This is a genomic window from Mycoplasmopsis agassizii (assembly GCF_002272945.1).
GTDB classification, from domain to species: domain Bacteria; phylum Bacillota_I; class Bacilli_A; order Mycoplasmatales; family Metamycoplasmataceae; genus Mycoplasmopsis_B; species Mycoplasmopsis_B agassizii.
In genome coordinates this window covers 358,496-416,166 of the sequence record NZ_NQMN01000002.1, presented here as the reverse complement: position 1 = coordinate 416,166, position 57,671 = coordinate 358,496, and the positions used below count along the sequence as shown (strand labels likewise).

The 57,671-nt window shown below is 28.5% G+C and carries 45 protein-coding genes (1 of these 45 cut by a window edge); 9 read left to right on the top strand and 36 right to left on the bottom strand.

The window, feature by feature from the left end; genetic code table 4:
• Together CJF60_RS04285 and CJF60_RS04280 are read right to left on the bottom strand one after the other, a co-directional pair.
• On the bottom strand, nucleotides 1-149 hold the 5' end (the start) of the coding sequence (locus CJF60_RS04285) for a hypothetical protein (protein WP_084232175.1). 1,246 nt of this gene lie to the left of the window's left edge; 149 of the gene's 1,395 nt are visible here — the first part of the coding sequence; it begins with the start codon at nucleotides 147-149; the stop codon falls past the left edge of the window.
• Nucleotides 150-524: 375 nt separating this feature from the next.
• The gene (locus CJF60_RS04280) at nucleotides 525-1,604 is read right to left on the bottom strand and encodes a hypothetical protein (RefSeq protein WP_084232176.1); all 1,080 of its coding nucleotides are present in this window, start codon (nucleotides 1,602-1,604) and stop codon (nucleotides 525-527) included.
• 4 nt (nucleotides 1,605-1,608) lie between these two features.
• Here CJF60_RS04280 and CJF60_RS05245 point away from each other — a divergent pair, with 4 nt between their 5' ends.
• Nucleotides 1,609-1,782: a hypothetical protein gene (locus CJF60_RS05245; RefSeq protein WP_159444201.1), complete on the top strand. Its 174-nt coding sequence runs from the start codon at nucleotides 1,609-1,611 to the stop codon at nucleotides 1,780-1,782.
• A gap of 185 nt (nucleotides 1,783-1,967) precedes the next feature.
• Here CJF60_RS05245 and CJF60_RS04275 read toward each other — a convergent pair whose 3' ends face one another.
• From CJF60_RS04275 to CJF60_RS04265, 3 genes are all read right to left on the bottom strand, one after another.
• Nucleotides 1,968-2,408 (bottom strand): IS30 family transposase, encoded by a 441-nt coding sequence (locus CJF60_RS04275; RefSeq protein WP_268875544.1) that lies wholly within the window; start codon nucleotides 2,406-2,408, stop codon nucleotides 1,968-1,970.
• A 12-nt stretch (nucleotides 2,409-2,420) separates the two neighbouring features.
• Complete coding sequence (locus CJF60_RS04270; protein ID WP_084232178.1) at nucleotides 2,421-2,945, bottom strand: helix-turn-helix domain-containing protein; 525 nt, start codon at nucleotides 2,943-2,945, stop codon at nucleotides 2,421-2,423.
• Between the two features lie 263 nt (nucleotides 2,946-3,208).
• Nucleotides 3,209-4,483: a Y-family DNA polymerase gene (locus CJF60_RS04265; protein WP_084232179.1), complete on the bottom strand. Its 1,275-nt coding sequence runs from the start codon at nucleotides 4,481-4,483 to the stop codon at nucleotides 3,209-3,211.
• Nucleotides 4,484-4,650: 167 nt separating this feature from the next.
• On the opposite strand from CJF60_RS04265, the gene CJF60_RS04260 reads away from it, so the two are divergent.
• Nucleotides 4,651-5,082, top strand: a complete 432-nt coding sequence (locus CJF60_RS04260; RefSeq protein ID WP_084232180.1) for a ferritin-like domain-containing protein — start codon at nucleotides 4,651-4,653, stop codon at nucleotides 5,080-5,082.
• Between the two features lie 399 nt (nucleotides 5,083-5,481).
• On the opposite strand, the gene CJF60_RS04255 is transcribed toward CJF60_RS04260, so the two are convergent.
• The 5 genes from CJF60_RS04255 to CJF60_RS04235 are packed head-to-tail and all read right to left on the bottom strand — an operon-like array spanning nucleotide 5,482 to nucleotide 10,380.
• Entirely contained in the window at nucleotides 5,482-5,709 is a 228-nt protein-coding gene (locus tag CJF60_RS04255) for a hypothetical protein (RefSeq protein WP_084232181.1), read from the bottom strand.
• A gap of 1 nt (nucleotide 5,710) precedes the next feature.
• A complete protein-coding gene (locus CJF60_RS04250) occupies nucleotides 5,711-6,538 on the bottom strand; it encodes a class II fructose-bisphosphate aldolase (RefSeq protein ID WP_084232182.1) in 828 nt (275 codons plus the stop codon).
• A gap of 1 nt (nucleotide 6,539) precedes the next feature.
• Nucleotides 6,540-8,846: a glucose PTS transporter subunit IIA gene (locus CJF60_RS04245; protein ID WP_084232183.1), complete on the bottom strand. Its 2,307-nt coding sequence runs from the start codon at nucleotides 8,844-8,846 to the stop codon at nucleotides 6,540-6,542.
• Between the two features lie 3 nt (nucleotides 8,847-8,849).
• On the bottom strand, nucleotides 8,850-9,584 hold the full coding sequence (locus tag CJF60_RS04240; protein ID WP_268875543.1) for a glucosamine-6-phosphate deaminase: 735 nt from the start codon (nucleotides 9,582-9,584) through the stop codon (nucleotides 8,850-8,852).
• 58 nt (nucleotides 9,585-9,642) lie between these two features.
• Nucleotides 9,643-10,380: a DeoR/GlpR family DNA-binding transcription regulator gene (locus CJF60_RS04235; RefSeq protein WP_084232185.1), complete on the bottom strand. Its 738-nt coding sequence runs from the start codon at nucleotides 10,378-10,380 to the stop codon at nucleotides 9,643-9,645.
• A gap of 368 nt (nucleotides 10,381-10,748) precedes the next feature.
• On the opposite strand from CJF60_RS04235, the gene CJF60_RS04230 reads away from it, so the two are divergent.
• A complete protein-coding gene (locus CJF60_RS04230; RefSeq protein ID WP_084232186.1) occupies nucleotides 10,749-12,203 on the top strand; it encodes a DUF2179 domain-containing protein in 1,455 nt (484 codons plus the stop codon).
• Nucleotides 12,204-12,291: 88 nt separating this feature from the next.
• On the opposite strand, the gene CJF60_RS04225 is transcribed toward CJF60_RS04230, so the two are convergent.
• From CJF60_RS04225 to CJF60_RS04175, 12 genes are all read right to left on the bottom strand, one after another.
• On the bottom strand, nucleotides 12,292-14,244 hold the full coding sequence (locus tag CJF60_RS04225; RefSeq protein ID WP_084232187.1) for a ribonuclease J: 1,953 nt from the start codon (nucleotides 14,242-14,244) through the stop codon (nucleotides 12,292-12,294).
• Nucleotides 14,245-14,520: 276 nt separating this feature from the next.
• A complete protein-coding gene (locus tag CJF60_RS04220) occupies nucleotides 14,521-15,780 on the bottom strand; it encodes a hypothetical protein (RefSeq protein WP_084232188.1) in 1,260 nt (419 codons plus the stop codon).
• Nucleotides 15,767-17,875: a S8 family serine peptidase gene (locus tag CJF60_RS04215; RefSeq protein ID WP_084232189.1), complete on the bottom strand. Its 2,109-nt coding sequence runs from the start codon at nucleotides 17,873-17,875 to the stop codon at nucleotides 15,767-15,769. Before CJF60_RS04215 ends, CJF60_RS04220 begins: the two co-directional genes overlap by 14 nt.
• A 923-nt stretch (nucleotides 17,876-18,798) precedes the next feature.
• Nucleotides 18,799-20,142: a hypothetical protein gene (locus tag CJF60_RS04210; RefSeq protein WP_084232190.1), complete on the bottom strand. Its 1,344-nt coding sequence runs from the start codon at nucleotides 20,140-20,142 to the stop codon at nucleotides 18,799-18,801.
• On the bottom strand, nucleotides 20,132-20,257 hold the full coding sequence (locus CJF60_RS05405) for a hypothetical protein (protein WP_268875541.1): 126 nt from the start codon (nucleotides 20,255-20,257) through the stop codon (nucleotides 20,132-20,134). The genes CJF60_RS04210 and CJF60_RS05405 overlap by 11 nt, the downstream gene beginning before the upstream one ends.
• A gap of 345 nt (nucleotides 20,258-20,602) precedes the next feature.
• Nucleotides 20,603-21,538, bottom strand: coding sequence for an NAD(P)/FAD-dependent oxidoreductase (locus CJF60_RS04205; RefSeq protein ID WP_084232191.1), 936 nt, complete (start codon nucleotides 21,536-21,538; stop codon nucleotides 20,603-20,605).
• Nucleotides 21,539-21,640: 102 nt separating this feature from the next.
• A complete protein-coding gene (lgt, locus tag CJF60_RS04200) occupies nucleotides 21,641-22,702 on the bottom strand; it encodes a prolipoprotein diacylglyceryl transferase (RefSeq protein ID WP_084232192.1) in 1,062 nt (353 codons plus the stop codon).
• On the bottom strand, nucleotides 22,689-23,612 hold the full coding sequence (gene hprK, locus CJF60_RS04195; RefSeq protein ID WP_084232193.1) for an HPr(Ser) kinase/phosphatase: 924 nt from the start codon (nucleotides 23,610-23,612) through the stop codon (nucleotides 22,689-22,691). Before hprK ends, lgt begins: the two co-directional genes overlap by 14 nt.
• A gap of 1 nt (nucleotide 23,613) precedes the next feature.
• On the bottom strand, nucleotides 23,614-26,439 hold the full coding sequence (uvrA, locus tag CJF60_RS04190; RefSeq protein ID WP_084232194.1) for an excinuclease ABC subunit UvrA: 2,826 nt from the start codon (nucleotides 26,437-26,439) through the stop codon (nucleotides 23,614-23,616).
• Between the two features lie 163 nt (nucleotides 26,440-26,602).
• A complete protein-coding gene (locus CJF60_RS04185) occupies nucleotides 26,603-26,995 on the bottom strand; it encodes a hypothetical protein (RefSeq protein WP_084232195.1) in 393 nt (130 codons plus the stop codon).
• Nucleotides 26,982-28,577: a sialidase family protein gene (locus CJF60_RS04180; RefSeq protein ID WP_084232196.1), complete on the bottom strand. Its 1,596-nt coding sequence runs from the start codon at nucleotides 28,575-28,577 to the stop codon at nucleotides 26,982-26,984. The genes CJF60_RS04185 and CJF60_RS04180 overlap by 14 nt, the downstream gene beginning before the upstream one ends.
• A 512-nt stretch (nucleotides 28,578-29,089) precedes the next feature.
• On the bottom strand, nucleotides 29,090-31,348 hold the full coding sequence (locus tag CJF60_RS04175) for a sialidase family protein (protein WP_084232197.1): 2,259 nt from the start codon (nucleotides 31,346-31,348) through the stop codon (nucleotides 29,090-29,092).
• Nucleotides 31,349-31,770: 422 nt separating this feature from the next.
• Between CJF60_RS04175 and CJF60_RS04170 the strand changes: the two genes are divergently transcribed.
• From CJF60_RS04170 to CJF60_RS04145, 6 genes are all read left to right on the top strand, one after another.
• Entirely contained in the window at nucleotides 31,771-34,713 is a 2,943-nt protein-coding gene (locus CJF60_RS04170) for an AAA family ATPase (protein ID WP_084232198.1), read from the top strand.
• Nucleotides 34,714-35,099: 386 nt separating this feature from the next.
• The gene (locus CJF60_RS04165) at nucleotides 35,100-37,109 is read left to right on the top strand and encodes a S8 family serine peptidase (RefSeq protein WP_084232199.1); all 2,010 of its coding nucleotides are present in this window, start codon (nucleotides 35,100-35,102) and stop codon (nucleotides 37,107-37,109) included.
• Nucleotides 37,081-38,121 carry a hypothetical protein gene (locus tag CJF60_RS04160; RefSeq protein WP_084232200.1) on the top strand — a complete coding sequence of 347 codons (1,041 nt, stop codon included), beginning with the start codon at nucleotides 37,081-37,083 and terminating at the stop codon, nucleotides 38,119-38,121. Before CJF60_RS04165 ends, CJF60_RS04160 begins: the two co-directional genes overlap by 29 nt.
• 17 nt (nucleotides 38,122-38,138) lie before the next feature.
• Complete coding sequence (locus CJF60_RS04155) at nucleotides 38,139-39,170, top strand: hypothetical protein (protein ID WP_084232201.1); 1,032 nt, start codon at nucleotides 38,139-38,141, stop codon at nucleotides 39,168-39,170.
• A gap of 189 nt (nucleotides 39,171-39,359) precedes the next feature.
• Nucleotides 39,360-40,076 carry a cysteine hydrolase gene (locus CJF60_RS04150; protein WP_200807533.1) on the top strand — a complete coding sequence of 239 codons (717 nt, stop codon included), beginning with the start codon at nucleotides 39,360-39,362 and terminating at the stop codon, nucleotides 40,074-40,076.
• 119 nt (nucleotides 40,077-40,195) lie between these two features.
• Nucleotides 40,196-41,527: a hypothetical protein gene (locus tag CJF60_RS04145; RefSeq protein WP_084232203.1), complete on the top strand. Its 1,332-nt coding sequence runs from the start codon at nucleotides 40,196-40,198 to the stop codon at nucleotides 41,525-41,527.
• Between the two features lie 66 nt (nucleotides 41,528-41,593).
• On the opposite strand, the gene CJF60_RS04140 is transcribed toward CJF60_RS04145, so the two are convergent.
• The 14 genes from CJF60_RS04140 to CJF60_RS04075 all read right to left on the bottom strand — a co-directional run.
• Nucleotides 41,594-42,316, bottom strand: a complete 723-nt coding sequence (locus CJF60_RS04140) for a hypothetical protein (RefSeq protein WP_084232204.1) — start codon at nucleotides 42,314-42,316, stop codon at nucleotides 41,594-41,596.
• Between the two features lie 29 nt (nucleotides 42,317-42,345).
• Nucleotides 42,346-44,253, bottom strand: coding sequence for a class I tRNA ligase family protein (locus CJF60_RS04135; protein WP_084232219.1), 1,908 nt, complete (start codon nucleotides 44,251-44,253; stop codon nucleotides 42,346-42,348).
• Between the two features lie 16 nt (nucleotides 44,254-44,269).
• Nucleotides 44,270-45,775 carry an MATE family efflux transporter gene (locus tag CJF60_RS04130; protein WP_084232205.1) on the bottom strand — a complete coding sequence of 502 codons (1,506 nt, stop codon included), beginning with the start codon at nucleotides 45,773-45,775 and terminating at the stop codon, nucleotides 44,270-44,272.
• Between the two features lie 42 nt (nucleotides 45,776-45,817).
• Nucleotides 45,818-47,365 (bottom strand): MATE family efflux transporter, encoded by a 1,548-nt coding sequence (locus CJF60_RS04125; RefSeq protein ID WP_084232206.1) that lies wholly within the window; start codon nucleotides 47,363-47,365, stop codon nucleotides 45,818-45,820.
• Nucleotides 47,366-47,448: 83 nt separating this feature from the next.
• A complete protein-coding gene (locus CJF60_RS04120) occupies nucleotides 47,449-48,312 on the bottom strand; it encodes a Cof-type HAD-IIB family hydrolase (RefSeq protein ID WP_084232207.1) in 864 nt (287 codons plus the stop codon).
• Nucleotides 48,312-49,157, bottom strand: coding sequence for a Cof-type HAD-IIB family hydrolase (locus CJF60_RS04115; protein ID WP_084232208.1), 846 nt, complete (start codon nucleotides 49,155-49,157; stop codon nucleotides 48,312-48,314). The genes CJF60_RS04120 and CJF60_RS04115 overlap by 1 nt, the downstream gene beginning before the upstream one ends.
• A gap of 128 nt (nucleotides 49,158-49,285) precedes the next feature.
• Nucleotides 49,286-50,023, bottom strand: a complete 738-nt coding sequence (locus CJF60_RS04110) for a hypothetical protein (protein WP_084232209.1) — start codon at nucleotides 50,021-50,023, stop codon at nucleotides 49,286-49,288.
• A gap of 2 nt (nucleotides 50,024-50,025) precedes the next feature.
• On the bottom strand, nucleotides 50,026-51,177 hold the full coding sequence (locus tag CJF60_RS04105) for an MPN160 family protein (protein ID WP_084232210.1): 1,152 nt from the start codon (nucleotides 51,175-51,177) through the stop codon (nucleotides 50,026-50,028).
• 10 nt (nucleotides 51,178-51,187) lie between these two features.
• Entirely contained in the window at nucleotides 51,188-52,174 is a 987-nt protein-coding gene (locus tag CJF60_RS04100) for an energy-coupling factor transporter transmembrane component T family protein (RefSeq protein ID WP_084232211.1), read from the bottom strand.
• Entirely contained in the window at nucleotides 52,174-53,346 is a 1,173-nt protein-coding gene (locus tag CJF60_RS04095) for an ATP-binding cassette domain-containing protein (RefSeq protein ID WP_084232212.1), read from the bottom strand. The genes CJF60_RS04100 and CJF60_RS04095 overlap by 1 nt, the downstream gene beginning before the upstream one ends.
• Nucleotides 53,328-54,194, bottom strand: a complete 867-nt coding sequence (locus CJF60_RS04090; protein ID WP_159444202.1) for an ATP-binding cassette domain-containing protein — start codon at nucleotides 54,192-54,194, stop codon at nucleotides 53,328-53,330. Before CJF60_RS04090 ends, CJF60_RS04095 begins: the two co-directional genes overlap by 19 nt.
• 269 nt (nucleotides 54,195-54,463) lie before the next feature.
• Nucleotides 54,464-55,114, bottom strand: coding sequence for a hypothetical protein (locus tag CJF60_RS04085; RefSeq protein WP_084232214.1), 651 nt, complete (start codon nucleotides 55,112-55,114; stop codon nucleotides 54,464-54,466).
• A gap of 63 nt (nucleotides 55,115-55,177) precedes the next feature.
• Nucleotides 55,178-55,756 (bottom strand): hypothetical protein, encoded by a 579-nt coding sequence (locus CJF60_RS04080; RefSeq protein WP_084232215.1) that lies wholly within the window; start codon nucleotides 55,754-55,756, stop codon nucleotides 55,178-55,180.
• Nucleotides 55,743-57,671, bottom strand: a 1,929-nt coding sequence (locus CJF60_RS04075; protein WP_180737982.1) for a S8 family serine peptidase, incomplete at its 5' end; no start/stop codon positions are given. The genes CJF60_RS04080 and CJF60_RS04075, both read right to left, overlap by 14 nt.

Sequence of the window (57,671 nt, the reverse complement as noted above, 5' to 3'; positions counted from 1 at the left end):
ACTTGAATTGGAACAGGCTTTTCAATTTTTTCGGGCTCTTTTGTTTTAGTTTCTGGAACAATTGATGAGCAACTAATTGCTACAGTTATGGATGCAAATGTTGTTAAAGATACAGTTGAAACAAGTAATCTTTTTTTATTGAATGACATATTTTATTACCACCTTAATATTTTAAAAACTTACATTCATGCTTTTTAAATTAGCAAGTGAATGAAAAAAATTTTTCAGCAACCTAGATTTTATTTATAAAATCAGGTTGATAAATATTAAAGGAATAAACTAGCAAAATAATGTTCTCAGAATTATATTTTGAAGTTCAAAAAATTGTTGATAGTAATTTTTACATCTAGTAATATTTTAAAAGTTTGTTATCGTTTCTATGAACAACAAAATCTTATACCTATTGCAAAAAAAGCGAATAAATAATTTTTAAATATGAAAATTTAATGTAAATAAAAAAGTTTATTTACGCTTTACTGATGAATGAATTTGAGAGCCACCTTGAAATTGATTCTAGAAAACATTTAATTTAGTCGTGGTCGCCAATATTTATTAATTTTGAGTTTAAGTTTTAATCCCTCTTTATAATCATATGCATTTCTTGCTATCTTAAAAAATAAAGTGTGTTGCTGTCCATCGGCATTTATAAGTCAAATCCCTGTGTCCTTACTTTTATTTTCAAAAACAACTAAATCTTCATATCTAATTGCATCATTTGATAATCCCCCTGAAGCGTTCAATGTGAAAAGTAAAGTGTTTTCTTGTTTGGTTATGTTATATGAATGTTCTATATAATCGCTAAACAATTCTGTTTCAACGCCTCAATTCATTGCTGAAAAAAGTAGTAAATAGTTATTATCAAAATAATCTGAATTGTATGTGTTTAAAATATTTGCTTTTATAGACTCAGAAAATATTTTTGAGTGTTTCTTATTATAAAAAGTTACAAAACCGTTTATTAATTCATCAAATTCTTGTTTTGTTTTAAAAATTTTTAATCCATAATTACCTAAAGATGAATCTCTTATTCAACTATTTTCACCTCTTTGATGTTGTGATAAATCCTGAGTAATAAATGATGAAACAGAAAGAATTCTTTCTGAAATAGGCGTTCTTTTTTGAGTATCATATTTTATTTTTTCAACTTTGTAATCAATACTTTTCAAGTCAAACATTTTTTTATTTAATGAATAAATAACAGATGTGGACTGATATTTATCGCTATTATATAAATTTTCAGCAACATCATAAACTATGTAAATTTTATTTTCCTTTACATAGATATCTAGTAAGTTATCTAATGAACTGGTTTTATTCGGTGAAAGTTCTTGAATTTTACTTTTTGGTTCAATTTGATTACCAAAATCGATAATCAATAAATTATCTTCAAAGTATTTTTCATTGAATGTGTCTCTAGCTAATTTAGTATTTAAAGAAATAGTTTCTATTAATCTTTTTAATGAAACCTTAAAATTCTTTTGAGATTCTTCTTCTGTGCCAAAAGTTTTTATAACTGATTGACTTCATTTATTTATGAAGTCCTCTAATTCTGATACGGAACTTAAAATCAGTGGTTCTAAATTATTTGCGAATGTTTCATACATTATTTTGGCAATTGATTTATCAAACAGAGAATATTTAATAGTCTTGTTAAAAAATGTATGTTCATGATTTTTTGAAACTATTTTGATTTGACTAGCATCATCTGATAAGTTTTCAATTGTTTTTGATGAGCAACTAATTGCTAGAATTACAGGTGTAAAGATTAACTATGAATTGTAATATTTAACTCGACGTTTATAATGACATTATAATCAATTTCATTTTTTAAATTAAAACATTCATCAATTTTCAAATAAAACTTTTTAAAATTCGTTTTCAGTGCTTATTTAAACAAATTATTTTAGATTTTGCATTATGAAAATAGTCTTTAGAAAACTAAAAACTGTTTGCTGCCCATCATTAAATTACTTCATTAAATTCATGTAATAGTCATACACTTCGTTGCTAGATTTTCATCCTAAAATTTCTCTAGGCATGCTGTTTATTTTATCTTCAATTATTTGTAATTCATTTTTTGAAATCAAACTAAAATCTGTACCTTTTTTGTAAAACCTTCGAATTAATCCATTCCAATTTTCGTTGGAGCCTCTTTGAAAAGAAGCATATGGCTCACAATAATAAATCATCGTTTTTAGTTCTTGAGCTACTTCATTCAGCTTTGAAAATTCTAAACCATTATCAACAGTAATTGATTTTACAAACAGATTTTCTTCATTTATAAGAATTAAGAGTTTTTCATTAATTTCTTGTGGCTTCTTAGAATCAACGTGAATAATAAAAGATTTTCTGCTTAATCTTTCTGTCAAATTCATTAAATTTTTGCTACTTGAGTCTTTTTTACCAATAATTAAATCTAATTATCAGTGTCCGAATTTTCTTCTATCGTTAATATAATCAGGTCTTAATCATATGGGTAAAACTCATAAATGTTTAAATTTTGAGTAGTAAGAGATTTTAGGTTTTTTTCTGTGTTTGTATTCATTTCTTAAGAGATTGTCTCTTTTAATATCTCAATTACCTGAATTAACTCAGTTGTAAACAGTCTTTCAGCATGGTACAGGCTTGTTTGGCTGTTTATCTTTAAAATCATGAATAACCACTTTTATGCTTTTAGTCTCAGGTTTATAATTGTCTATTAAATATTTAGCAAACTCCTTATACTTGCCATCAAATGTTTGAAAATTTTTATGTCTTCTTTCATTAGATTTCTGTTCAGCTTTAGCAGAATCATATTCACCGTGAATTGAATTTATTTTTATTTCTCTAGATATTGTAGATTTATCTTTATCTAGTTTTCTAGATATTTCCGAAATACTATTTCCATCCTTCAAAAATATTTGAATTGCAAATCTTTCTTGAATCCCTAATCGTTTGTACAACATACTAAATGATATTATAAAAAAAATATCTACCCCAACCTTTCTGATCGAGTTAGATATTACAATTCAGGAAAAATCTACTTCTTTTTTTGAATAACATATTTATCACGCCCCTTGGAATAATAATAAATGTTGTTTTATTATTATCTTCAAATACTTCTACTAACTTTTGTTCGACATAACAATTTTAAACTTTATTCAAAAAAACTTGCCATTATAAGTATTTTGTCGAAAAATCAAACATACCAATTGAGTAATTTTATTAGTTATTTTATAGATTCATTTTTATAAGAAAAGTCATCCTTTAAAAAACGTTGTCGTTTTTTATTTAATGTTTGATTTTCCAAATATTCTTGACCTGAAAAAACTGCTTTGTTTTTGAAATTTTTATTAACTGATTGAACTATTTTTTTAACCTTGTTTTCCATTCTAGTTTCTTCGTCATATTCTTCAAATAAAACATTATTTTCACGTTGTTCAAACTTATTAACTAACTTTGAAAAACTAACACCTATACCTCTTTGTGTTTCTTCTTTTCATAATTTTTCAAATAGTTTGATTGCTTCTTTTAGTGCTGATTCCTTAGTATTAATTGCTTCTTTAAAGATATGTTGCTTTGAAGTTCACTTTTTTTCTTGTGAACGCAGTGAAACAGAAATTGAATAAGGATAAAGTGCTCTAGCTTTTAAACGCTTTCAAGCTCTATCAACCATTCTTGATAATTCTTGAACTAGATCTTCATAACTACTTAAATCATAATCAAAAGTTTCACTATTACCTATTCCTTTTAAAAGGTTAGCATCTTCATCAACAAAATTACTACTTAGTCCTTGACAGTTTTCAATTAGACCTTGAAAACGACCTTTAAAAATTGCTTCTAAAATATTGTAGTGAACTTTAAAAGTACAAAAATCACCAATAGTTTTAATACCTAGTTTTTTAAGTTTTTCACTGCTTGATTTTCCTATTCCAAAAAAATCATCAATCGGTAAAGGATATAAAATATCTTTCATTTTACTTGGTTTAGTTACACTAATACCAAGTGGCTTATTTAATGGTGAAGACATTTTCGCATTTCACAAATTATGTGAAATACCAATTGAAACTGGAATATCAAATTCACTCAAAATTTGATTTTGAATTTGCAATGCGAGTTTTTTAGGAGACATATCTTTTGAAATTAAACTTGTTACATTCATGTAACATTCATCGATTGAATAAATCTGAATTGGCACTGAATATGTGAATGCTAAATACTCAAATATACCTGTAGAAAGTTTATTAAATAAAGCAAAATCAGGTGGCACAATAATGACATCAGGACACACATGTTTTGCTTGATAAACAGGCTTAGCAATTTTTACTCCACAGGCTTTTGCTTCATAACTAGCGGCAGCTACAATTGCTCTTAAATTATTAGTTGCAACAGCTACTTTTTTACCCTTTAATTCAGGTCTTACAGTCGAAATTGCTGAAGCAAAAAAACTATCCATATCGATATGAAATATATATTGACTTAGATCCATTTTTTTACTTTTCATCTTTTAAAATTTTAGCAAATAAAACATTGCTAAAATTTAATTTGTAATTTTTATATTTGAGATAAGTATCAAATATAAAATTTTTGGGACAAAATAAAATTAATAACTTAACTTAATTAATAATCCTAAAAAGACATAATTAAATGTCCGTGTGCTATAATCAAAACATGAAAAAAAATACAAATGAATTAATCAAACTTTATTACACATTAACTGTTTGATACCAAAAAATTAAAAACTTCCATTGACAAGTTAAAGATAGATTCTTTTTTGAAATACATGAAGAATTAGATAAAACTGCTGAACAGGTTTTAGAATTTGTTGATGAATTTGCAGAGAAAATTGTAATGCAAAATGCAGTCTTAAATGCAACTTTAAGTGAAGCAGTTAACAATTCTTTAATTAAAGAAATGCCTACATCTAATAAACAAATTAATTATGATCAAGAAACAATTATTGAACATGTTGTTACTGATTCAAAAACTATTTTAGAATATGCAACAAGTTATGAATGAGGTCCAACTGAACAACCTTTATTAGATGAATTATTAATGTTTTTAGATAAAGCAATTTGAATGTATTCAAAAAGTAAAAACTAAAAAGATTAATTAAATATATTTAATTATTAGTAAATTTATTAAGTAATTAATCTTCCAAATTTTGGAAGATTTTATTTTCATCTTTTTAAAAAAGATGTTTATTTTTTTAGGTAACTTAATCCACTCATAAATTAAAAAAATTAAAATAAATATTGAAACAATTATGCAGTCATAATTTTTAAAATATTTGTGTGTTTATCTAGTTCATATTTTTTTACCTTTGAAAATTTTGACTATCTTATTTTTAATTTTTAATTGTCATAGTTTGGAAAATATATGCTTCATCTTTTTTTAAATTTAATACATAAAAGTTTATTAAAAAACCCTACATAAATGAATGTAGGATTTAAAATTTTTAGTTAAAAGATGATTGTCTAAAATTTAATTTTTTTAAAGCTTTTAGGTAATGAAATTATTGCCGAAAACAGTCGCAAAACCTGCTATTACAAACACAATTGCGAATATTAAACATGCTCAAAAAGAATAAACTAAGAATGTTTTTTTTCATGACTTTTCGTTCTCACTATAACGTTGTTTTAGTGTCTTATTTATAAAGAATAAACTAACTGCTAAAATTGCTGCTAGAACAAAAAAGATCACCGACATAATTACTTTTGCATTTTCCATATTACTTAAATCACATTAAATATTTTGTAACTTCTTCTTTCACTAAATCAATTGCATATTGATTAATTTTTCTAATATCGTATTCGTTAGGATGATTCCTGAAATACTCTTTAATAGCCTTATTATAAACTATTAATAAATCAGTTCCAACATTTACTTTGCTAATACCACTAGCAATACTTTTTTTAATTAATTCTTCGCTTAATCCACTAGAACCATGAAGTACTAAAAACGTATCTAATTTTTGATTTAGATTTTTAATTAAATCAAAATTAATTTTTACTTCATCTTTATAAACTCCGTGTGCAGTTCCAAAAGCAGCTGCTAAAGCATCTGGTTTTGTGAGTTCATAAAACTTAATTATTTGCTCTTCATTTGCTAGATCTTCTTGCGATATTTTTGAATCTTCTTTACCACCTATTACACCTATTTCTAATTCTAAAAAGATGTTTTTAGAAGTGGTTAAATTTCTTGCAATTAATGAGTTATTGACATTCTCATCAAATACTAATTTTGATCCATCATACATTCCAGAAGTAAAACCTTGAATAACATTTTTTTGAAAATGTTCGAGGCTATAAACGTGATCATAATGAATAGCAATTTTGATTTTAGATTTTTTTGCAACTTCAATTAATCCTGGTAAAAAGTAATCTAAACCAATTCATGACAAAGCACTATCAGTGATTTGTAACATCACATCTTGATTTAAATTTTCTGCAGCTTCAATAACTGCTTTTGCTAATTCAATATTTAAAACATTAAATGAACCTACGCCATAATTATTGTCCTTTGCAGTTTTTAAAATAACATAGGGATTCACTAACATCTTATCTTACCTTTAAAATGGTTTCGCCCATTTTTGCATTTTGAACTTTAGTTTGTTCAAGATCTTTATGTTGTGATTCTTCTAAAACAACCACAATAATATCATCTGGTAAATTGTTTTCTCTAATCAGATCTAAATCAATTTCAACTAGTAATTGCCCTAGTTTAATTTCTTGATCTTGAACTAGTTTTGTAACAAAACCTTTACCTTGTAATTTAACTGTATCTAATCCAATATGAACTAGAACTTTTACTCCGTTTTCATTGGTGATTCCATAGGCATGTTTAGCATCAAAAAGAGCTGTTAATTTTCCTGAAATAGGAGCAGCAATTTTTAATTTACCTTTATGATCTTTGGTTGAAATTACAAAACCATCACCTAGCATTTTTTCTGAAAAAACACCATCTTCTAATGATTTTAAAGTTTTAATTTCTCCTGAAATCGGAGCCTTAATAATTACTGGATTAGTTAATTTATCTGCTTTAGTAGTTGCTAAAGTTTCAACCTGTTGTGGTTTATCTTTTGAAACAAAGCCTGCGTTATTTGTTTCAATTCTTGTTCTGAAATAATCAGCAACGTGTTCCACATCTGTTCCAATAATTGCTTGAAAACCTTCGTTACCTAGTTTAACAATTCCTTTAACACCTAGTTGTTTAATTTTAGTTTCATCAATTTTGGTATTATCTTTAACTGTTAAACGTAATCTAGTTGCACAGTTTTCTGCAACTATAACATTATCAACTCCGACAATATCTAAGATATTAGCTGCAAGAGCATCATATTTATCTTTGTAAGGTTGATCTGAAGGTTTTTCTTTTTTCTTATCTTTAGTAGGTTCATCCTTATCAAATACATCTGCACTGTATTCGATTTCAGGTAATCCCAGTTGTTTTTCTCTACCTGGAATTGGTACTTTTGTTTTCTTAATAATTCATCAGAATACAAAGAACTGCACAACACCCATAATTGGTGAAATTAATAAAATTCATAATGGGTTAGCTGCCACATGATTAGCAGTGTTATGAACTGAAGTAGAAATACCTCAAGACACTGGGAAAGAAACTATGTAGTCAATTAGTCCTGCTGAAAAACCAATTCCAATTGACATACTAGTTGAAGCCACTATGGCTGAAAAAATTCCTGTTAAAAGAGCATTGATTCCATAAAGTAGTGGACTTACGAAGATGAAACTGAAAATTAGTGGTTCATCAATTCCTGTTAAGAATGACACCAGAGCAGTTCCTCCAAAGAAGAAGAACATACGTTTTCTTTTATCTTTGTCACTAGTTAAAACCATCGCTAGTGCGGCACCTAGTAACCCACCTAAAAATAGTGGGAAAAATCCAGTTGTAAATAGTCCTGAATTAACAATTCCTCTATTAAAGGCTGTAATATCACCGTTAACTTCAATTAATTCACCAGTAGCAAAGTTTAAACCACTGATTGGTAATTGGAATCAAACAAAGGTGTTAATAATATGATGGAGTCCAAACGGTTGTAAGAGCCTATTTAAAATAGCATAGGCTCCTGAAGCCGCACCCCTTGCAGCGCCTTGTGCACTTGATAAGGCGTTACCAATTTTAATTAAGGCGTATTGAATTCATGGTCAAGTGATAGAAATTGCTAGTGCTAAAGGAATAATTGAGACAATTCCTAGCATTGGAATAAATCTTCTACCACCAAAAAATGATAATGCTTGATGAAGTTTTACGTGTCTAAATCTGTTATAAAGTTTAGCCACGATTGCTCCTGAGATAATTCCCCCAAAAACTCCTGCATCAAGTTGATAAACTGCTACTCCTTTTTTACCAAAAAATAGTAGTTGCGATAGATTTGCAGTGGTTGCAGGGTTGTTATTCTCTGCGAGCTTGGTTACCATTTCTGCTTGCAGAACATTTCTATAAATCTGAAACGGCAACATATTTTCTTTTAATAAAGCATTCATCCCTAGTCAAAGCAAGGCTCCAACTAAGGCTGCTTCACCACGGTTATCATTCGCCAGACCAAAGGCGATCCCGATGGCGAAAATTAAGGGTAAATTACTAAAAACTATATCTCCAGGTGTTTTAATTAAAATACCTATAAATTTTTGGGCTTCATTGATACCAATTGATCCATTTGAAAATGGATCTTCAATTAAGGCTCCAATTCTTAATAAAAGAGCTGCGATCGGTAAAACGGCGATCGGGTACATCAATGATTTACCAACACGTTGTAGAACTGCTAGTGTTTTATTCCATCAACTTTTCACACTAAAGTTCTTTTTGGGCGACTTATTAACTTTTTTATTAGTTAATGCTTGCACCATAAATTACCTTCTTTCTGCTAATTTTAAGGTTTTTTCACTTAATAAACTAGCTGCTTCGTTATCGAGTATGAACACGCAATCTTTATGTAGTTGTAAATAAGAAGCGGTTACTTTTGAGTTAGGTTTATCTTCTAACATCGCTCAAGTTACTTCTGCTTTACTTAGACCAAAAGAAACCATCATGGCTTTTTTAGTGTAATTTAATAAAGTTTGGATTCCTACCGTGATTGCCTGAGTAGGTGAATCAAAAAATGTAGCAAATTTACCCTTGTTTACCATGTCAATAACGGTATCTTGGGTTAAATTTGCTACATGTGTGTTTGAATTAAAGTCAGTGCCAGGCTCATTATAAGCCATGTGTCCATTTACACCTAGAGAAATATATTGTAAATCAACACCACCAATGGCACGAATTTTATTCTCATAATCTCTAGCTTCTTGCTCTGGATTAGCTGCAAGTGAACTAGGAATGTTGATGTTTTTAGGATTGATATTAAGATGTTTGAATAAATTATTGCTCATTTGAGCAATAAAAGCCTCGCGGTGATTAGGATCAATTCCTACAAATTCATCTAAATTAAAAGTTGTGATTTGACTTCAATCACGATTGTTTTTTTGATAATCATCAACTAAAAGTTTATATGTATCAAGTGGTGAAACACCAGTTGCAAACCCTAGGACAGAGTCTTTTTTTAGTTTTATTTGATTAACAAAAGTATCTGCACAATATTGATGCAGATCAGAAAGTTTTTCAAAGATAATTACTTTGATGATTAAATCCTTTCCGGGATTTAATTTAAAGTATGGTTAGATTATCAATTCTTTTTAAGTTTAAATGGTTTTTGTTATTGGTGATAAAGTAATCAGATTGTGCCAATGTATGGAAAATAAAGTGTCCTTGTTTCTGCATTTTGCTATCATCAGCGACAATTACCATTTTATCAGCAACTAAAGCAACAGTTTTTTCAATCATTGCTTCTTCCATGTGATTATTATATAGATCACCATTACGTGCGATTCCAACTACACCGTAAACGGCATAGTCAAAACGCATTAGTTGAATAGTTTTGATAGTTGTTTCTCCAACAAAAACGTTGTTTCTACTGTAATCAAAACCACCAATTAAAACTGCTTGTTCAATCTTCTTGTTGCTATCTGCAGCTTTGAAAACTGAGTAATCATTTGTATATACTCTAACTCTTTTTGTAAGTTGTCCTACGACTACTAGGTTGGTTGTCCCTGGTGAAAAGTAAATAACGTCGCCGTCTTTAATCAGTTCATCAAGTTTGTTACCGATTTTTCTTTTCTTTTCAGAGTTAATAATTTCTTGCTCAGCACTTTCAGTAAGATTGTACACTTGATATCCTAATGAAACTTTTTGAAGTTCATTAAGTCTAATCATGTTATTTAAATCCCTTCGTATTGTCATGGCAGAATATTCTCCAAATTTCTTGTAGATTTCTTCAAAAGTTAGACGTCTTTTTTCTCTAAATAATGCTCGAATGGCATCGATACGGTCAATTTTTGCTACCACAGTTATATTATAAAATAATCTTTTATTATTTTATAAACCCCCTCTTTCATATTTTAATAAATTTAACCGAAAAAAACATTTAATAAATTTCTTTAACAGTTGCAAAATGAGAAGAAAAAATTATTCTCATTAAAACACCGAATAAAAAATTTAAAAAATTTTTCGGATTTCTTTTTTTGGTTGTGAAATTTTTCACAATTAATGTAACAAAATAATAACATTAATTAATTTTGATTTTCAAAAATAATTTTTTTCTGCAAATTTTTTGAAAACATTTGATTTTGTGGATACTCTTTAAACATCCTATTAAATTTTATCTTTTTTATTGTAAAATAAAAAGTAATATTTAATTTTAGGAGGACCAAAATTTGGCAGATCAAAAAGCGCCTGGGAGCGAAAAAAACAAGAACAATATAATCAAGGAAGTCATTAATAAGGCTTTAGAAATTGAACCAAAAACAGAAGATCTAGTAATCACCGATGATGAAACACATCGTGCTTTAGGACCTGATGAAGTTGAGGTTAATAACGCAACTTATGAATCACAATTAATTAATATCAATAAAGGTGCTAAAACTCACGCTATCAATAAGTTAAATAATGTGACTGTCAAGGGAAACTTTGTTAGAACCAGACTTAGTGGTTCAATTTTAAAGTTTGGTTATCTTTATTCGGCTCATAATAAAACTGCTCAGATTTCAATTACAGTTGTCTTAGCAATTATTTTTGGTATCTTAGGTGTAATCCTTTTACAAAATACTGGTTTATATGATTATGGTTTAGCTTCAATTCCGATGGCTTTAGGTCGTCTTAGTTATTTCTTAATTCTTAAAGAAACTGCTAATCAACAGCAAGCTTATGTAGTCTTTAACATTCTCTTTTGGCTTTTATATTTTGTTGCCAATATCCCGTTAATTATCTTTGGCTACTTTAAAGTAGGTAAACGGTTTACAGAACTTTCTACTTACTTTTTGTTAGTCTCTACTTTAACTTCAATTGGTTTTGGTTTTATACCTCAAATTGAAAATTTCTTCTTATTTTCAAACCTTTCAGTTAATGCTCATCAAGCTTTGGCTCAATATAATATCCCCGTAGTTTTATGAAACTACGGTGCTGATTCAGCAAGTATTATTGGTGTCTTTGTTTATTCAATTGCTTATTCAGTTGTTTTATCTTGAGTGTATGCTTCTTTATTGATCATTAACTCATCAACTGGTGGATTTGACTTTTTTGGAATGTGATATGCTCTGAAAAAATATAAAGATGTCGGTAAGATTCTAGGTTACATTAACTTAATGTGTTTCTTAATAGCAATCATTATTGGTTCTTATGTGCCTGCTTCAATTGCTCTAGAAGATTATTTAAATAGTGTAAGCACTAGCGATCCTTCATTTATCGACCCTAAAGTTTCACCTTGAAGTGTTAGTTTATTATTAAATCCTAACTTTGTTTTTTCAGTCATTGCTAACTTAATTTTCACCTTCTTATTAGGTATTTATTTCCCTAAATATAAGATTTCAAAAGTTGAAATCTATTCAGCAAAAGTCAATGAAATTGTTAGCAAAATTAAAGAGAGTGAAAAACCTTTCACAGTAAGTATTATTAACCTTACAGGGGGTTATTCAGGTAAATCACAGACAATGCTTGTAACAACCTGTATGTTCATTGATTCTCCTTATTTATTAAAACTAATTCGTTCTGTCGATAAAGACTGTTTAGTAACTGTAAACTTTATTAATAACGTTGATGGTTATGTTTATCTAGCAGATAATAACGAAAAGAAAAAAGACAAAAAGAAACTGCTTGGTAGGTCTAAAAAGTAAAAGTGCAAGTATTTTAATTACTTGTTTTTTATGCTTTATTTAAGAATAGTATAAAAAAATAGCAGACTTCATCTGCTATCTCTTTATTTTATAGATCTTCTCTATCTAAATCATCATCGTCATCATCAAGCATTTCTTTTCTAAGTTGTGGCATTAATTTACGAATGTTTTCTACAGAACTTACTCTAGAAACTTCTGTTAATGCAACACCATTTTGTGCTTTAGTTTTTGCTTTACGTTTACGTTTTTTAGGTTTCGCTGATTCAATTTTTTCTTCATCGACTTCATCAGGAATTTCCCCTGCTTGAGCTAATTTATTCTTAATGCCAGGTTTCATACCCCTTTTATATTCAGATAAAATACGCTCATCTTGCATATTTGTAAACAGGATAGAAGCTAGAATTACAGGGCGTCTTCTTTTCTTTTTATAAAAGAAAACTTCTAGTCTTTCCTTCAGTAATTCTTTAAGTTTTTCTAGCGTTCATTCAGGATCATTTTTAATCATGTAAAGTGTTGAAGCATGTACAAGTTTATTACATTCTTCAATGAAATCTTTATTGCTACTTACAAATAAAGAACCTTTAGAAATAATTCTTGGTCTACCTGAAATCGAATTTCTTTTCTTATCAATAACAACAACTGCTTTGACAAAACCACTTTCACCTAGTAAATAACGTTCAGTTACGACTTGAGAATTTTCTTCGAGTACAACTCCACCATCGATATAAGTAGGTTTTACATCAACAAATTCATCACTAACTCTGACTGTTTCATTTTCCATGTAACATACTTGACCTAAACTAGGATATAAGATATTTTCTTTTAAAACACCTTGTTCAATCGCTGTATTACCATGACTGATTTCCATTCTGTAATCGCCATGATAAGGAATAAAATATTTAGGTCTAGTTAGTTGAAAGGTTTTAATATGCTCATGAATATAAGCGTGACCTGATGTATGTAAATAACCATCAACACCATTTTCTTTAATGGTTGCTCCTAATTTATAAAGGCGATTGATTAGTAGTTCAATTTTCATTCTGTTTCCAGGAATTGGAGAAGAACTGAAGATAATGACATCGCCGTTTTTTACCTTAATTTGAGGGTGCTTTGCAAATGACATTCTTGATAGAGCAGCTAGTTCTTCACCTTGGCTACCTGTAGTTAAAACCATAATGTCTCTTTCATCGTATTTATCAATTTCTTTTTTATTGATAAATACATTGTCATCTACTTTTAAGTATTTTAACTTTCTTCCGATCTCAATTGCATTAACCATTGAGCGCCCAAAAATAGCGATTTTACGCCCGTGTTTTACACCTAGAAGTAAGATCTCTTTCATCCTTGTTAAGTTAGAAGCAAAACCTGTAACAATTACTTTACGTGGTGATTCAATAATGATATTTTCAATATCAGTTAAGATATCTTTTTCACTAGGTGAATGTCCTGGTCTCATTGCGTTTGTTGAATCACTAAATAAAACAGTTAAATTTTCATCACCTATTTGCTTTAACTTATCAAAATCAGTTAAGTTACCAATTGGTGTCATATCAAAACGATAATCACCTGTCATTAAGAATTTACCATGCTTTGTAGTTACTCTAATTCCAAAAGCTTCAGGAATTGAATGTTGTGCAGTTCAAAAATCGACAACCATATCATCGATTTGGTGCTCTTGATCTGCTTTGATCTCAATAAAGTTAATGTCTCTACCTACACCATGCTCTTTGAATTTTAATCCTAAAAATTCAATCGCTATTTTAGGTGCGTAAATAGTTTTTAAGTTAACTTGTTGAATTAAGAATAATACTCCACCGATATGATCTTCATGTCCATGAGTAATAAATAAGGCTCTTAATTTATGATTATTATCAATTAAGTATTGATAGTTCGGGATCATCCCGTTTAGTCCTGTGGCGGCTGAATCAGCAAATTTTATACCACTATCGATCAAGATGATTGCTTCTTGACTTTCGATTAATAAAGTTGATTTTCCGATTTCTTTAAAACCACCAAGACCAAAAAATTTTATGTTGGTCATTGTGCTCCATTAATATATAAAAATTATTAATTTGTAATTTGAAAATTCAAGTAATTGAATTGCTTTTATTGTAATGATTTTTATAGAAAAATGATTAAAATATTTTTTCTTTTACATTATCAGATTTTGCTAGGGATTAAGCTTTTTATTATGGGTTTTTTGAGTGAAATTATGAAGAAATTTAATAAAAAATATTAACCGCAGCCATTAAACTGCAGTTAATATTTAAAATATTACTATAACTCAATTTCTGAGTTCAATTTTCTTTATAAGATATTAGGTATATTTAGATCGTACTGAATCAACTCTTACTTTTAGATTTTCCTCATTTGTAACTAAATTTTTGGGAAGCTTGAAAAATAAGGTGTGTTGCTGATCTCCAGAATTATTATTCCCTTTACCCTGATCTTTACTTTCGTTTTTAAATTCTACATAGTCAGGTTCGACAACAATATCTTGGACGTTATACTTAGATATAAACATAGTGAAAATTAACTCGTTATTATCGATTTTAACATCAAATGATTCTTCAATATTATCACTAAATAAACTAACTAAAGAAGGGTAGTGAAATGCAGATAAAAGAACTAAATAGTTCTGTGCAAAATAATCATCATTATATGTTGATAAGATTGCTTCTTTTTCACTTACAGGGAATTCTTTAGAATATTGTGTTTTGTAAAACAATGCAAACTTATCTAACAAATCACTAAGTTGTTGCTTAGTTTTCAAAATGATTGATGAAAAATTGTTATAAGCAGTATTTTTTGTTCACTCCGAATTTTCTGATCTTTGATGTTTAGACAGATCTTGAGTAATAAACGAACTTACTGTTAACATTCTATTTGAAATAGCTGTTTTCTTGTTTCTGTCATAAACTTCTTTTACAATTTCATAATTTTCGTTTTTTAAATCAAAGGTTTTTTTGTTCAGAGAATAAAAAACTGAATATTGAACATTGCTTTTAGCATCGGAGTTAGCATCATAAGTAATAGTGATTTTATCGTTAACTACTGAAATGTCAAGCAAATTTGTTATCTTGGCATGATTGTTAAGATAGTGATTGATTTTCTCGCCTTTAGCAGAAATTTTGCCACCAAAATCCACAACCATTATGTTGCTATTAAAGTACTCATCATTGAAGGCTTTAGACATTTCTTTTGTATATGAATCTAAATTTTCTTCAAGAGCTGTTTTTGAAATACTGAGCTCGTCCTGAATCTTTTTATCAGATTCATATAAACTTAAAAAAGATGCTTTTCTTTTAGCTAAAAATTCATCTAGTTCAGTAGTTGTTTTCAACAAAACAGGATGTAACTTGTCAGATGTCTTGCCGTAAATTTTTTCAGTAACTGAATTATTGAGTGTTGAGTAAAGAACTTCCTTACCGAATACACTAGTTTTTTGCATTTGAGTATTTAAATTAATTCCTTCCGTAGGATCTGATTTTGCAGTTGTGCAACTAATTGCTAACGAAGCAGAACCTAAAGCAACTAAAGTCACTACAGAAAGCATTAATTTTTTATTGAACAACATAAGCTAATGCACCTTTTACATTCTGTGCACCTTTATTATCACTATATTGTTTAACTACTGCTCTATAATTAGCACTATCAGTTATATTGTGTCTAATAAATTCAACATTGCTTGTTCCCGAAACAGAAGAAGCAACACTTTCTCAAGAACCAGTTCTTGGATTATACTTTTCAATTCGAAGATCCACATCTGTTGGTGTGTATCAACCCTCTCCGTATTTTGATTTTAAATGGTCGATTGAATTTCATTCGTGTTTATATTTACCACCATTTAGTGAGGAATGAGCAGCATTATATTCGGCTTCAGCCTTGTCAAATTCTTCTCTCATTTTCAATCAGTTTCTTACATCTTGTTCAAATAGTTCTCTTTTACCAAGATACCCTATAAAACCAAAAGGAACATAATTCAATCAATCTCATTCATGAATTCAATTAGGTCTCTTATCATAATCGTTTGGTTTTGTAGGTGCATATTCACTGTTTGCTAGGTAACCAGCATCAAATAGCCAAGCAGTAGATACAGATAATTGTTTACCACTAGTTAGATATCCTAAACTAATAAATTGCTCTTTTACACTATCTGATATATTAAGAGTAACAAGATTTCTTGCTGCCTTTTGCATCAATTCATAGTTTACTAATCCAGCGCCAACTTTGTCATTTAAACCGTTTGATTGTTTATCGGTATAAGCACTCATTTGTTTTGAACCTGCTGTCAATATTGCTAAAATTGCTTCAGGTTTTCCTATTAAGTGATAATTATTTCTAAGTAAGGTAGTTATTAAACCTGTGACTAAGGGCGCAGAAAAACTTGTCCCTGAAGATTTGTAGTTTAGTTTTTGTTTTGAATTAGATGTTGAGAAGAATTCATATTCTTCCCCTGGTGCAACAATTAGAGGTTTTGTCATAATCTTGCTATCTCCCGTTCTGTACTCAGAAAAATTACTTAACTGTGATCCTGAAAGATTTGTTGACCCTACAACAACTGAATTTTGTGATAACTTCCCACTATTTATTACATAGTCACCTCGTTGTTGTGTGTTACCAGAACTTCATACGTTAATTACCCCGTATTTTCTTGTTAGAAAATCAAGATAGTAAGCTTGCTCATTGTATCCGTGTGTACTTTTGTTTTGGTTTACATATGAACCACTAAGTTCATAAGATCAACTATTATTTATTACATGCACACCAGAAGATATTAAATAATCCATTTTGCTCATTCAACTAGAAAATGCAGGTAAATTATAATTAGAAGCGACTCTATCTTCGTAAACACTGTATATATCTTCTACAAATCTGTCCACACCATTTTCACCTGTTGCAACTGCAGCAACTAGATCTGCATGACTATCTGCTTGCTCGTTTATGTTACCATACATAAAATGAAGCTTTTTATTTTTAAAAGCTGGGTTGTTACGACTTATAGTGTTACCTGCTTCAAAAATACCTACTTTTATTTTTCTAACATTTGTTTTGAATAAGTCTGGTTGAAGTTCACGAGCAACAGTCTCTTTTTTTCTTTGCTCATCAAAACCAACTGTTTCAAATTGCTTTTCAATTAAGGACTTATTGTATGGCACTGTGTATGTTAGGTTTATAAAATTTTTTTCTGCACTTGCTTCAAGTGCAATATCTTCTTCTTCGTTAGAATTAACAACAACAGAATCATTAGACATTGCTAAAAGTAGTAAATTTAATTCTAAATTTTTTCTGTTTTTAAAAATGAATGTTACATATGGAGATGTGTGACTATATCTAGCAACCTGTAAATCCATTAATTTTTCTTTCAATGATGAAACAAATTTATCATTTTGTTTATCATATTGATCAATAATTTTAGTAATATCTTTGTCTTTTTCATATTCTGAAAAATCAACTCCATCTTTGATTCTTACTAAAACTTCAACTGGTTTGTCAATATTTTTAGATCTATTCTCTTCAGAATAACCTTTTCTAAATATTTTTAATAAAAGATCAAAATCAAATTTTTGGTTGTTATTCTCAAAATTTTGATTTTGAACAGTTGCAAATGTGTGAAGCGGTGTTAAACTCGCACTTGCAACATTTAATATGTTAAAAATTGCCTTTGGCATGATTTCTCCTGACTGTCGAATGTTTAATCAAATTTAGCAAATATTTTTATTGTTATTAAATTAAACAATGACATTGATAATGATATATTTTTGCGTTAAAAGTCTTTAACGCACAGTTATTTTACAATATTTCAAATAAATTTTAAAAAATTATTATCTTTTATTTTTACTAAATTTTTTATCTAAATTTAGACACATTAAAAAAATGCAGAATATTTTCATAATATTTAACTTGAATCAAAAAGTCGAATGTAATAGAGAAATTGTAATTTATTTTTAATCCATTGATTAATAACAAGTGATAATCCTCCTGAATTTTTCAAACTAGATTAAGTTGTTAAAGAATTCAATATTATAATTTACATTTTTCAATCTTATACTTCATATCAAAGGGAATAAATGAAAACTTAAAACTAATTACTTAGAAGAATTTTTAAAAAGATACAAACTTAGACAATATCACTACTGCCAATTACATATAGTTATTGAAAAAATTAATAAATGCAAAGATTAAATTTAAGATGATAATTTAGTAAATAACAAATTGTTCAAGTTGCATGCAAGTTTGAATTCATAAAAATTATTTTTGAACAAAAAAGTCTCTAAAAATCCTAAATACATTTTTTCTTAACCTATAAATGACTTATTCAGATTTTATTTGTAAAAACAAAAAGTGTGTCTTAAAATAAAAGTTTTGAAAAATAAATTTATTCCAAAAAAATTATTAAAACAAATCTATTAGCTATTTCTTTTGGATACTAAATTTGCATTATTTGTTTTTTGAAAATTAAATTTTTTATGAGTGTTTTTATTTAATTAAATAAAAAAGGAAGTGAATAAAAAATATTAACCGCAACCATTAAACTGCAGTTAATATTTAAATTGGTCTGATTAAATTTTGACCCAAACTTTTCTAATGGAGGTTAGTTATATTTAGTTCTCATAAAATCTACTGTTACTTTTAGATTTTCCTCATCTTGAATTAGATTTTTAGGAATTTTAAAAAATAAGGTATGTTGTTGATTTCCAGGTCCATATTTCATTGTGTTAGGATCTTTACCTTCATTCATAAATTCTACATAATCTTGATCAGTCTGATCTCCAGTAACAATATGAAGGGATTTAAAAATTGTAAAAATCACTTCGCTATTATCTATTTTAACATCAAATGATTCTTCAATATTATCACTAAATAGTTTAACATTACCACGATAATGAAATGCAGATAAGAGAACCAAATAATTTTGTTCAAAATAACTATCATTATATGTTGATAAGATCTCTGCTTTTTCGTTTTCGGGGAAAACTTTAGAATACTTCGTTTGATAATACAATGAGAATTTGTCTAGCAAATCACTAAGTTGGTGCTTATTTTTCAACAAAATTGATGAAAATTTATCAAAAGATTTATTCGTAGTTCATTCATTATTTTTTGAAGTTTGATATTTGGATAGATCTTGAGTTATAAATGAACTTATTGCTAGCATTCTATTAGAAATATGTGTTTTTTTATTTCTGTCATAACCTCTTTTTTCAATTTTATAATCACTGCCTTTTAAATCAAATAAGCTTTTATCTAATGAATATAATGCTCCGTTTTTGATGTCATTATTTGCATAAGTGGTAGTGTCATAACTAATAACAATTTTATTATCCTTAATAAAAATATCAGTTAGATTATTCATCACTGCTTGATTGTTTAGATAATATTGGCTATTTTCTCCTATTGGCGAAATGTCTTTCCCAAAATCAATGAAAATAAGGTGTTTTTGAAAATAATCCTCATCAAATTTCTTATTTAATTCATTGATATGCATTGCTAGAATCTCATCAAATTCTGCTTTTGAAATACTAAATTTTTCTTCTATTTTTTTATCATCATAGAATTTCTTTACCAAATATTTTTTTCAGTTATTAAAAAGTTCAGTCAATTCACTTTTTGATTTAAGAATAATTGTATCCTTACCATCAAATGACTCACTAGATAACATTTTGGCTATTTCTTCATTAAAAGAAAAATATTCAACTTTTTTGGAATTGAATTTTAGCTCTAAAAACTGATTTTTTAAATTGATTTTAGCATCTTGCACTGGTTTTTCCTTAGTAATAGGGTTTTGTGATAAATCAGGGTCTGGTTTCACCTGTACAATATCGATAGGTTTATCTTCGGGTTTTTGAATTATTGAAGAACAGCCAGCTGCAAAAAATAAAGAAGTTGTCGCAAAAGACAAAATTGAAGGTAACAAAATTTTCTTATTAAATAGCATATGATATCGCTCCTTTTAAATAGTTTAAGACTTTTAGTTTACCTTTATAGTCTTTATTAAGTTGTGCAGGAGTAGCACTTTTTAAACTAAGCAAATTAAAAATTGTTTTTGCCATTTTAATCCAATCTGCAAGTATTTGCTGAATAACAAAATTTTGCTGAAAAATTGATTGTAATTTATTGAGCGATTATCACTAATATCAATACATAATAATCTTACTGTTTTTGCAAAAAAGTCAAAGGAAATCATTTTTTTATTTTATTTTTTTATATTTTTTAAAAATTTGATTTTTTACTTAAATAATTTCTTATTACCATAAAATGAAACAACTAATCATCTTATATTAATTATTTGGATTACTAATAGATTTTTAAACTTGACTTTTTCTTGAGAACTTAATACTTTCGAATTAAAAAACCAAAGCACATCGCTATGCTTTGGTTGTTAATAGTATCAAATTCTATTTGATTAATTGTCCTGCTGTTTTTCCAGCAATTGCACCATCACCTGCTGCAGTCACTATCTGGCGAATGTCTTTAACTCTAATGTCACCTGCTGCAAAAATACCTTTGATTTTTGTTTGCATTAAGTCATCAGTTTTAATGAAACCATTTGGTTCAAGAATTCCTAATTCTTTAGCAAAACCTGCTGCTGGTAAGAAACCAATATAAGGGAAAATTGATGCTGCATCAATGGTTGTTACATCTTTACCACCATTATATTCAATTGTTACTTTTTCTAGTTTATCTTTACCACTAACTTCGGTAATTCTAGCTTCCATGTAGAATTTAACATTGTTTAATTTCTTCATTTCATCAACTAAATGTTTTTCAGCAATAAAGTTTTTGTCACGTACAACAACATGCACTTTTGAAGCAATTCCTGCTAAGAAAGTACCTTCTTCAATTGCTGAATTACCTCCACCAATTACGACTGAAGGATTTTTACCATATAAAGGTCCATCACAAATTACACAGTAAGATACACCTTTATGATAGTAATCACGGATATTTGGAATATCAAGTGGTTCACGGTTGATCATTCCTGTAGCAATGATAATTCCTTTAGCACTTAAGGTTTTTTCTCCATCATAAGTTTTATAAATAACTTCATGATCAAAATCACCATGTGATTTTAAATTCACAACTTCTCCATAAATGTGATCAGCACCAAACTTGGTAGCGTGTTCAAACATTTTCATTGCTAAAGTTGGTCCTTCAATTAATATATCACCCATTCAGTTTTCGATTTTAAAGGTATTGACCATCTTACCTCCAGGTGCACCTTTTTCAATAAAGGCTGTTTTCAGACCTGCTCTGGTAGCATAAACAGCTGCTGATAAAGCTGCTGGTCCTGCTCCTAAAATAATTACGTCATAATCATATTTTTTTGACATTTTAACTCCTAAAGATTGTTTACTTTAATTATATGCTTCTTAAACAAAAAAAACACCAAAACAGTAAAAAAATTACTGAGAAGGGTGTTTTTTGATGTTTTTCTATCTTTCAGGACGACGTTTTCTTAAACGGTCTCTGCTAATTTGAGGTTCTTCATTAGTTGTTGCTACTTCTGAACCTTTTGCTCCCTCTAAAGTATTTTCTAGAGTGATTAATGGAATTTTTACTTTTGGTACTAAAGGTCCCATTCATGATAAAGATGAACGGTAAACTAAAGCATAGTCAAAGCGATATTTCAAGCGTACACGCACATATCTGTGGGTTGAGAAAACTTCAAAATATCAAACCATCAATGCTCCAAAGAAGACAAAGACATAAGCAATAATTGTATAGTAATCGTAAGATTCTTCACGTAGTGGCTCCATTATAAACCGTACGACTCCATAGTAGAATAGATACATTCCACCAACTGTTCCTGGTCTAAATAGACCAAAGAAATTAAAGATTCAAACTAAGACTACATAGCCTGCAAGCGAGAAGATCGCTTCATATAAGAATAATGGGATACGCAATGCTGCTGAAGAAATTGGGTCAGTTGCATTATAAATATACATCTGCCGTGCGAAGGTTTCACCTCAAATCAAGGTGTGTGAACCATCGACATCGATTCTTCCGTAAACTTCGTGGTTAGCGAAGTTTCCAAAACGTCCAATTGCTTGTCCAATTAAAACAGCTGGTAAAATAAAACTAATTGCTAAACGATAATCAATTTTATTACGTTTAAAGAAGATGTAAATCAAGTTAGCTATTGTTGGTAGAATAACTCCACCTTGAATACTTAATCCCCCTTCTCAAACAGCATACCAGGCCGAATTAGGAAACGGATTAGCACTGTTATAGATTAATCTTTCAAAGATATATCATAATCTGGCTCCAATGATTGACATTGGAATAGTGATTAAAACTAAAACTGCTAATTCTTCCATCGCATAGCGCTGGCGATATCAAAAGAAGGCAATTGTCACAATTGCCGTTAAAATTCCAACTAACATTGTGAAGGTATAAATTGGAAAATCTCAACTACCAATTGAGAATAAGTAAGTAGCTGTCCCTTCTCTAAAGGGATATCAAGTGCTAAAATCTATGTCACTAATTTGGTTCACTTATAGTCCTTTCTCTAATGACATCAAGAGGGTCAACCCCTTGATTTCTTAAAATTTGCACATTTGCTGCTGCTTCTACAAGCGAAGCAAATGAGCGACCTGCTTTAACAGGAATTTCTATCAGGGGTATTTTAGCATTATATATTTGATAATGAAGATTTTTATTGCCTAGTCTATCAAAATCATTATTTTCTTTAAAATCTGTTAGTTTAACAACTAAATCAATGTCATGATCATCAACAATTGCTCGATAACCATAGACACTTTGAATGTCAATAAAGCCTAAACCACGTGCTTCTAAAAAGTTTTTAGTAATGCGTGGCGCACGGCCAACAATTTTTTCACCTATTTGTGAAACAATTACAGCATCATCTGTGACTAGTTGGTGACCTTTTTGAATTAATTCTAAAGCAGCTTCACTTTTACCAATGCCTGAATCACCCATGATCATCACACCTAAACCCATGATCACAACTAGTGTGCCATGGATTTGATAACTAGGAGCAAATTCTTCTAGTAAATATGAACCAATTGAACCATGCAATGAAGCCATGTTCATTCAGGTTTTGCAATAAGGAATGTTATAGCGATTTGCTAGTTGCTTAATAACTTCAGCATGCTTATCTGACATCCCTGAAGCCATGATTACTAAAGCAGGTTCGTTTTTGAAAATTAACTCAATTTCACCTCTAATATTATCAAAACCGACTGTATCAAAGAATTTTTTCTCTTGTGTAGACCAAACAATCACTGATCCTTTAATATCGTGAGTGTTTAAAAAACCTCCTAGAGCAAGCCCTGCTCTAGTCAGTGTTGGTTTAATAACTTGGCGCTCTCCTAGAATTGAAAGATTAACTTCTAGATTGAATTTTTTAACTAGATCCTTAACTAGAATTGTTTTTGTTGACATTTTATAATAGCTCCTTGATGAATTGACCTGTAAATGAATCAGGATTTTGAGCAACTTCTTCAGGTGTACCTTGAGCAACTATTTTGCCCCCATGTACTCCTCCACCCGGACCTAGATCAATAATATGATCAGCTGATTTAATCACATCTAAGTTATGTTCAATCACAATTACAGTGTCTCCATTATCAACTATTCGATTTAAAATATTTAATAATTTTTGCACATCATAAGAATGTAATCCTGTGGTTGGCTCATCTAAAACATAAACTGTTTTACCTGTGGCCTTTTTAATTAAGTGAGTTGCCAGTTTAATACGCTGTGCTTCTCCACCTGATAAAGTTGTTGATGATTGTCCTAATTTAATGTAATTTAGTCCAACATCATAAAGTGTATGAAGTTTTTCATGCACTTTTGGGCGATTTTCAAAAAACTCTAGAGCTTCTGAAACTGTCATATTTAAAACTTCAGAAATATTTTTGTTACGATATTTTATTTCTAAAGTTTCTGGGTTATAACGAGCCCCATCACAATGATCACAGACTACATAAACATCAGGTAAAAAGTGCATTTCAATTTTGATTTCACCATCACCATAACACTTATCACAGCGACCTCCATCGACATTAAATGAAAAGCGACCTTTTGAATAACCTCTAGCACGAGCTTCTTCAGTTGCTGAAAATAGATCACGAATATCATCAAAAACACCTGTATAAGTTGCTGGGTTAGAACGCGGCGTTCTTCCGATTGGACTTTGCGAAACTTCTACAATTTTATCGATAAATAAAAGCCCTGTAATAGAAGCATGTTTACCTGGTTTTACTTGGGTTCTAGATAAAATTTCTTGAACACCTTTAACAAAAATTTCGTTAATCAAAGTTGATTTTCCTGAACCAGAAACACCTGTTACAGCCACAAATTTATTTAAAGGAATTAAAACATTTAAATTCTTTAAATTGTTTTCACGTGCACCTTTAATATTAATATTTTGACCATTACCATAGCGCCTTTTTGTTGGTGTTTTGATCTCTAATTTTTTAGAAAGATATTGTCCTGTAATACTATTTTCATTTTCACAAATTTCTTCAAATGTACCAGCAGCAACAACTTGTCCTCCATCTTTACCAGCCTTAGGACCAATGTCGACAATATAGTCAGCAACCTTCATTGTGTCTTCATCGTGTTCCACAACAATTAAGGTATTTCCTAAATCAACCATACTTTTTAAAGTCTTAATTAATTTTAAATTATCCTTTTGATGAAGCCCAATTGAAGGCTCATCAAGCACATATAAAACACCTGTTAAATGTGATCCAATTTGCGTTGCTAATCTAATCCTTTGCGCTTCTCCACCTGATAAAGTTTCGGCTTTTCTAATCAGTGATAAATAGTCTAAACCAACATCAACTAAAAAGCCTAAACGGGTAATTAATTCTTGTAAAATCAAATGAGCAATTTCTTTATTATTACCATCTAAATTTAAATTAATAATTAAATTTAGAGCATCTTCAATTGACATTAAAGAATAATCATGAATGTTATAACCACCAACTTTTACAGCTAAAGCATAAGGGTTTAATCTTGCCCCATTACATGTTTTACAGTCAGCTTCTGACATGTATTTTGAATGGTATTTTCTAACTGCTTCACTAGTAGTATCTAATCATCTTCTTTCAACTTTAGGAATGATTCCTTCAATTTGTTTATGACGGCGATAAACTTGTCCACTATCACTTTTTAAAGTGAAACTAATATCTTCTTCTGAACCATATTTAATGATTCTTAATTCCCTAGTATTGTAGTCTGAAATAGGAATATTAGTTGGGATATTATAGTGTTTTAAAAGGGCAGAAAATTCTTGTCATTCTAGGTTAGTTGAATTAACTGTATTTTCAAAAAGTTTAATTCCACCTGCATTAATTGATAACTTTTTATCAGGTGCAAGTAAGTCAAAATCAGCACGCATTTCTGCACCTAAACCTTTACATGTTTCACACATTCCATAAGGTGCATTGAAACTAAATAATTTAGTTTCAATTTTAGGCATTTCAAAATCGCCAAAAGGACATGAATGTAATTTTGAAAAAAGTTTAATTTCTTTTGTATCAAAATTTTCAATCTTAACTACACCTTTTCCATATTCTAAAGCAAGGTCAATTGCATCTGCTAGATGTTGTCTTACTTCATCATTTAAGGCGATACGATCGATTACTAAATCAATTGTATGTTTTTTATTTTTATCTAAATTAATAGGCTCATCTAGAGTTAAAATTTCATCATCAATTTTAACTCTAACAAAAGTTTCTCTTTTTAATTTTTCAAGTAAATTTTGATGTGTTCCTTTTGCATTATCAACTAGTGGTGCTAGTACTAAAATACGGGATTTATCGGCAAAATTGAACACTTCTTCAATTATTTCCTTATTCTTTTTTCCTTTAATTTCAATTTCATGAGTAGGACAAAAAGGTGTTCCAATTCTAGCAAATAAAAGCCTTAAATAATCATGAATTTCAGTCACAGTTCCAACTGTTGATCTTGGATTATTATGAGTAGTTTTTTGTTCAATTGAAATCGCTGGTGAAAGCCCTTCAATTGAATCTACATCAGGTTTTTTAGTACCACCTAAAAATTGTCTAGCGTATGAAGATAATGAATCAACATATCTTCTTCGACCTTCTTCATAAATTGTATTAAATGCTAATGAAGATTTACCTGAACCTGATAAACCTGTAAATACAACTAATTTATTTTTAGGAATTGTTAATTCTATATTCTTTAAATTGTTTTCTCGTGCACCCTTAATGTGCAAAAAGTCTCTATTTTTCATATTTTAAAATTATAATGATTAACCTTCAAAAATCGAATTATTTAATCAGGTTTTTTCTTAAAATAAAATACTAAGCCTAGCCGTAAAACTAGACCTAGTATTGCAGAAAAACAAACTTTAATTTATTGAATAAAAATTTGTTTTCTGATAAACCAAAATTGAATTAATCAATTTTTAGTTTCAAAATTTCTAAAGCCATTTCGATGTTTTCAGTGCCTTCATTTTGAGGTGTTCTTGCTTCATAAAATGCAGCAAGTTGAATGCCATCATCTTCAACATCAATTAATTTTAAAGTTGAATATTCAAACTTATTATTTGCACCATTAAAATCGTAAATTTCTTTTGGGTTTGCAAAATCATTATTTTTGATTAAGTGCAATTTACCATGAGTTCTTCCACCTTGTTTAGTAGGAGCACTTATTAGTAAATAATCATCACCTTTATATCTAAAGTATTCAATCCCTTGAAGCACAGATGCTAGGATATTAAAGTTATCATAATGATCAAGTTTACCTTCTTCTTTAGCTTTATTTGTGAAGGTTTTACCCCCCATCATATGAATAACCAATTGCTAATTTACCCAAAGAATTTCGAGCAATAAAAACTAGTGTTCCATCTTGTTGTTCAACTACAGATGTTTCAGAGTATGAATTAGTTGCAACAAACTTGCTTGCTGTTCAGTCTCCATCTTTATCTCTAGTCATAAAGTAAACACCTACATGTCTACCTTGTGGTGTCATGCGATAATTAGTAAAGATTAATTTTCCATTATCAGCTTCATTATGTTGATTTCTTAAAATAATTCCATTACCAGGCCCAACTAAATCAATAGCCGTTGGATTGGTTTTATTAAGTTTATCATTTAAGAAACCTTCAAAAGTTACTTTATCTGTTTTTAAGTCAATTGTAAAATATGACAAGAAAACTTGAGTAACTAGTTTATATTTTGAAGCTGAAAAATCACCTTTATCATGATCTTTAAAGATCTCCATTGCTGACTGAACATAGGTTAAATTATCTTTATCAGATAAATCTTTTGTGGCATCCTTCATTTCATAAATATCCAAAATAAAGTCATTGCCTACTTGATCAAGATGAAGAACAACATTAACCTTTTCTTTAGTTTTTTCGTTGTATGCTTGATATCATTTTTTGCTTAAATCTTGGATATTAAACTGCAGCATAACATCTTTGACTCTATCAACTAAATTTAAGTTTCCAGAGTTGTAAAGTGCTGAAAGTGAAAGATTATTGATAAAGGCATTTCGACCTCTACCTGATACTCCAGCTTCACTAGGCATAGCATCAACAATTAAATGAGCAATATGTTTTTGATCATCAATTGTGAAACTACTATCAATTAAGGCAATCTTTTCTTTAGTGTTAGACTTAACTGTAATTAAATCTTTCATCTCTGACATAGTTTTAGTTTTTAAATCGTATGTTCTGATAGATTGATTAATACGGTTAAAAGGTGCATCAGATTGATTGTCAATTCTTCCATCTATTTGTAAATACAATTTGCCATTGTATTTACCGATTGAAGGAATACGGTAACTGTGTTTATGATTTAAGTTGTGAGTAAAGCCAAATTTTTTATATACTTGTTCAACAGTAACTTTTTGATCTGCTAAAGAAATATTTCGGACTTTAAGTCCACTAACTTTTGTTCTAAAGGTTTTAGCATCATCAACTTTATCAACACTTTTACCATCTTCGCCATAAAATTTGCCATCTTTTTCAAGTACAACTTTTACAAATAATGTACCTTCATGATTGCTAGCTAAATCTTTAATAATTTGAAGATTTACATTGTAACCTTCAAGACCTTTTAAAGGTTCTTTTAAATCACTATTTTTTAGTGATGTAATTTCAGTTGGTAGTTTTTCTTTTAAGGCATCAGCGACTGATAGTTTGTCATTTTGGTGAACATCATATCAGCCAATGATTTTATAATACTCTTCTTTATCAACACCTTTTGGTGGATCTGGTATTGGTTTAGGAGTGGGTTTACTAGGAGGAGTTGGTGGATCCTCTTTAGGGGGTGTACTTGGAGTACATGCAATAGCTGTAGCAGTAAGTGTCAAAGCACCAAGACTTAAACTGCTGATTGCAATAAATTTTTTACTTACTTTCATAATAACTCTTTCTCATTTGTTAATTTATTATAAATATCTAAATTTGTGTACCTCCTCGGAGAAATACTATTGTGTTATCAAAAAATGTTTAGTATTTGACTGATTACTTGAACGATTTTCAAGTTCCTGTCGGTAATTGCTTTAAAAACGTATAATTTTTACAAAAAAGTAGTTTTTCTGCAGTTTAAAGCCTGATTTTATTGCTTTTTTGCAAAAAATCTGAAGTTATTAGATTTTGGTTTATGTTATTAGAGATCTGTTTTTGACAAAAAAATGTTAATAATCATTTTTATAAATTTGAAATAATTTCACTTTTTATACCATAAAGTTAGAGTAATATAATGAACTTTATTTGCTTTATTTGTGTGTTTTATCTAAATGTATTGTTTAATAGTTCCTATTTATTCTATTTTTAGTAAATTATGTTTGAAATTTTTTCACATATGGCTTATTTTCTATCCTTAAAGTAATAAAAAAGATGTTGTTAAAAAACAACACCTCTTTGATTTTTTTTAGTAGATTTTAACTTTAAGAATTTCTAAAACTATCTCTACTACATCTTTATTTTTATTTTCATCAGTTTGGGTTTCATACAAGGTTGCAATTTTGACCCCTTCATCATCAACATCAATTAGTTCCAAATTAGAGTATTCAAACTTATCATTTTTGCGATTAAATCTATAAATTTCTTTAGCATTTTTAAAGTCATTATTTTTAACTAAAAACAGTTTACCTTCTCTTCTCCCACCCTGTTTTGAAGGTCCACTTAGTAATAAGTAATCATCACCTTTATATTTAAAATATTCAATACCATGAAGAACTGATGACAATAAATCTACATTGCTATAAAGATCCATTTTATCCTTATTACCTGCTTTATTAGTAAACGTTTTTCCACCATCATATGAGTAACCAATTGCTAATTTATTCATAGTATTTCTAGCAATAAAAACTAGTGTTCCATCTTGTTGTTCAACAATTGTTGTCTCCGTAAAATTAGATTCTCCACCAGCAATAAAATTGCTATGTGTTCATTCGCCATGGCGATCTTTCATCATGAAATATGCACCAAGACTTCTTCTTAAAACATTAATTCTATAATTTGCAAAAACTAGTTTTCCATTGTCTTCAGCATTTTTTTGATGTCTTAAAATTATTCCATTTCCAGGGCTAACTAGATCAATTGATGTTCGTTTTTCTTTAATCAAATCATCGTTTAGAAATCTATGAAAAGTAATTTCATTTGTCTTCAAATCAATTGTCAAATAAGATAAAAACGTTTGTGGAATAACCTTGTATTTTGAACGTTCATATTTGCCATTTTCATAATTTTTAAATAATTCAAAAGCTGATTGAATTAACTTCATTTCATTTACATTATTTAAATTTGAATTTGCATTTTTCATTTCATAAACATCAAAAATAAATTTATTATTTTTGACTTCTAAATTAATTACTACATTAGTTTTTTCTTTAGTTTTATAGTTATAACCTTGGTACCAATTACTGTTTCGCTCACTTATTTTGAATTCAATAAATTCATCTTTAACACGGTCTAATAATTTCAAATTTCCTGAGTTATAAATTCCCGAAAGATTCATATCTTGATTAAATGTACTTTTACTCATTCCAATGTAACCAGCATCAGAAGGAAAAGCATCAACAATTAAATGAGCAATATCATTTTCTTCATCAATTGTTAAATTACTATCAATTAAAGTAATACGTTCTTTTGTATCGGTTCTAACTGACAAAATATCTTTTGCATTTGAAAATTGTTGAGTTTTTAAATCAAAAGTTTTTAATGATTGCACAATTCTATTTAAAGGAGTATCTTCTTTATTATCAATTCTGCCATCAATTTGTAAATATAATTTATCTTGATATTTTGCAATCGAAGGAATTCGATAAGTATGTTTTTGGTTTTCCTTATGTTGAAATGCGAACTGTTTAAAAAGTTGCTGAACATAGACATTTTCTTGTTTTAATTTATCATCTTCTTTTTTAAATCCAGTTACTAAAATAGAACCTATTTTTACATCTTTAAGTCTGCTATAAATTTGGTATGAATCATCAAAATAAGTGTCTCCACTTTTCAAAATTAATTGAGCTTCTAAGCTTCCTTGAATTTTTAATTTAGAGTCGTTAATAACCTGAATAATTAATTCAAAACTTTCAGGTATTTCAAAAGGTTCTAGTAAGTCATTATTAGATATTTCGATAACATCATTAACCGAGATATTTTCAAAGCTTTTTTGAACTTGTATTACTTTTTTATGGTTTTTTAAATACCATTGATAAGCGACTTCATTTAATAAAATATGTGGACTTATTACTTCAGGAATTTCTTTTAAAACTACTTTTAAATCCTTAAATTCAACTCTTTTAATCTTAGATGTTTCTCCATTTGAAAAAGTTAAAGAAACAGTTATAGTTTTATTTTTGGAACTATTTTCAAGATAAGCAAAATCTGAAATGACAAAATCTTCATGTAAATTATTTTCAATTTCTAATTTACTTTTTTCATCAAGTAAATCGAAAAATTGATTAGGTTTATCAGCAGTTATACTTTCTAATTTTTCTTTTAATTTACTTAATTCTTTATATTCATCTTTTGCAATTATTTCACTTGGTATTTTACTTAAATCAAATCTTTTAATTTCATCAAGTGGTGTGTTATCTTTTATTATTGTTGAACATGCCACAGCAATAACAGATGATGAAATTATTAGAGGTATAAATGAAGTCAAAATTAGTTTTTTCTTGTTCATAATTTATTCCTTATATTTCCGTAATTTAAATTTTATGCTTTTAATTTTTTAAATCATCAAATTGAAATAAATTAAAAAATTTATGAAGTATTATTCAATTTTGTGATTAGTATAATTGCTTTCAAAATATTAAAAGATGTTTGCGATGAATCAATTGAAATTTATTTTTTAAAGTTCAAATTTTAAAAAATACTTTTTAAAGATGGCTTTCAAAACTGAAAATTTGATTTTAATTTTGCTGATCAATTTTTTTAAAAAACCTTTTTCAAAAAAGTAAAAATAAGTTGAATTAGGTACTTCAAAATAACTTAAAACTAATCAGTTTTTGGGCTCAAAAAAATTAAATAAATTTGTTTATTAAATAATTTTTTTTGAAGTTAATTCTTTATAATTAAATTAATTATATTTTATAAAGGAAGAAGATGAAACTAATCAAATTTTATGCTCATGGTTTTAAATCATTTGCCGATCCTATTCAATTAAGTTTTGATGGTGGTGTTGTTGGAATTATTGGACCAAATGGTTCAGGTAAAAGTAATATCAACGATGCTATTAAATGAGTACTTGGAGAGCAATCTTCAAAAATGCTTCGTGGTGAATCTATGGAAGATGTTATCTTCGCAGGTTCACAAAAAGTAAGGCCTCTTGATCGCGCAATTGTAACATTAACATTCGATAACAGAGCACGCAGTGTAAGTCTGCCACATGATGAAATTCGCATCACTCGTGAATTAGAAAGAGGAGATGGAAAAAACAAATACTATATTAATGATGAACTCGTTCGTTATAAAGATATTAAAGATATTGTTTTAGAATCAGGTATTTCTAAATCATCATTAGCAATTATTTCTCAAGGAACAGTTAGTGATATTGCTGAAGCAACTCCTGAGAGTCGCCGTTTAATTTTTGAAGAAGCAGCTGGAGTAAGTAAGTATCGTGCTCGTAAAGTTGAATCATTAAGAAAACTAGAAAAAACTGCAGAATCACTAGCACAAATTCAAACAGTTATTAATGAACTGGATAAACAGCTTAAGCCACTTAGAACACAAGCTGAAAAAGCCAAAATCTATTTAGAAAAATCTCGAGAGTTAAAAGCAGTTGAAGTTGCTGTTTTAGTTCACAACTTAACCTACTTTAAAGAGAAATTAGCTGAATATGAAAAACAACTTGAAGGTGTTAAAGAAACACGTGAAAACCTTGAAAGTCAAATTTCTCGTTCAGAACAATCTTTAAAACAAAATTCTTCAGATCGCTTGGCTCATGAAAATGATCTACAAAAAATTGGTAAAGAATTAGATGAGATTAATGCTGGTCTAAAAGATCTAGAAGTTATCTTTGCTACAGAAAGCCAAAGAAGACAACTGATTATTTCAGGACAACTACAAGCAACAACTGAAGAAAAGAAAAATGCAATTAGAGAACAAATTAGTGCTAAACAAGCATCATTTAATTTCTATGCAGAACAACGCGCAGAATTTGCTAGAAGAATTGATGAAAAAAGAATTGAATCTGCAGAAAAAGATCGTTTAATTAACGATCTAAGAATTCTTCAAGCTAAAGAAATTAAGAAATTAAATGAAGCACGTACTAAGATTTCTATCCTAGAAGAACACAGAAAAAATAAAACTAATTTATTCCGTGGTGTAAAAACCGTGATGGAACATAAAAATATTTTTAAAGGTTACCATGGATTAGTTAGTGACTTATTAGATGTGCCCGAAGAATATCATTTAGCAATTGAAGCAGCGCTAGGTAATGCATTGCAACATATTGTTGTTAATGATTCAGATACAGCTGTTCAAGCTATTAATTTCTTAAAACAAAACGATGCAGGTCGTGCGACTTTTATTCCTTTAAAGTCAATTTCTGCAAAATCAGTACGCCGTGAACACGAAATGGCAATTTCTAATATTGATGGTTTTGTAGGTGTAGCTTCAAAACTATTCAAAATTGATCCTAAATTAAATGTTCTTTTAGAATTTTTATTAGGAAATATCATCTTTACAGATGATATTAAATCAGCTAAAAATATTGATGAAATGCTAGAACACCGTTACATGATTGTAACTCTATATGGAGATATCATTCGTGCAGGTGGAGTTATGACAGGGGGAACACCTCAAGCAAGTACTTCTTTAATCGGAATTGATGAGCAGATTGAAAAACTGCAAGCAGCAATTCCTTTAATTGAACAAGAAGAAAACAGTTTAATCAACCAAATCAGTATTGCTGATAGTCAACGCCAAAATATTGTTACTTTAATCAGTCAATTAACTATTGAACAAACTAAAATCAATATTGCTTATGAAAATGATGAAAACGCTCTTAATCAACTTCGTGCTGAATATGAAACTATTTCAAGTGAAAAACTAGAAGTAGAAGCTTCTACAGAAGTAACTGATAGAATTCACTCATTACAAGCTCGTAAAACTAATCTAGAAATTGATAAGCGCACTAAACAAGAACGTGTTCTTAGTTTAAATACAGAACACTATCGCTTAACTAATGAAAAACTAGAATGAGAAAAATCACTAAGAACACTGAATAATGCTTTCTCAAAAGTTATTACTGAAAAAGATCGTGCAGAATTTATTCTTTCTTCAAATCATAAACGTTTAAGTGAATACTACAACATGACTCTAGAAGTTGCTCAAAGCAACTACAAACTAGAGATGGATTTAGAAGAAGCAGAAGCAATTATTTCAAAACTACAAGCTTCTATCCGTGATCTAGGTCATGTCAATGTGGAAGCTATTCAGCAATTTGAACAAATTTCAGAACGTTTTGATGAACTGAAAGTTGCTGAAAACGAAATCATTGAAACTAAAGTTAGAATTGAAGAAGCTATTAAAGAAATGGACAAAATCATTATTGAAAGAATGAGATTGACCCTTGATGAAATTGGCGGTGAATTCAACAATGTCTTTAGAGAAATGTTTGGTGGGGGGCAAGCTAGTGTGCACTATGTTGATGAATCAAATCCACTAGAAAGTGGAATTGATATCAAAGCTCAACCCCCTGGAAAAAGTATTAAAAACTTACGTTTATTCTCAGGTGGGGAAAAATCATTAATTGCTATTTCACTACTATTTGCGATTCTAAAATCTAGACCACTTGCTCTATGTATTTTAGATGAAGTTGAAGCAGCACTTGATGAAGCAAATGTTGTGCGCTACGCTGACTATCTACAAGAATTAAAACCTAAAACTCAGTTCTTAGTTATTACTCACCGTCACGGAACCATGAGCCGTGTTGACCATTTATTTGGTGCAACAATGCAAACTCGTGGAGTAACTTCATTCTTTACTGTTAAGATTGAAGATGCTAAAAAAATGGTTGAAGATACTCAAGTTATTGAAAACTAATTTTTACTGTTTAATAATTAATGCTCCTTTTTAAGGAGCATTTTTTTGTACAGTTTTGAATAAATGGCAATTCAAAAAGGCAGTTTTTTTATATTTTGTTTTTATCAAATTTAATAAAAAAATTTTTACGTATTATTTCCTGTAAATTAATACATAAATGAATATAAAAATTAAAAACTGCAAAAAATATGAAAAAAAATAATTTTCAAAACTTTTTTGATTTTTTAATAAAATTATTATGGTGAGTTGTAAAAAATAATTCACCAATAAATCAATAATAAAATCGTTTATCTCTAAATATCACAAAGATTATTTTAGAAATTTACTTAATAAAATGTTTTTGTGACATTTATATAAACAAAATCAACATTAGTTAAGGAAATTAAATGAAAAAAAGTTTAAATAAAAAATTTTTTAAATGAATGTTTTCAATTGTTCCTTTAACCGTTGCTGGAGTGGCTTCCTTAGGGATGTCAACTGCAACTCATAGTAACGATTTTGGTCAAACTGAAGATAATTCAAAATTATATATTGAAAAAAATACAACAATGAGCGAATACATTGCTCTTGTTGAAAACAGCAATTCCATAGCTGAACTTGTAAATCAAACAACCTTCAACTATAGAAGACCCGAGTTTGTAGAATCAGTTTCAACTTTTGAAGAATTTCAAAAAGTTATGGAACAAGGTGCAAACCGTTTAGACATTGTTTTTAAATACAATGTCGATAAAGAAAAAATCAAATCTTATGTAGAAAAGATTGAATCTACTTTTAAAGATGATTTTGAAACTATTTATGCTGAATACACCCTTACATTTTCTATTGCATTTAAAAATTTAGAAGATTTTAAAAAATTAGTTGTCAAAATGATGCAACTAAATATTGATTATCAAGATCTTCTACAAGTAAATGTCCATGAAACAGGGAGAAGTTTTGAGGAATTTTCACCAACGGCTTTTTATGATTTAAGCCATGAATATCATGGTGGTACAGCAAAAATTGAAGAATTTTGAACTAATTATTATCCAACAAATAAACGAAGATACGAACTTGTAGGTTTGGATCATGACACTTTATCAGGTGCAAGGCATTTTGTTTTATCACAACAAGACAGAAGAAATAAAGTTATTGTTAATGCTGGAATTATTGAAGCAAGGTCTGAAGATTGAAAGTCTCCTTTAGTTAATCGCAATTCTCCCGCTTTCCAAGACTCTAACAAAATTATTATCAAAGGAAATGGTCGTTCATCAGAACTTCACTCTCATGCAAACAGTGTAGCTGAAATCATTATTGGTAAACAAGGATTAAATCCACACATTTCATTATTTTCAGAACAAACAGGCAATTGAAATGGTTGATTAAACTCTTCCTTAAATTGATTCTTACAAAACAAGGTTCACATTGTTAATAATAGTTGAAAAATCAAAAATAATCTTGTTGAATCATATAACGATGATTCTGCATGATTAGATAATTTCTTAAATGCAAACGAAGATTTTATTTTCATAATAGCATCAGGAAATGATTATCGCAAAACTTTTGAAGACAAGAAGACAAACAAAATCTATAAATTAGACTACATGGACGGGTATAATCTTTCTCAAAACGCTATTAACGTTAGTGCTTTAGAATTGGAAGAAAGAGTAAACCCTGCACCGTTTACAGAAAAATCAAAAGATGACAGTTATATTACAACTTCTGTTCCTGATTCATTTTTAGCAACCAGTTCTTATATAACTGATAGAGGTACCAGTTTTGCAGCGCCAACTGTTACAGCAATGGCCACTTTCATGAGAGCAAATTATGAATACTTATTTAGAAAAGGTTCTGATTATTTAATTTTTAAGAGCGCTTTAATTTCAGGTTCTAGAAACAATAGCGTTTCTGCCCGTTTTGACTCATCTACAGGTGCTGGTCTTCACGATGTTTATGATAAAAGAGTTGGTTTTGGTAGAGCAAACTACAAAAAGATGTCAGAGTCAATATTCAATTTAGAATATTTCCGAATTTTTGCAAACGGCAGAGAAAAGTCTAAATCACAAACAGAAAGAACCTTAAGAGAAGGTAAAAGATATCGTGCTAACATAACCTGAAAAGGTCAAGATCTGTATAAAACCAGATGAGTAAATGATTTTTTATTTTTTGGGCATACAGAATATGAATATGTTGGTCCTATTAATTTAAATTTACAAATCACTACACCTGATGGTAAAAAAATTAATGCAGTAAAAATTTATAAAGAAACAACATGAGGAGAACAAGTAATGAACACCGAAACAATTGAATTCGAAACTAAATTATCAGGTGTTTATAAATTTGAAGTTATTTATGATCCATATGAAGAAAATGGAAGAAAGAGAGATCTAGATGTTGCGTTTACATACTCAGAACTTTAGAAAATTAAAATATAAGAGATTTTTATTTATTTTAGGGTTGTCATCAATGTTTGCGGGTTCACTTTCTGCTATAGCATGTTCAGCAAAACTTGAGCATCCAGTAGAAATTACTCCCGAAGACATTCGACTTAAATTAACAGGTCAGGGGACAGATATAAGTGAAAAAGTTTTAGAAAATAAGAAAACAGTTCTGCAACTTAAAACAGTTGGTTATAACCAATTTACTTTTTCTGATTATTGATGGTCATTTAGTGACAACAATTTAATTAATAACGCTTCAAGGATTCATGGAATTGATTCAGAAAAATCAATATCATATAGTAATCTTGAAAAAGCAAATATAGAATTCCTTCCTGTTGAAGAAGTATTCTTTAAAGTAGACGGTCTAAAAAATCTTGAAAAAGAAATAAACGAAACGTCAATGTTAAAGACAGCAAAGTCTTTAAGTGATCAAAAAACTACAGATAAACAATTCAAATCAATTAGTCTTGTGACCGATGAAGAGTCACTAAAGACACAACTTCGAATTAGCGAAGAAGAAAAAGAAAGATTTTCTAAATTCATTAAAGAAAAAGTTGATTCAAATCTGACTGAAGAGCAAATTGAAAAACTAAAACCGTGAAATTCATATTTTAGTTATAACTTAATTAATGAAAAATTAGATTTTGAAAAAAACAATTACCTGTTTGTTAAAGATCTTACTGAATTTATTGAGGATTCAAGTTACTACCTCTCAGAGAAATATAAAGAGTACGTGAAAGTTGATAAAGGTGTTCAACTTAGTGACTATGATGTTAATGCAGAAACAAAAACAATTACCTTAAAATTCTCTTTAGTTGAAATTCCATTGGTTGGTCAGTTGCTTGTTCCAACAAGTGCTAACCCTTATATTTATACAGGTCCAAAAGATACAACATCATGATTTCTTCCTATTGAAAAGAGTATATTGAGTGATTTCGATCTTAACGAGTGAAAAATTGAAAGAAATTTTCATTTTCCAGTTAATGATTAAATACTTAAAAGAATAATATGTCTTCATTCAGAAAATTTTTGGTTTTTTCAGGGCTAACTATTCTGTTTTTAGCTACCTTTTCAGCAATTGCTTGTAAATCTATTAATGAAGATAATGTAGAACTTACACCCGAAGATCGGCGTTTAAAAGCGGAGGGTAAAGGTACTGACATCAGTGAAAAAGTATTAGAAAATAAAAAAACAGTTGTTCAATTAAAAATGGCTGGTTATAATCAATTTACTTTTTCTGACTATTGATGATTAGAAAATGATAGTCAAAAAATAAATCTTTCTTCTCAAACTAATGGAATTGATGCAGAAAAATCTCTTATGTCTACACGCTCTGAAAGAATTATTAAACAATTAGAAAGTGGAAAAATACAAAAACTGCCATCTGTACCCAGTCGTGAAGTTTTCTTTAAGGTGGATAACTTAAAAACAATTGAAGAAGAAATTGGTAAGTCTTCAATGCTAGAAACTTCAAAATCACTAGATGATCAAATACATAGTGATAAACAGTTTAAAACTATTAGTCTTGTTAGTGATGAAGAATCTTTAAAAACACAACTGAGAGTTAGTGAAAAAGAAAAAGAAAAATTTTCTCAATTCATTAAGGAAAAAGTTAATCCAAATCTGACTGAAGAGCAAATTGAAAAACTGAAACCATGAAATTCATATTTCAGTTATGATTTGATTAAAGATAAACTTAACTTAGAAAATAATAATTATTTATTTATTAAAGACCTAACAAGATTTATTGAACCTTCTGACGCCTATTATTCAGAAAAATATCAAGCTTATGTCAAGGTTGATACAGGTGTACAACTTAGTGACTATAAAATTGATAAAGAAACCAAAACAATTACTTTGGAATTTTCATATATTACTGTCCCTTATTCTTTTCTGGTAACTAAAACACAAGACATTAAACCTGATGTATACACTGGTCCTAGAAAATCTACATCTTGATTAGTACCAGTTGATAAGAGTGAATTAAGTGATTTTGATCTTAATGAGTGAACCATTAAAATCACTTCTAGACCTTCTTAAGAATAATCATTTCTACAATTTAAACTAAATGGGCTACCTTCTTGGTAGTATCCATTTAGTTTTTATTTTTTTAAAAATAAGCCCTTATTTATGAAAAAATGTCTAAAAAGTTGCTTTTTTGGGTTTTTTTAGTCAAAAAACTAATTTTTTAGTAATAATATTATTACTAAAATGAAAAAGGAGTCTATTATGAATATAGATAAATACTTAGAACCAGTCTACGGCTTAAAACATGACAAGGTTAAATTTAATAAAAAATCAACTGCCTTTGTGATCATTGATCCCCAAATTGATTTCTTATCAGAAAAAGGCGTTATGTGACCTGTGATTGGGGAAAACCTAAAAACTGTTGGTACAGTAAGAAATTTAGATAGGTTGTTTCAAGCAGCTGAAAAGTATAATCTAAACGTAATTATTAGTCCTCACTATTATTATGATCATGATTATAAATGAGCATATGGTGGACCTGGAGAACATTTTATGCATGATACAAAAATGTTTTATAAAAAAGCAGGAGCACATAGCGAAATCATTCATGAATCAGGTGCTGACTGATTACCACAATATAAAAAATATATTAACTCACGTGAATTAACTACTGTTGCTAGTCCACACAAAATCTTTGGACCACAAACTAACGATGTAGTTTTACAACTTCGCAAACGTAAAATTAATACAATTATCTTAGCAGGTATGGCAGCAAATCTTTGTGTTGAATCACATCTTAGAGATTTAGTTGAGCAAGGTTTTGAAGTTGTTGTAGTTAAAGATGCAACAGCAGGACCACAAGCACCTGAAGGCGATGGATACCACGCAGCATTAATTAATTATCGCTATATTGCTAACGAAATCATTACAACTGACGACTTATTAAGACGTTTAGAAAAACATTTAAAAAATATTTAAACTGAACCCAAAACCCTTTTCTCTGAAATCAGAAAAGGGTTTTATTTTAAATGCTTTTTATCCTATAAAATAAAAAGTTATTAAGTATCATATAGAAAGATATTTAAATTAGGAGCACTATGGAAAACATTCACAACTTACATAACCCACTTTATAAAATTGAAGAAAAAGATGGATTTTGAGAGGTTAATTTTAATAGCCCAAGACCTTTATATGAATCTGTAATGGCAATCATCAAGAAACAAAAACAAGAAGAAGAAAAATATAAAGATCTTGATGAAGAAAGAGAATTTATCGACCGAATTGTTGGTTCAGTTTGAGAAGGAATTTTAAAAAGAGCTAGAGAAAAGAAAATTGCAATTGTCAGAAATGACTTAATGAAATTTGAGCTTAAAAATGATGGTTATTTTTTCACTCTAAATATTTATTACTTACAAGGTCCGAATTTAGAACATATTAGAAACTATCCAAATAAATTTAACTTTAAATTTATTCAGGATTTAAAAGTTGATAAGAACTTAAAAACAAGAAACACTTTATTAGTTGGTCAAGATCTAAAACCATTTGAAACTGCTGAAACTAATAAAATTGACAAAATCGGTAGAGTTTTAGAAATTAAATTAACCTTTAGTTCTAAAACTAAAAAAGAACTTGAAAATGTTCAAACTATCGATACTTTTGTAGTTGGTTTAGGTGTCATTAATAATGATGAATTCAAAAAACTTAAAGGTAAAAAAGTCGGAGACAAAATTGAATTTTCAGCTAGAAAAATTTTATATGGATGAGATCAAAGCGATAATTTTTTAAATCATGATGTTGTTGTAACTGTTGAAATTACTAAAATAAAAAATATTTTATGAAGATCATCCATTGAACAATTATGAGATGAAAAAGAAATTAAAGATCAATATAAAACAATTGAAAATTTAGAAAGATTTATTGAAGATTTATCTAAGTTTGAATTAAAGATTTTTGACAATTTTCATTGGTCATATAACTTTGTTGAATGACTAGTTAAGAGTCCTGTTTTCTCTTTATCAGAAATTGCTAAAAAACAAATGGAAATTAAATATGAAGAAGTTTTCAAGAAAGCAAATGAAAGTGAAGAAATCAGAAATAAACTAAAACCTGAATTAAAAGAAATAAAAGATTTAGATCAATTTATTAAAAAAGCAACCGAAGTTGAAGTTAATCCATTTAAAATTTCTGCATTAGTTGATGATGCAATTACAGTTGATGAAGAGCATAAAAAATTGTCTGATTTTATTCAACATAACTTAGTTATTTATTTTAAATATCATCGAGAAATTTTTGCAAAACAGGATTTAGCGATTACAACTTTAATGAATTATTTAACCATCATAAAAGTTGCAAAAGTTCAAAACATAAATCAAACTTATGAATTTATAAAAGAAGAAATTAATAACTTCAAATTAAAAGATATTTATTAAAATCATGAAGCAAAAAAGCAGGACACAATCCTGCTTTTTGTTTACTATTTTTTTGGCATAAAAATATTAATTAAAGTTAGCTTCTTTAATTAAAGAAATTAGAAATTTTCTTTCAGTTTCTAAGTCCATTTTTTTGTTATGTTTTTTAGTAAATTTAAAATATACATTTAGCAATCTATCATATTTTTCTTGATTAGTTTTTGCCTCTTTACAATAATTAATATATTCAATATATGAAATCTCTTCTGCTTTAATTGTCTTATCTGCAAGTGCAAGTGGCTTTAAGTGAGTTGCTAATTTTTTGATAACATTTTTAACAACTTCATCTGAATAGTCAATTGAATTTTCAAAAAACTTTCTTAAATTTATAAATGAAATTAAAATATAAAACAAAGCCGAAAAACCGTAAATACCAATTCCTATATATCCAATTGTAGAATAATGTCCTGTTAATGAGATATAAACTTCAGCATTAAATGAAGCAACCAAGGGCATAATTCAGGTTATAAATAATGAGATAGAAGATAATGAAATAAATATGCTCAATTTGATTAAAACGTCCATTTTTAGGGACTTATAGTGCGATTTTTTAAAACTCAAAAACTCTGATTTTCTTAAAATTTTATTATTTCTTTCACTTAAAAAAATGGTTATAAAGTAAAACAAAATTGGTCAAAATAAAATAGCAACTAAACCCAGAATACTAATAGAAAATAAACCTCAACTTAATGAATAATTAAATTGCTGATTTATTTGATCACTTATTACATCTGTTCTAATTGCTATCATAGTAATTTATATTTTACAAATTATTTTACTTAAACAAGAAAATTAACTGTTTTGCCTTCCACAAAAATTTCTTTTTTAATTTTCTTATCAGCAATTGCTGATTTAATTTCAGGTCGTTCAAGCGCTGCTTTAATAACTTGTTCTTTAGTTGAATTATTATCAACTTCAATAACAACTTTTAATTTGTTATTTACATGAACTGGATACTTAATTTTTTGACCTAAAATTTTGCTTTCATCATACTTAGGTCATACTTGAAATTCAACAGTTTTTTCACCCAATAATTCTAATAATTCTTCACCTAAATGTGGAGCAAAAGTTGATAGTATAATTGCAAAATCTTTTAAGATATTTCTATCGTAAATTTTATCTAATTTATATAGTTCATTTACAAAAACCATCATCTTACTAATAGCTAAATTAAATTTAATTTGTTCAATATCTGAAGTCACATCTTTAATAAATAAATTGTATTTATTTTCTAAATCTTGACTATAAGAATCTTTTGAAATTTTGCTTGGATCAGAAAGGAAATTTTTAAATAAACGATGAACTCTTGCTAATCATTTATAAACACCTTTAGTAGTTTCATGCGATCATGATTTGTCTTCACTAAGTGGACCCATAAACATTTCGGTAACTCTTAAAGTATCTGCTCCAAATTCATTTACGATTTCATCTGGACTAATAACATTACCTAAAGACTTAGACATTTTGGTTCCATCAGGACCTAAAATCATTCCTTGATTAATTAATCTTGAATAAGGTTCTGGTGTATCAACTAAACCAATATCATATAAAACAAAGTGTCAAAATCTTGAATAAATTAAGTGTAAAACAGCGTGTTCTTGACCACCAATATAAATATCAACTGGCAATCATTTTTTAAATCTTTTTTTAGCTTCTTCGCTATTAATAGGCTCATAAGTTCCATCATCATTTTTTAAAATATAAGCTAAATAATATCAACATGATCCTGCTCATTGTGGCATAACTGAAGAATCTCTTCTTCATCTTTTACCATCTTTTTCAAAACTGATTCATTCTTTATTATTAGCAAGTGGACCTTCACCTGTTCCTGATGGTTTAATGTTTTCCATATAAGGTAATTCAACAAGTTCATCTACAAGATGAACGTTATTATCTTCATCAAAAAGCACTGGGAAAGGTTCACCTCAATAGCGTTGGCGAGCAAAAATTCAGTCTCTTAATTTAAAAGTTTTATTGCCATCTTCATCAACCTCACGACCAATTCAATTTTTTTGAAGTCTCTTAATTGAATCTTCTCATTGTAATAAATCTAGTTGATCTAGTAAGCGATCTGCATACTCAGTAATTTTTAAAACTCATTGTTTCATTATCTTATTAGTAACTGGGAATGAACCTCTTTCAGAAACTCTTTCACCATTTTCTAAAACAATAATTTCTTCATTAGCTAAAACAGTACCTAGACCTTCACATCAATTTACTTCAGTATCTCTTAGCTCTGCTAAACCTTTTTTATATAGTTCTGTAAAAATAAACTGTGTTCAGCGATAGTATGCAGGATCACTAGTTTTGACTTCACGATCTCAATCATAAGAAAACCCTAATGCTTTAAGTTGTCTTCTAATATTGTCGATATTTTTATCAGTAAAAGTAGAAGGGTGATTACCTGTATTTAAAGCATATTGTTCTGCTGGTAAACCAAAAGAGTCTGCACCCATAGGGTGTAGAACATCATAACCTTGCAATCTTTTAGTTCTTGCAATAATGTCTCCTGCAGTATAACCTTCAGGGTGACCTAAATGAATTCCTGCACCCGAAGGGTAATAAAACATTTCTAAAACATAGATTTTTTTATTACCATTATCGACTGCTTTTCAAGGCTTAGCTTTTTCTCAATAAGCCTGTCATTTCTTTTCAATCTTTGAAAAATTGTAATTATCACTATTCATAATAAAATCCTTTTTTTTAAATTTCACTTTTAAGTTTTTCAACTTTTGTTTTTTTCTCATCAAGAGTAATATTGGTTGCTCAGTTTCATTTGTAGTAAGCGTATTCATAAGGGAAAATTTTTGGAATATCACTTAGATAAAACACTAAAACTGCTAATCATAGTTTCTCAGGGAAAAATCTAGCAAGCACAACATTGACAATTACTAGTCAAATAAATTGTAAAATATTTGCTGTAAAAGCAACATAAGAAAGTAGAGTGTTCTTTTTCCCACTTTGAATTGCGTTTGAAGATGATATAAATCATAATCAAGTTGGCATTAAAAATACAATCGGTAATAACGTATATTGCATCTCACTTAACATTTGAGACTGAATTAAATTAGCTGCTGCATCACCATTAATTGTTCTTTGATTTTCTACTTGACCTCTTACTAAAAAACCTAAATAAGGCAGAATTATCACTATTAAACCTAATAAAGATGCAGAAACTAATCCTAAAACAAAGTTATAACCTTTTAATTGCCTACTATTAACCTTAGCAACAGCAATGTTATTTCTACCTAGTTCTTGTGAAACAAGCACTGAAGTTGTAGCGTTAATTGAATTGATTGCACTTAAAAAAACTGCTGTAATTGAACCAGTTATTCCAATAATTGAAGCAGCTGATAAATTAAATTCAGCACTTCCAACTGATCCTGCAGGGTAGCCATAGTTTCAAAGCATAGTTCTTAAATTAATTGTCATTTGACTAATTGCTATTAAAAAACCACCTAGAACACGGAACTTCATAATATGTCAAATATGCCTATCAATTACAAAAAGCCTGATTGGATTAAAGATTACATGTTTATTTTTTCAAAACATGACACCTCAGTTAGTTAAAACAGCAACTACTCTAGCAATTCCACTAGCTGCTGCTGCACCAACTACTCCCATATTTAGAGCAAAAATGAAGATAGAGTTAAAAATAATGTTAGTTGCTAAAATGATAATTGAATTATACATTTGCAACTTTCCATAACCCATTTCTCTTAAAGCAGAACCATAAGTAAAACTAGCAGAGAGTAAAACTCAGGCAATTGTAATATATCTAATATATTCAATTGCTAGAACAACAACTTCTTCTCTTTCGCCAGGGCTTACTAGTTGCACTAGTTGTCTAGGAAAAATTAAAGCAATCACTGTTCAAATAACTGCAAAAATAAAAGCACTCATAAAGCGAAACTTCATTGTGTCTCTTGCTTTTTTATAGTCTTGCTTACCATAGAACTGAGCAAAAGCAGAAACTGAAATAAAAGAAATCGCTACATAAACTGAAGTAAGTAAGGCTGTGTAAACGTTAGCTATACTTAAAGCAGCAACACCACCATCGATTGTTGTAACCATAAAGTTATCGATAAAATTATTGAGTGCAAATAGAATTGCAGCGATGATAACTGGAACTGCAATTTTTGTATAAAGTTTTGTTGTACTTCATGAGTCAGGAAAATGCTCTCTCAAAAACTTTTTGGTGTTTTTCATAATTAGGATTTATTATAAATTATTATTTATATAACAAACAATTTATTTTGATTTTACAGTTTCTAAATTAGTGGCTCCCTTTTGTTCTTTTTTATGGATATTAACAATATTTTGAGATCAACTGATTTTGTAATAAAGAATTTCATAAATACATGCTAAAGAAACTTCTATAACTGTAAATATTCAAAATGCTTGTCACACTTCAAAGCGATAAACATTAGCATTAATTGCTCATAAAATTAATTGTACACCTAACATAAACACATTAATTAGTGCATCAATTATCCCGACAAGAGTTGCTCTTTTACCTTGTGAAAGGGCAACTATACTTGTGTAAATTCATAATCATAAAGGTGTTAAAAGAACATAGGGAACAATATTTAATTGAACATTTTTTAAAATATATGCTTGTGCATTTGTTGCATTAATTAAAGCTTGTGCTTCACTAATAGTTACTCCATTAAATTCTCTGATATTACTTACTCTGATGTATTCACCCGATGTTAAAAAAGTTAAGTAAGGTGCAGCAACTACAAAAGCAATAATAAAAGGAATAATTCCTACGCCAACAAAACAGTTAAATAATTTAATTTGATGTGCATGTTTTTTAGCATCTTCAATTTTATTTTTTCCGAGATTTCAACCAACAAAAATTCCGACAGTTGCAGTTACAGATTCTAAAGAAGATAAAAACATTGATGTAATTGCTAAAGAAATTCCAAAAATAGATGCAGCACTAAGTTCATAAATGGGCTCGCCCACTTGACCTACTTCATAATTAAAATTTCAAAAAACAGATCTAAAATAAATTGAGAAAACAGCTAGAAAAGAAAAGATACCTCCAGGTAATCTTTTGAAGAAAATTTTTCAAGCAATTTTTCTGATTTTAAAAATTCTTCAAATTTTAATATTTAAATTTTTATTCTTTTTATAACTAACTGTAAATAAAAAAGTTAAAGCAATTAGAGATGAAATAATCGTTCCGACTGCTGCTCCTTGTACACCAAAACCGACTCCAAAAATTAAAATAGCGTTAATTGAAATATTACTAATAATTTGAACTGTAACAATTATTAATTGTCACTTACCATTTTCTGTTTCACGTAATACTTGAGAATATAAAGTTGTTCCTGCAAGTAAAACTCATGAGATTGCAATCAATCTTAGATACTGTGTTCCTCCTTCTAAAACTTCCGGACTACTTTCTGCCGAAGGCAAAAATAAGAGGATCATTTGGGAAGGAAATATTCATGCTGCAGTTGCTAAAATTAAAGCTAAAGAAGTCATAATTATGATCCTAATTTTAATTACATTTCTAGCATTAGAAAAATCGCTTTTTCCATAAAACTGAGCAAAAGCACTGGCTAGTGCATAAGATACACCATAAAAAAGCGAAATCAAAATTCCTGTTCAAGTATTAGCAATTGCTAATGAAGAAACACCACCCGGAATTGTCCCAACCATGAAATTATCAACAAAATTATTTAATGAAAAAATGAACCCTGCAACGATAATTGGCAAGGCAATTTTGAAATACTTTTTATAAGTAGTTCACTCGCTTGGTGTATGTTTATGTCAAAATCTTTTCATTTATATTTCATTATAACAAATTAATTTAATTATTAAAAAATAAGTAAAAGCCCCCAAAATAGGGGCTTTTCGTACTTTTTTATTTAAATTTCAAAATGCTCTTCAATGTATTTTGCAACACCATCTTCATCATTAGTAAATTGACTAATATCATTTGCAATTGCTTTTAATTTGTGGTTTCCATTTTTCATAGCAACAAAAAACTTTACGTTTTTAGCCATTTCAATATCATTAGTTTCGTCGCCAAAAGCAATTGTTTTAGATTTGTCAAAATTATAAATTTGACAAATTTTTTCTAGCCCAGTTGCTTTTGAAAAGTTTTGTAATTGAATTTCATAATATGAAGCAGAACTAAAAAAATGCAAAAGATCAGTTGCGTTCATATCGATAAATCTTTGAAGTTTTTCTAAAATTGATGCACTTAAAAATGAAGTAGGAATTTCAAATTTTAAAATGTTTTCATTGCTAATTTCAGAGTATGATTTTTTAATTTCAAAAATTGCTTTTGCATGTTTATGTTTTATAAAATCATTCTTTTTTCTTTCAGCATGTAGGTGTGTTTGATCATAATATTTATTATCAATTGGATTAACTAAATAAACTGCATCAGTTGTATAAACAAAAGAATAAATTTTATTTTCTTCAAAAAATTTAGTTAATAAATCACAAGTAAAAGGATTAAATTTTGAAGCATGTAAAACATCTATTTTATTTTCTTTTAATAATAATTGACCATTAATTGTAATTAATGGTGTGCTTATTTTTAATGGTTCTAATAAGTTATAAATAAAATGTCCACTTCTTCCTGTTGCAATAATTACATTCTTATTTAGTTTTTTTAATTTCTGAATTACCTTAATTGTGTGTTCACTTAATTCGCTTTTTTTGTTTAAAAGAGTTCCATCTAGATCAAAAACAAAATTGTCAAAATCATTTATTTTTAGCATTATCACTCCATTTCTTTTTTTATGAAATAAGCTATTCCTGCTTCATCATTTGTTTTCTTAGTTACTATTTCAGTGTGCTTTAAAAGTTCAGGATTTGAATTTGCCATTGCCACAAAAACTGCCCCTGATTGAGCTGAAGAAATATCATTTGTTTCATCACCGAAAACAATTGTTGTTGCTAAATCAATAATTCCCAAATCATGTAAAATTTGAATTCCTTTGCCTTTTGAAGATGAATTTTTCATAACTTCATAATTTCATAATGAACTAAAAAAATGATTTAAATCATCACTCATGTTTTCTAATTCTTGTCTGAAAAGATAAAAAGTTTTAGCACTTATTTGCTCAACAAATAAGTTAAATTTAATAATGTCATGTTGATCTAGTTGGTCAAAATTATCTACAACATATTCAATTGTTGCATCCTTTGTTAAGTCAATATATTCAAGTTCTCTGATAAAAATAGGATTACTTGTTTGTCTAGAATTTTTATTGAAAATTGCACCTTTGCTTGTGTAAATACAAATGTAAATCCCTAATTCATGAGCTAATTTATATATTGCTTTAGCAGTTTTTTTATCAATAAAATCTTCATAAATTATTTCACCTGTACTTGGCGATTTAATTAAAGCACCATTAACTGAAATAATTGGCATGTTAGTTTTAGTTGCTTCAATATATGAATTAATTAAGTTAACACTTCTTCCTGTTGCTAAAATAATGTGCTTTTTTTGCTCCATTAACTCTTCAATAATTTCTAAGTTTTTTTCTGGAATCTCGCCTTTTTTATTTAAAAGGGTTCCATCTAAATCAAAAATAAAAGTTGTAAAATCGTCTATATGCATTATTAAAATTATATATTAGATAAGCCCATATTACTAGCAAAATCTTGGTGTGTTTTTACTAGTGAAAATAAAAAAATTTAGCACTTATTTTAAATGCTAAATTAAAATCAAATTTTGTTTTTACAAAATTACTGTACACCAGTGATTTTGTAAGTTACTGGCTTACCATATTTTTTAATTAGTTCATCTCACTGAGTACCTTTTTCACCAGATTGTCTAAAGTGAGCTGCATTTGTAAAAACTTGTGCAGGTACTTCGCTAGGAAACTTAATTACTGCTAGGTTGACTGAATAGTTTTCCACTTTATTTTCTTCATATTTATAGTCTAATCTTAAAAATAGACCACCTTGATATGAAATATATAAAGCAACCGTTTTATCACTAACACTATTAGTATCATCGTCATCATGATCATGAGTTACATCAGTGCTTGCAGCAGGAGAATTAACAATGTCGTAGAAATTAGCAATACTATAATCTGCTCCAACTTCATGCTGAGTAACAATGTGTCTATCTAATATGTTATTGTTTTTAACTAATGTGTTAGTTGCAACTGCTTTACCTTCAAGGTCTTGAAAAGTCAAGAGTGAAGGGTTTTTAACGATTCAAAGTGCATAATTAACCATAAAATCATTTAAGTTTTCAGATGCTGCTTTTTTAGCATCTGCTTGTGGTTTTGCTGAGTTTTCAACTGCAGCTGTTTTGAATTTTTCATCACTTGTTTTGGAAATCATTTCTGTAATTTGTGCAAGTGTTGAATCTGTAATGTTAGGCGCTTCCACATTACCCGAACAAGAAATTGCAATGGCTGCAACCCCTAAAATAGATGAACCAATTAAGGTATTTAATATTAATTTTTTTTTCATTTTTAAACCAATCCAAATTGTTTATTTATAAACATTATTTTCTTTTCAATCAAGACAAATAGTGCTGCTTCGATAGCATATTTGACAACAAAAATAGCTGTGACTGTCAAGATAAAATAAAGTGCGTTTAAGGAATTAACTAAATCTCTTCCTGAAACATTATCATAATATAATTTATGAGCAAGTGATGTAAAATCACCTGTAATTATAAAATATGATCCATAAAAGCCTAAGGCTTCTAATAGTGCTGCAATAACTGCAAAACTTAATAAGGCAAAAAGTTTTCTAATTTTTGTCTTCCTATCATTAATTAAATGTAAGTTTTGACTCTCGCTATTATCGACAGCAAACTTTGCTTGTGCTTTAAAAATTACGTAGTAAATAAAGTAAAAAAGAAAGACTACTAAGATGTTATTAATCATGTAAAAAACAACATCTATTGGCGAGTGTAAAGCATGTGTTGCAAAGTGTAATCATGGGCTTGCAATTGCAATAATTAAGGTATAAAAATTACCTATCATTTTGATTGCAATTAAGAGCACCATTGTTTCAAATAATCTAATCATTAAAGCACTACCTCAAGGCAAAATAATTCCTGGTATTTCAATAATGGATAAGACAATTGATAAGCCCAATAAAATTGCAGTTAGAGCAATTTTATAGGTTTCACTTTTAGTATTAAATTTATCAATTGCAAAAAAATCTCTATTAATTGTTTCTTTAAAAGTTACCTTGTCAACTTTTAAATATATGAAATCAAAATGTTTATTTTTAAACGTTTTTGATTTATCTAAAATAAGATTTTCTTTACTTTTATTTTGATTAATATTTTTATATCAAAAGCGATTAACTAAATAATTTACTCATCAAATTTGATGATGATAAATTATTAATCATGAGGCAATATGTAAGACTAAAAAGATGAAGGAAAGTATTGCTCCAATACTAATTAATATTTGTGATGTTTCACTTCAAACAAATGCATAACGGATATCAATATGATCACCATGATTTACTTCTCCATCTGTCATAAAATAAAATAATCCGTAAATTAAAATTCCTAATGAAATAAAAAATAAGAATAAAAATAAAATTAAAAAAGCAGATACTTTTGTTTGCTTTAAACGATATTTTAAGGATATAAATAATGTCATAACTGCCTTTCTATTTTGTAACTAAAAAATCTACAAATCAAATGAATCTTAAAAATGATTGATCATTTGTAATTTTATTTAAAATTAAATAATTAGGATTATTTAAATAATTTGTAAGTGATGTGGAAACATCTACAAATTGCTGATTTCATCAATTTAAGGTGATTAAAATTAAAATTGTGAAGATAATAAAAAAGATAATTATATCTTTCAAATGTAGATGAAATCGATGATATGTACTACGTTTTGCTCTAATATCAAAACCTTTTGCATCCATTGCTAATGATAAATCTTCCGACCTTTTTAATGAATTAACAAACATCGGAATTATCACTGATGAATAGGCTTTTATTTTTTTTATGATGTTATGGCTTTTAACATCAATACCTCTAGAAGCTTGTGCTTTTATTACTTTATGAAATTCCTGAGATAGTAATGGAATGCTTTGCAAACCTAAGGAAATAATTAAACTAATTGTTTTAACAGGAATTTTTAAATAACCTAATGGTCTTAATAAACTTTGTAAAGCAAGTGTTAATGTTAATGATTTAGTTGTCGATGTAAGTATTAAAATTATTGATAAAACATAACCAATTCTTAAAGCAATATATAGTGCTCTTAAAATACTTTTTGTATTAATTGAATATCATTCAACTCCACCATATTGACCACCACCTGAATAAATTGTGGCGCCTAGATTTTGATGATTTAATGTATCTGATAAAGTTAGATCAGGTTTAATAAAAAAGCCATTAATTAGTAATACAAAAATGAAAAAAAATAAAACAAATTTGAAGACAGTTGAAAATAATTTTAAGGGTATTTTGGCTATTAAAAAGATGGTTAAAACTAATCCTAATAAAAGCAATAAACCCCATAAACCTGTCGGTAAAAATACAAATACGATCATCATAATTGCAAGCAAAATTTTTACTCTTCCATCTAAATGATGAACTGCTGTTTCAACATTTAAATATGATCCATGTGATGTATGCATTATGATTTCTCTCTACTAAAATTAGTAATTGTTTTTGCTAGATCTTTTACATTTCGATCTTCATTATTAATGATATCAATTCCCTGTTTTTTTAGTCTTTCTTGGAATTTAATTACATTAGGTTTTGATAGTTCAAATTTACTTAAAAGTTGATCATTTCTAAACAAGTAAAAAGGGTCTCCATCATAAGCAATTTTACCTTCATGTACAACCTTAATTTGATCAGCAATTTCAAGTGCAAAATCAAGATCATGTGTGATTGTAATTACTCGCTTTTTTTGTATTTCTTTCATCTCTTTAATTAGATCTTTTAGTCAATCTATACCAGCAGGATCAAGTCCTACATTAGGTTCATCTAAAATTAATGTTTCAACTTGATTAGCTAAAATACTAGCAATTGCAAGTCTTCTTTTTTGCCCTGAAGAAAGTTGAAATGGAGAACGATTTAAAAATGTGAGTGGCAATTTAACCATGGCTAAATATTTGTGAGCATAATCATGATTATTTTTTGCAGATAATTTTAAAGCAATTGGTCCAGCTAAAATCTCTTCTTCAATTGTGTTTGCAAAAAGTTGGTAATCAGGAAACTGAAAAACTAAACCGAATTTTGCTTTTAAATCAGCGCTATTAAAATTTTTATAATTTGAAAATAAATAAAAATTTCCGTTTCTAATGTAACCAGTTGTTGCATAATTTAAGCCATTTAAAAGTTGTATCAAAGTGCTTTTACCACTACCTGTTTTTCCTAAAATAACTGTTGTTTTATTTTTTAAAAAAGTTGTTTCAATTTCTTTTAAAACATGATTAGGTTTTTTAGGTTGATCAAAATAAAAAAAGTTTGTTCTATGTAAATGCAGATCACTTTCAACTCAGTTATCCTTAAGTTGATTAAAATTTTTGTTACGCAACACCTGATTATTGAATTCTAAAAAGTTAAGAATTTTGTTTGCTTTAATTTCATATTTATAAATTAAATATGTAATTTTACTTTTTAATTTATCTTCTAAAAAAGGGTACTTATGATTCCTTTTGTTAACTTCAATTTTATTTAGATAAAAATTATATTTATCTAAATAACTCTTATTTAGTGAATTTAATTTTTTTTCTAATGCAGGAATTACTTCAAATAATTTTGAATCATATCTATCTTTAACTATTTGATGATTGCACATAATTCCTCTGATAACGATTGATCATTATGATCACAAGTTTTTAACTTTACACCTAGTTTTTGTAATTCAAAAGATAACTGACAAGAAAAAGGTAATTTTAAATTATTGCTTAATAAGATTTCAGGGTTTTCAATTAATTCATCATAAGTCGCAATTTTAACTAATCTTGAATTATTGAAAACAAAAATTTTATCTGCTTTACGTAAGTCTTCCATGTCATGAGAAATGGTGATGATAGTTCGGTGCTTTTCATTTCTGAGCTGCTCAACAAAAATCTGTATCTGTTTTCTACTTACTTCATCAAGCATAGACATTGCTTCATCAAAAATAATTATTTCAGGATCATTTGCTAGTATTGTGGCAAGTGTTGCTTTTTGTTTTTGCCCTCCACTTAATTTTGAGGTTTCAAAATTTGCATAATCTTCTAGATCAACTTTTTTAAGTGCTTTTGCTGAAATATCATCCATTAAATTTGGATCAATATTATAGTTTTCTAACCCAAAGATAATATCATCTTTAACAGTTGCACCAATTAATTGATAATCAGGATTATCAAAGATAATCCCTACTATTTTTTGAAAAATGCGCTTATTATCTTTGTTAACTTTGTTACCAAAGATTTCAATTATTCCATCTTGTTGTTTTAAAACTCCTGCAAGTAATTTAGCAACAGTTGATTTACCACTTCCGTTATTGCCTACAAAAACAACAAATTCACCTGCTTTAATTTCAAAATTAATGTCATTTAAAACAAGGTCATCTGAATGACCGTATTTAAAGTTTAGATTACTTACCTTGATGGCTATATCTTTATTGATTTTTTCAAAATTGCTAACATTGTTATTCAAAATGATTCGACAATCTTTCTACAGCTAATGCTTTTTTTTAAATTATACAAAAATATTACTTAAATAGAAAAACCTGTAAAAAATAGTTTTTAAGAGTTTTTAATACTAGCAAATCAAAATCTTAAAAAGTATAAAAACAAAATATTTATGGCTTCGTTATGAATCGAAAATTCTGAACATTTATTTCAATGCTCAGAATTTATTTTTGCTAGGTCAATAAATATTTTCCTTTTAAATATACATAAAAAGTTTACAAACAAAAGTAAATTTTAGGGTCAGTCCTTAAGTTCAAGCGTTGCTTTTATTTTATCTAAATCTTTAATTAATCTTTTGGGAAGTTTTAGAAATTGTGTGTGCGATTCATTAGATCGGCTTGCAATTCCCTTGAAATCTCTATTAGATTTATAACCATAATAAGCTTTGCTCTCATCTGCTTTATCTGGATTCAATAGCATAGGGATATTGAAAAAGAAAACCGTAAACTTTAAATTGTTTTCAACTATACTAACATCATAAGAGCGTTCAATAGTATCAGAAAACAAGAAAGCGTGTCCTGGTCAACCAAAGCCCGAAAGTAAAACTAGAACATTATCTTTGAAGTAATCATCTGAAAAATCTTTAATTATTTTATCTGATGTTTCTATTGGAAAATCCTTGGAAAATTTATTTTTAAAAGCCTGACTATATTTTTCTAGAAGGCTTTTTAGTTCTGATTCAGACTTTATAATAATTGTTGCAAATTTGGTGTAACTATCAAGATTTTTTTTATCTCAGATTGTGTTTTCTATATCTTCAAACCTTGAAAGATCTTGCGTAATGTATGAAAAATAATCTAAAAATCTTGATGAAGTTTGGGGATTTGTACGTGGCTGTTTTAGTTGTTTTTTAATCACATAATTATTTGAACCTAAATCAAACATTTTTCTATCTAAAGAATAAATAGCAGAATATGGTTGCGCATATTCTTCTTTTTTAAGAAAAAATTACTTTTCACTAAAATATTCTAAAGTAATTTGATTACCTTCAACCTTAATTTTATGTAAATTGTTAATTTTAAAGGCTGAACTAGAAGCAATCTTTTCGTCTGGACCAAGAGGTTGAATTTTCCCGCCAAAATCAATTATAACTATATTCTTTTTAAAGAATTCTGCATCATAATTTTTAGTAAATAAATTGATTGCTTTTTCTAATTTATTTTCTACCTTCTTTCTTACTTCTAAAGATGCACCAACAACTCTTTGTTTTACATCTAAATGTTTTAAAATTAATTGTCTTCACTTTTCAACGAATTCTTTTAACTGATAGTTTGTAGATATTAACGCAGGTTCTAATTTATCAAAATCTTCATCATAAATTTCAGAAATCATTTCAGGATCAAAAACTCCTACTTTAATTTTTTTTGTACCATAATCAATTGACTGTTCAAGCATTACTGTATTAAAAAAGTTCGTTTCAAAAAAATCATTTTCATCAAAATTTGAACAACTAATTGCTACTGAAGCAGATATAAATAATGAAGTTGTGGAAATAGCAAATAACAACTTTTTACTAACTAATGACATAAGTCATTACACCCTTTGTGCTAGTTTCACCCCTTGTTTGCCCATATTGTCTAATAACTGCTCTATATTTTCCGCTTTCTTTAATTTGTATTCTTATAAACTCAATATTGCTTGTGTAAGAAGCAGAATTACCCACAATCTCTCATTCTCCATTTGATTCATTTAGCTTCTCAACCTTAAGATCTATATCCGTTGGTATATACCAGTTTTCACCATATTTTTCTTTAAGATAATCAATTGACTTTCATTCACTTTCATATTTTCCATTAGCATATCTGGAATGATTTTTATCGAAATTTCTTTGAACTTCTAGAGCCTGTTCATATACTTTTGATTTCTTGTTTCATTCCTTCATTTTTTGAGCATGAAGTCCATCGTATATATTATACATATGTTGAGTGTATGATGAGTATGTATTGGTGCTAACCATGCTATCTCATCTTTTGTCCCATTTTGGTTTTTCACCAGGTGTTTCTGGTAATGATGGTCTATATTCTCGGTTGGTTGAATATCCTGCATCAAACAATCATGCAGTAGAAATAGATAGTGTTTGTCCTTTTTCTAAATTTGGCAAAGCAATTTCTTGCTTTCTATTACTTTCACTAACATTTATATTTTGAATATTATTAGCTGCTTTTTGCATTAATTCATAATTCACTAACCCAGCACCCACTTGATTATTTAAACTATTAGGGTTATTTGGTCCATAACCTTCAATTTTTCGTGAACCCGCAGTTAAAATAGCTAGAACGGCTTCAGGTCTGCCTACAAGATTGTAGTTATTTCTAAGTAGCATAGTTATTAACCCACTAACAAGGGCAGCAGAAAATCAAGAACCACGTAAATTTCCACTCGCAGTTATGCTTTCATTATCATTAACAAAAGATTCAAAATGATAGATTTCGCCTGGAGCAACAATTAAGGGTTTAGTTATTATATTTTTATCAGAAGTTCTATATTCTGAGAAATCACTCAGTTTATCTCCACTTAAATTAGAAGAACCTACAATTACGCTATTATGAGAAAGTTTGCCTAATGCTATCACATAGTCACCTTCATCGCGCGAAGATCCAGAATGAAAAACATTTATTATTCCATATTTTCTAGCTATAAAATCATAATAATAAGCATCATAATTATATCCATAATTATGTTTCTCTGCACTATCTCTAGTGAAAGTTTGATCTCAACTGTTATTTATAACTTTAACGCCTGAGGATATTAATCAATCATACTTTGCTATTTTTTGAGACATGACAGCATTTCTATCTACAAACTTTTGTCACTCAGCATTATCTTTATGATCATAAACACTATATATATCATCCACAAATAAATCTACACCATTTTTGCCTGCAATTACAGATAAAAGTTTATCAGTGTATTTTTCATTAGTAATATTGTATTGTTCTTTTCCTCCTTCTTTGTAATAATGAATATTTTGGTCACTAAATAAAATATTGTTTTTTGATACGCTACCAGTAGCTTCATAGATACCTAATTTAATTTTTTTGATTTCAGTATCGATTACTTTTTCTTTTAATAATTTTTTGAATAAAGCATCTTTTTTTCGTTGTTCCAGAGCACCAACTAATTCAAATTGCTTTTCAAATTTAAAAACATCGTAGTTATATTGAAAATCTAATTTTGAGGATTTTTCTTGATTAATTTTTGCTTGAGGTTTTCAGCTCGCATCTTCATATGAGTTGATTGATACAGAATTTTCTTTGCCTGCAAGCAAAAATAAATTAGTTTCTAAATTTTTTCTATTTTTAAAAACAAAGTTAATGTAAGGAGTTGTCTTACTAATTGTATAAAAGGAAAGATCTGATAATGACCCTTCTAATGAATTTACAAAATTTTGATTTTGTAAAATATATTGTTTAGTGATAGGAGAAATATCTTTATTTTTCTC